The following is a 54,241-nucleotide window of genomic DNA, read 5'->3' as shown; positions in this document are numbered from 1 at the left end:
GCTTGTCAGTTTGTGCCGACTCGGCGTGTCAGTTTGTGCCGACTCGGCATCGCGCTCACCCGCCCCCAACGGGGGTGAGATTCACCTCCCGGACACCCGTGCTGCGACAGCACGTGGTGGGATGGGTGGCGTGCTGTTCTCGTCAATCGAGGGTGAACGTCGATACACCGAGCTGGTCCGCGCGGCGGCAGGCTCGGTGATCGGACTCGACTTCGACGGCACGCTGGCACCGATCGTCGACGACCCGACGAAGGCCCACATCCACCCCGACGCGCGGGAGGTGCTGGTCGACCTGGCCTCCGAGGTCGCCGCCATCGCGGTGATCACCGGCCGACCGGCTCGCCAGGCCCTGGACCTGGGCGGGCTGGAGGAGGTCGGGGACGCGATCGGGGCCGCCGGCAAGGAGCTGTTCCTCTTCGGCCAGTACGGCAACGAGCGCTGGAGCTCCCACCGGCGCCGGATCGTCGGCCCGCGTCCGCCCCGCGGCCTGGCCACGTTCGAGCGCGAGCTGCCGCGGGTGCTGCGCCAGGCCGACGCGGCCGACGCCTACATCGAGGACAAGGGCCTGGCCGTCGCGGTGCACACCCGGCGGCTGGACGACCCCGAGGCCGCCTTCCAGCGGCTGCTGACGCCGCTGCGCACGCTGGCCAGCGGGCACGGCCTGATCGTGGAGCCCGGCCGCAACGTGATCGAGGTGCGCTCGTCCGGCGCCCACAAGGGGCTGGTGGTCGAGCGCCTGGCCGAGGAGCTGGGCGCCGAGGGCTTCCTCTTCGCCGGCGACGACCTGGGCGACCTCGAGGCGTTCGAGGCGGTGGCCACGCTGGAGAAGCACGGCCTGGCCGCGCTGCGGGTCTGCTCGGCCTCCCGCGAGGAGAGCGCGCTGCTGGAGCTGGCCGACGTCGTGGTGCACGGCCCGGCCGGTGTGATGGACCTGCTGCGCGCCTTCACCCGGGACGCCCGGGCCGCCCGCGCGGGCGGCTGACCGCACCCGGCCACCGACGCCGGTCTCATTATCCGGACGCGCGTATCGGATTCTGGAATCTCGATTTCTTCGAGGGGCCAGCCGACCCTTACATTGATCCTGCTCATCCAGAGGGACTGAGGGAACGGCCCAGTGAAGTCCCGGCAACCGCCACGAACCCCCTGCTCGCACGCTGGTGCGGCAGTCGTGGAAAAGGTGCCAAATCCGGCCCGGCGCGAGGTACGCGACGGGACAGATGAGAGGGAGGATCCATGAGCGCCCCTGTGATCGAAGCCGTCACCACCCCGGTCGTCGCCGGACCCCGCGAGGGTGCCTTCGGCAACGCGGTCGCCCTGGCGTGCCGCGAGTGCGCGCACCGCACCGCCCTCGGCCCCTTCTACGCCTGTCCGGAGTGTTTCGGCCCGCTGGAGATCGCCTACGAGTTCCCGGCCGTGACCCGCGAGGAGATCGAGGCCGGCCCCCGCAACATCTGGCGCTACAAGGCGCTGCTGCCGGTGCCCGCGGACATCGAGACCAGCCCCAACACCGAGCCGGGCTTCACCCGGCTGCTCAAGGCGGAGAACCTCGGCCGCGAGCTGGGCATCGAGAGCCTGTGGGTGAAGGACGACTCGACCAACCCCACGAACTCCTTCAAGGACCGCGTCGTCGCCTGCGCGCTCAGCGCCGCCCGCGAGCTCGACGCGAAGGTCTTCGCCTGCCCCTCGACCGGCAACCTGGCCAACGCGGTCGCCGCGGCCGGTGCCCGGGCCGGGATCAAGACGGTCGTCTTCATCCCCAGCAACCTCGAGCACCCCAAGCAGGTCAACTCGGCGATCTTCACCGAGAGCCTGGTCGCCGTCGACGGCAACTACGACGACGTCAACAAGCTCGCCTCCGAGATCGCCGGCGAGGAGGAGGGCTGGGCGTTCGTCAACGTCAACGTCCGCCCCTACTACGCCGAGGGGTCCAAGACGCTCGGCTACGAGATCGCCGAGCAGCTCGGCTGGCGACTGCCCGACCAGGTCGTCATCCCGGTCGCCTCCGGCTCCCAGCTGACCAAGGTCGACAAGGCGTTCCAGGAGCTCATCAAGCTCGGCCTGGTCGAGGACAAGCCGTACCGGATCTTCGGCGCGCAGGCGGAGGGCTGCGGCCCGGTCGCGACCGCCTACAAGGCCGGTCACGACGCGATCCGCCCGGTGAAGCCCGACACCATCGCCAAGAGCCTGGCCATCGGCAACCCCGCCGACGGCATCTACGTCCTCGACATCACCCGCCGCAGCGGTGGCGCCGTCGAGGAGGTCACGGACGAGGAGATCCGCGCCGGCATCGTGCTGCTGGCCCGCACCGAGGGCATCTTCACCGAGACCGCCGGCGGCACCACCACCGCGGTCACCAAGAAGCTGGTGGAGACGGGTCAGCTCGACCCGACCCTGGAGACGGTGATCATCAACACCGGCCACGGGCTGAAGACGCTCGACGCGGTCGCCGGCGGCGTCGGCGCGGCGGCGACGATCGCCCCGACGTACCAGGCCTTCAAGGACACCGGCATCGCCTGAGCGCGAGCCGGCACGGAACTGCATCAGAGAGAGGGCTCGCCAGTGAGCGTCAGCGTCCGCATCCCGACCATCCTGCGCACCTACACCGGTGGTGACTCCGAGGTGAGCGCCGACGGCGGCACGCTCGCCGAGGTGCTCGACGACCTCGACGCGCGCTTCGCCGGGGTCAAGGGCCGGATCGTCGACGAGGACGGCAAGCTGCGCCGCTTCGTCAACGTCTACGTCGGCAACGACGACGTGCGCTTCCTCGACGACCTGGCCACGCCCACCCCGGACGGCACCCAGATCTCGGTGATCCCGGCCGTCGCCGGTGGCTGACCCGCACGGCTGAGGCGGGACCCCCGCAACGCCACGAACGCCCCGGTCCTCGTTGACCGGGGCGTTCGTGCGTCCGGGGTGGGTCAGGCGAGCAGCTCCGCGGCCAGCTGGGCGCTGGCCGGGTAGTCGACCTTGCTCACCGGGGTGCGCGGCACCTCCTCGATGAACAGCACCTGCTTGGGCACCTTGTAGTTGGAGATCAGCGCCTTGCAGTGCTCGCGCACCGCCTCCGCGTCGATGGTGCTGCCCTCGCGACGCTGGACCAGCGCCGTCACCTGCTGGCCCCACCGCTCGTGCGGGGTGCCGACGACGACCGCGTCGAAGACGTCGTCGTGGCGCAGCAGCACCGCCTCGACCTCCTCGGGGTGGACCTTCTCACCGCCCGTGTTGATGCAGACCGAGCCGCGGCCCAGCACGGTGATCTTGCCGTCCTCCTCGCGGCGTGCGAAGTCGCCCGGGATCGCCCAGCGCACGCCGTCGATCTCCTTGAAGGTGGCGGCGGTCTTGACCGGGTCCTTGTAGTACCCCAGGGGCACGGCGCCGGAGCGGCCCAGCATGCCGTCGACGCCGACGGGGGCGGGCCTCATGTCGGGGGTGAACACCTCGATCTGGTCGTTGACGTCGAACTTCGGGGCCCCGACCGGCCCGTCGTCGGTGCCGTCGTCGACGCGGGAGCCGGCCGCGCCCGACTCCGAGGCGCCGTAGGTGTCGAGGATGAACCGGCCCGGCAGCGCCTTGCGGATCTCCGCGCGCACGCCGTCCGAGAGCGGCGCCGCGCCGTTGGAGACGGCGGCCAGGCTGCTCAGGTCCCACCGGTCGGGCTCGGCCAGGATCGCCTCGGCGACGGGGCGGCCCATCGCGTCGCCGAGGAAGGTCAGGGAGTTCACCCCGCCGGCCTCCACGAGGTCCAGGATCTTCTCGGGCTCGAAGTGCGGCTCCGTGTAGAGCGAGACGGTCTGGCCGGCGACGTGGCCGTTGCCCAGGATCCACTGGCTGCCGCCGTGCATCATCGGGCCGCACGCCAGCAGCACCATCGGGGTCTCGACCGACGCGGCCTCCTCGGCCAGCTGCTCCACCGACTCGATCGGCGCCCCGAACCGCGCCGCGTTGAGGGCGCTGCGCATCAGGTCCTCGAGGCGCCACACCACGCCCTTCGGGTTGCCGGTCGTCCCGCCGGTGTAGATCACGTAGCGGTCGTCGCCGCTGCGGCCGGTGACCCGGCGCTCCGGCGACGCGGCCGCGAGCTCGGCGTCGTAGGTCTCGTCGAGGACGATCTTCGTGCGCAGCGTCGGCAGGTCCAGGGCGTCGACCATGTCGACGTACTGCGGGTCGATGACCGCGGCGACGCAGTCGGCGTTGTCGTAGAGGTAGGCCAGCTCGTCGTGCAGGTACTTGTAGTTGATGTTGATCGGGACGGCGCGCGCCTTGAGGCAGCCGTAGAACGCGTCCACCCACTCGATCCGGTTCGGGGCGTGCACCGCGACGTGCTCGCCGGGCTGGACGCCCAGCCCCACCAGCCGGTTGGCGAAGCGCGTCGAGCGCTCGTCGATCTCGGCGAACGAGTAGGCGTGCGCCATCGTGAACACGGCGGTCCGGTCGGGGATCCGGTCGGCCATCGCCTCGAGGACGTCGGCCAGGTTGAGCGGGCGCGGCGACGACGGCGTCGCCTCGGACGGTGCGGATGTGGTCTCGGTCACACCCCAAGGGTGCCAAGTAGAACCTGTTCTCGCCACCGTTTCCCGGTGAGCGGTCACGACGGTTGACACGGGCTCCGGCAGGATCGGTCGGGTGGACCATCACTACCGACTCGACGTGGCCTGGCAGGGCAACCGCGGCAGCGGGACCAGCGGCTACCGCGACTACGGCCGCGACGTCCTGCTCTCCGCGGCCGGCAAGCCGGATCTCGAGGCCTCGGCCGACCCCACGTTCCGGGGCGACGCGGCCCGCTGGAACCCCGAGGAGCTGCTGGTGGCGGCGCTCTCCCAGTGCCACCTGCTCTCCTACCTGCACTCGGCCGTCCGCCACGGGATCGTCGTCACCGAGTACGTCGACGAGCCGGTCGGCACGATGAGCCAGGTCGGCCAGGGCGGGCACTTCGTCGAGGTGGTGCTGCGGCCGCGGGTGACGATCACCGACGCCGGCCTGGTCGGGGCGGCGACGCAGATCCATGCCGAGGCGAGCGCGAACTGCTTCATCGCCGCGTCCGTGAACTTCCCGGTGCGGCACGAGCCGACGGTCGTGGTCGCCGCCGCCGGTTAGGGGGCGGGCCACCGGCGCGCCACGGGCCGTTCAGGTCCGTCTGGCACAAAGGAGACATGGTCCCCCGTCGTACCGCCGTGATGGCGGGAACCGCCCTCGCCGGCGCGGGCTTCGTCGCCGGGGCCGCCGCCGGGGGCGCCCGGGTGCTGCTGACCCGCCAGGCGGCGATCGCGCGCCGCGCCATCGGCAAGCCGCTGGGGGAGCTCGCGCCGCGGGCCGACCGGGTCTGGAAGAAGTCCTACGGGGACCCGCTCGACCTGCTGCTGCTCGGCGACTCCATCGCCGCCGGGCTGGGCGCCGAGCGGCGCAAGGACACGCTCGGCGGGCGGCTCTCGCGCGGCCTGGCCAAGGAGCTGCAGCGCTCCGTGCGGCTGCACACCGGGGCCGTGGTCGGGTCCGAGTCGTCGGACCTCGCGGGGCAGATCGACGCCCTGCCGCCCGACTACGCCCCGGACCTCGCGGTGATCGTGGTCGGCGGCAACGACGTCACCCACCGGGTCCCCGTGGCCACGTCGGTGCGGCACCTGGAGGAGGCGATCGCGCGGCTGCGCGAGCGGGGGGCGCACGTGGTCGTCGGGACCTGCCCCGACCTCGGCGCGCTGCGGCCGGTGCCGCAGCCGCTGCGCACCCTCGGGTCGCGGATGTCGCGGCAGCTGGCCGCGGCCCAGGCGGCCGCCGCCGTCCGCAGCGGCGCCCACGCCATCTCCCTGGCGCACGTGGTCGGCCCGTACTTCGTGGCCAACCCCGAGGAGATGTTCAGCATGGACCGGTTCCACCCCAGCGCGACCGGCTACAAGCGGACCGCGAAGGCGCTGCTGCCCTCGCTGCTGACCGCGCTGGGGGAGAACGACGCGGTGCCGTTCGGGCACCACCCGCCCGACCTGGGGGCGTCCGGCCCGGTGGGCGACGTCACGGAAGACCCGACCGGCGGGGAGCCGGTCGCCTAGGGTGGGCGGTCCAGTTCCCAAGGCTCCTGGGGGTCAGCCATGTGGATCGCATTCGTCATCACCGTCGCGGTGCTCTTCGTCGCCGCGCTCGTCTACGCCGAGGTCCGCTCGACCGGCGGCTGGAAGCGGCCGCAGGACCGCTTCCCGAACTCGAACGTCAACATCGAGGCGCACAGGGCCGCGGCCGACAGCACGCGGAACACCCTGTCGGGGCTCTGACGCCGGTCGATGAGGTTGCCCGTGGGCGGGCTGCCTAGGCTCGCCGCATGCCTGACGTGCTCCTCGCGACCTATGCCCTGCTCCCGGACGGCGAGGCCGGCGGCGACCTGCTGACCAAGGCGCTCGTCGACCGCGGCGTCGTCGCGGAGTGGGTCCGCTGGGACGACCGGTCCGTCGACTGGGCCGCCGCTGAGTTGGTCGCCGTGCGCTCCACCTGGGACTACCACCGGCGGCTGCCGGCCTTCCTGGACTGGGCCCGCGCGGTCGAACGGGAGACCCCCGTGCTCAACGGCGCGGAGGTCTTCGCCTGGAACGCCGACAAGACCTACCTGGGCGAGCTGGCCGGCGCCCGCCCCGACCTGCCGGTGGTGCCCACCCTGCCGCTGGACGACGAGACGCTCGTGGAGGGGCTGACGGAGGCGTTCGTCCGGTGGGGCACGGTCGTGGTCAAGCCCCGCACCGGCGCCGGCGGCGTCGGCCTGGTGGTGGCCGACCGGCTCGAGGACCCGCGGCTGGACTGCCTCGCCCCGGCGCCGTGGGTGGTGCAGCCGCTCGCCGACGAGATCCGCGTGCACGGCGAGACGTCGGTCTACGTGCTCGACGGCCGCGCCGCCTCCCAGGTCGACAAGGCCCTCGGCCCGGTGGCCGCCGACGAGGTGCGCGTGCACGAGCAGTACGGCGGCAGCAGCCGCGTCGTCGTACTGGATCCCGAGCGGGCGAGGATCGCCGAGGCCGCCGTGGCCGCGGCGCGGGACCTGCGCGGCGCCGACCTGGCGTACGCGCGCGTCGACCTGCTGCCCTACGACGGCGCCTGGGCGGTCAGCGAGCTGGAGCTGATCGAGCCGGGCCTCTACCTCGACGTCGAGCCCGCCAACGCCGACCGGTTCGCCGACCTGGTCGCCGCCCGCCTGCGCTAGTCCGGCGCGGGTTCGGGCGGGTGCCCTCTCCTTGCACTCGCCTAGGGCGAGTGCTAAACATGACGTTGGCACTCTCTACTGGAGAGTGACAACCAGACCCCCGGTCCGGGGAGTTGAGGTCAGCAGCGTCGGTGGGAAGGGTCCGCCGGTTCGGCCTGGCCGTCCGTCGCGGGCAACGAACCGGTCCACCACGACTCGAATGCGTGAGGAATCGCAAGAGTTATGCCGAAGCTGATTGCTTTCAACGAGGAGGCCCGGCGCGGTCTCGAGCGGGGCATGAACACCCTCGCCGACGCCGTCAAGGTGACCCTCGGCCCCAAGGGCCGCAACGTCGTCCTGGAGAAGAAGTGGGGCGCCCCCACGATCACCAACGACGGTGTCTCGATCGCCAAGGAGATCGAGCTCGAGGACCCCTACGAGAAGATCGGCGCCGAGCTGGTCAAGGAGGTCGCGAAGAAGACCGACGACGTCGCCGGTGACGGCACGACGACGGCCACCGTCCTCGCCCAGGCGCTGGTCCGTGAGGGCCTGCGCAACGTGGCCGCGGGCGCGAACCCGATGGGCCTGAAGCGCGGCATCGAGGCCGCCGTCGAGGCTGTCTCCGAGCAGCTCCTCGGCATGGCCAAGGACGTGGAGACCAAGGACGAGATCGCCTCGACCGCCTCCATCTCCGCCGCTGACTCCACCGTCGGCGAGATCATCGCCGAGGCGATGGACAAGGTCGGCAAGGAGGGCGTGATCACGGTCGAGGAGTCGAACACCTTCGGCCTCGACCTCGAGCTCACCGAGGGCATGCGCTTCGACAAGGGCTACATCTCGGCGTACTTCGCCACCGACCTGGAGCGCATGGAGGCCGTCCTCGAGGACCCCTACATCCTCATCGCGAACTCCAAGATCTCGACCGTCAAGGACCTGCTCCCGCTGCTGGAGAAGGTCATGCAGTCGGGCAAGCCGCTGCTGATCATCGCCGAGGACGTCGACGGCGAGGCGCTGTCGACCCTGGTGGTCAACAAGATCAAGGGCACCTTCAAGTCCGTCGCCGTCAAGGCCCCGGGCTTCGGTGACCGCCGCAAGGCCATGCTGCAGGACATCGCGATCCTGACCGGCGGCCAGGTCATCTCCGAGGAGGTCGGCCTCAAGCTCGAGACCGCCGGTCTGGAGCTGCTCGGCCAGGCCCGCAAGGTCGTCATCACCAAGGACGAGACCACCGTCGTCGAGGGTGCGGGCGACCAGGGTCAGATCGAGGGCCGGGTCAACCAGATCCGCGCCGAGATCGAGAAGTCGGACTCCGACTACGACCGCGAGAAGCTGCAGGAGCGCCTCGCCAAGCTGGCCGGCGGCGTGGCCGTCATCAAGGTCGGCGCGGCCACCGAGGTCGAGCTCAAGGAGCGCAAGCACCGCATCGAGGACGCCGTCCGCAACGCGAAGGCTGCCGTCGAGGAGGGCATCCTCCCCGGTGGTGGTGTCGCGCTGGTGCAGGCCGCTGCCGCCGCGTTCGAGAAGCTGGAGCTCGTCGGCGACGAGGCCACCGGTGCCTCGATCGTCAAGGCCGCCGTCTCGGCGCCGCTGAAGCAGATCGCCGTCAACGCCGGCCTCGAGGGTGGCGTCGTCGCGGAGAAGGTCGCCTCGCTCCCCGCGGGCCAGGGCCTCAACGCCGCGACCGGCGAGTACGTCGACCTGCTGGCCAGCGGCATCATCGACCCGGCCAAGGTCACCCGCTCGGCGCTGCAGAACGCCGCGTCGATCGCCGCGCTGTTCCTCACCACCGAGGCCGTCGTCGCCGACAAGCCGGAGAAGGCTCCGGCCATGCCCGGCGGCGCCGACATGGGCGGCATGGGCGGCATGGACTTCTGAGTTCGCTCAGAACCACGTCGTTCGTCTGAACGCACCACAGGGCTCCCGCTCCGGCGGGGGCCCTGTGGCCGTTGTGGGGGTGGGCCTCGTGGCACCGCTCGGGGTGGGGTCGTGTGCCTGAGGCATCGGTATGTCGGGGTGTGGGGCACACGACCCCGCCCGGGCCCGGGTCGTGTGCCTGAGGCATCGGTATGTCGGGGTGTGGGGCACACGACCCCGCTCGGGCCCCGGTCGTGTGCCTGAGGCATCGGTATGTCGGGGCGTGGGGCACACGACCCGCCCCAACGCGACCTCACCCGCGACCCCCGCCCGGGCGACCCACCCGCGACCCGCGCCGCCCCGCCCGCACCTGTGGCATCGTCGGAACCATGACCACCCAGGGTCTGCTGCTCGCCGCCGGAGCCGGCGCGCGGATGGGCACCCCCAAGGCGCTGATCCGCGACGGGGACGGCCGCCCGTGGCTGTGGCGGGCGATCGGCGCGCTGCGCCACGGCGGGTGCGACCGGGTCACGGTGGTGATCGGGGCCGCCGCCGAGGAGGCCGAGGCGGTGCTCGCGCCCGAGCACGGCGGCCCGGCCGAGGTCGACATCGTGCACGCAGCCGACTGGGCGGCCGGCATGAGCGCCTCGCTCTCGGCGGGCCTGCGCGCCCTGCTCGCCCGCCCGCCGGGTCCGTCCGCGCCGGCCGCGGCGATGGTGCTGCTGGTCGACCTGCCCGACGTCGGCCCGGACGTGGTCCGCCGCGTCCTGGCCGCGACGGGCGGGGGCGGCGCGGCGACGCTGGCCCGGGCGTCGTACGGCGGCGTGCCGGGCCACCCGGTGCTGCTCGGCCGTGACCACTGGGCACCCGTGCTGGCGACCGTCACGGGGGACAGCGGTGCCCGCGAGTACCTGGCCGCGCACGAGGTGCAGCTGGTGGAGTGCGGCGACCTGGCGACGGGGCAGGACGTCGACCGGCGGCACCACCTGCACGCTCCGGCGGCGCCGCGGCCAACCACCGACCAACGCCCCGCTCCCTAGCCTCCGGCCCATGGATCCGCGCGTCGCCGACCTCGCCGACCGCCTCGAGGCGACCGGCTACCTGGCCGACGAGGAGCTGGCGACGGTGCTCTTCCTCGCCCTGGAGATGGGGCGGCCGCTGCTGCTGGAGGGCGAGCCCGGCACCGGCAAGACCGCGCTGGCCGAGGCGATCGCCGAGGCGCTCGGCCAGCCGCTGATCCGGTTGCAGTGCTACGAGGGGATCGACGCCACCCAGGCGCTCTACGACTGGGACTTCCCCCGCCAGATCCTGCACCTGCGGGCCCTCGAGGCGATGTCGCACGGCGGCGGGGGCGGTCGCGAGACCGTCGAGGAGGCCGAGAAGAGCCTGTACGACGAGCGGTTCCTGCTCGCCCGCCCGGTGCTCGCCGCGCTCCAGCGCAGCCCGGTGGTGCTGCTGGTCGACGAGGTGGACCGCGCCGACGACGAGTTCGAGGCGTTCCTGCTCGAGGTGCTCTCCACGTTCCAGGTGACGATCCCCGAGCTCGGCACCGTGCACGCGGCGAGCCCGCCGACGGTGGTGCTCACCTCCAACCGCACCCGCGAGCTGCACGACGCGCTCAAGCGGCGCTGCCTCTACCACTGGATCGACCACCCGGGCCTGGAGCGGGAGGTCGCGATCCTCCGCTCCCGTGCCCCGGAGGTCCGTCCCGAGCTGGCCCGTCAGGTGGTCGAGGTCGTGCAGCGGCTGCGCACCGACGTGGACCTGCTCAAGCCGCCCGGGGTCGCCGAGACGCTGGACTGGGCGCGCGCCCTGCAGCACCTGGGCACCGTCGACCTCGACCTGGAGACGGCGGCCCGCACCTTGGGTGCGCTGGTGAAGTACCGCGACGACGCCGACCGCGTGAAGATGGCGCTGGACCGGATGCTGGCCCGATGAGCGGCGCCGCCACCGTGCGCGAGCCCGACGAGGTCCTGCTCGGCTTCACCCGCGCGCTGCGCGCGGCCGGGGTCGCGGTCACCCAGGACCGGGCGCACTCCTACCTCGCGGCCGTCGCGGTCGTCGGCCTCGACGACCCGTCGGCCACGCGCGCGGCCGGGCACGCCACGCTCTGCGCGTCGCCGGAGGACCTGGAGCGCCACGACCGGGTCTTCGAGGAGTGGTTCAGCCGCGACCTGCGCGGTCCCACCTTCCGACCGCGCGGCCCGCGGCAGCCCCCGCCCGTGACGTTGCTGCCCGAGCAGCAGGGCGAGGGCGCCGACGACGCCGACGGCGAGGAGGGCGACCCGGTGCGGGCGATGGCCAGCGACGTCGAGATCCTGCGGCACCGCGACATCGGGACCCTCGACGCGGCCGAGCGGGCGCGCCTCGCGCTGCTCTTCGCAGCGCTCCCGGTCACCCTGCCCACGCGGCGGGCGGTGCGCCGTACCGCGCACCGGCACGGCGACGTCGACGCCTCCCGCACGCTGCGCGCGAGCCTGCGCCGGATGGGGGAGCCGGCCGGGATCCACCGGCGCCGCCGCGCGGTGCGGACCCGTCGGGTGGTCCTGCTGGTCGACGTCTCCGGCTCGATGAGCGGGTACGCCGAGGCGCTGCTGCGCCTGGCGCACCGGATGGTGCAGGCAGGGGCCGCCGCCCACGGCCGTGGCTCCGTCGAGGTGTTCAGCGTCGGCACCCGGCTCACCCGCCTGACCCGCGCGCTCGAGCGGAGCGACCCCGACCGCGCACTGGCCGCCGCCGGGGAGGTGGTGCCGGACTGGTCCGGCGGGACCCGGCTCGGCGAGACGCTGCGCGCCTTCAACGACCGCTGGGGCCGGCGCGGGCTGGCCCGCGGCGCGGTCGTGGTGGTGTTCAGCGACGGCTGGGAGCGCGGCGACCCGAGCCTGCTCGGGGAGCAGGCGGCGGCGCTGCGCCGTGTCGCGCACCGGGTGGTCTGGGTCAACCCGCACCGTGGGAAGCCGGGCTACGCTCCGGTCCAAGGAGGGATCGCCGCGGTGCTGCCGCACCTGGACGCGTTCCTGGCGGGCCACTCGCTGGCGACCTTCACCGAGTTGATGGAGGTGGTGCGCGATGCGTGAGGTCCTCGGCCCGCTGCTCGCCTGGTGGGAGGCCGGCGAGAGCGTCGGGGTCGGCACGGTGGTGGCCACCTTCCGCTCCGCGCCCCGGCCCGCCGGCGCCTCGATGCTGGTCGGCCCCGACGGGTCCGCGGTCGGGTCGGTCTCCGGCGGCTGCGTCGAGGGCGCCGTCTACGAGCTGGCCCAGGAGGTGGTCGGCTCGGGTGAGCCGGTGCTGCGGCGCTACGGGGTCTCCGACGACGACGCGTTCGAGGTCGGGCTGACCTGTGGCGGGATCCTCGACGTGTACGTCGAGAAGGTGGACCGCGAGACGTTCCCCGAGCTGGGGGCGATCGCGGCGGACCTGGAGGCCGGGCGGCCGGTCGCGGTGGCGACCGTCGTCGACCACCCCGACCCCGGCCACCTCGGGCGACGGATGGTGATCCGCCCCGACGACCCGGCCCCGGCGGCCGGGGCACCCCCCGTGCTCGGCAGCGCGCGGATCGACGACGCCGTCCGCGACGACGCGCTCGGCCTGCTCGCGTCCGGCCACAGCGCGACGCTCGGCTACGGCCCCGACGGGGAGCGTCGCGGGGAGGGGATGCGGGTCTTCGTGTGGGCCTTCGCCCCACGGCCGCGGATGCTGGTCTTCGGTGCCATCGACTTCGCGGCGGCCGTGGCCCGGGTCGGCGCCTTCCTCGGCTACCACGTCACCGTCTGCGACGCCCGCCCCGTCTTCGCCACCACGAGCCGCTTCCCGCACGCCGACGAGGTGGTCGTCCAGTGGCCGCACCGCTACCTGGCCGCGGAGCAGGAGGCGGGCCGCATCGACGGCCGCACCGTGATCGCGGTGCTCACCCACGACCCCAAGTTCGACGTGCCGCTGCTGGAGGTGGCGCTGCGCCTCCCGGCGGTCGGGTACGTCGGCGCGATGGGCTCGCGTCGTACGCACGACGACCGGTTGGCCCGCCTGCGCGAGGCCGGGGTGAGCGACGAGGAGGTGGCGCGGCTCTCCAGCCCGATCGGGCTGGACCTCGGCGCCCGCACCCCGGAGGAGACGGCGGTCAGCATCGCCGCGGAGATCGTGGCCCGGCGCTGGGGCGGGTCCGGCGAGCCGCTGGGCGCGCTGGCGGGGCGGATCCACGGGTGACTGTTGGGCGTCGTCACATCCAGATTGGCCCCAAATCCGGCGTCTGAGGGGCCAATCCGGTTGTGACGACGCCTCCGGCTACCCGATCTAGACGAGTGATGGGCGTCACACCGCGGGCTAGATTGGCGGCATGAGGGATCTCGACCAACGGCGGCGGGACACCCTGGCGGCCTGGACCACCTTCGTCGAGGACGGCGACCGGGTGGCGCCGCGGGTGCGGCCCGAGATCCTCGCCAGCTGGGCGCGCTCCGGCCCCACCGTGGCGCCCGACCTGATCGGCGCCCCGCTCGCCGACGAGCAGGAGACCAGCACCTTCTGGAGCGGCTCCCCGCTGCAGGTCGCGGTCGAGCGGGTCGAGGCCGACCTGCGCCGCACCGCCGAGGACGGCGACCTGGTGATCGCGGTGACCGACCCCGACACCCGGCTGCTGTGGACCTACGGCGGACGGGCGATGCGGAACAAGGCCGAGACCGTCAACTTCGTCCCCGGCGGCCGGTGGGACGACCGGTCCGTCGGCACCAACGCGCTCGACCTGGCCAACCGGCTGGATCGGCCGGCGACGGTCTTCAGCGCCGAGCACTTCGCGCCGATCGTGCACAACTGGGTCTGCTGGGCCGCGCCGCTGCACGACCCGGCCAGCGGCGCGCGCCTCGGGGTCATCGACATCTCCACCACCTGGGACCGCACCCACCCGATCGGGATGGCGACCGTCCGGGTGCTGGCGCGGATGGTGGAGCAGGCGATGCCGCTGAGCCGGATGCACCCGGCGGTCGGGGGCGCCCCCGGTGCCGCGGCGGACGAGCCCGGCCTGCTGCTGCGGCTGCTCGGCGCGACCGAGGTGCGGGTCGACGGACAACCGCTCCTGCTCAACCGCCGGCAGACCGAGATCCTCGCCCTGCTCGCGCTGCACCCCGACGGACTCTCCCTGGAGCAGCTGCACGCGATGCTCTACGGCGACCACGCGGTCACCTTCTCCACCCTCAAGGCCGAGGTCTCCCACCTGCGCCACGCGCTCTCGGGCCAGCTCGCCTCCCGGCCCTACCGGCTGCTGATGCCGATCGCCACCGACGTGGACCGGGTGCTGACCCTGCTCCGCTGCGGCCGGGTCGCCGCCGCGGTCGACGCGTACGGCGGCGACCTGCTGCCCGGCACGGAGAGCCCGGCGCTCGCCGAGACGGGGGAGTACGTCGCCGTCGCGGTCCGCGAGGCGCTGCTGGCCGACCCCCAGCCCGACGCGGTGCTGCGGTTCAGCGAGCTGGCGCCGTACGACACCGCCGTGCTGGAGGCGTGCCTGGACCGGCTGGACGGGGAACGGGTGCGGCACCCGGCGGTCGCGCTGCTCAAGGCCCGGCTGGCCGTCGCGGGCCGCTGACCTACCGGGAACCAACCAGCCCTTCCTAGCGTGAGCCACATCACAGGTCCCACGCGCTCAAGGGAGAGTCATGACCCGGATCAGTCTCACCGTCGACGGTCAGCAGGTCGCTGACGACGTCGAACCCCGGATGCTCCTCGTCCAGTACCTGCGGGAGAAGCTCGGGAAGACAGGCACCGTCGTCGGCTGCGACACCAGCAGCTGCGGCGCCTGCACCGTGCACCTCGACGGCACCAGCGTGAAGTCGTGCAACGTGCTGGCGGTCCAGGCCGACGGCAGCGAGGTGACCACCGTCGAGGGGCTGGCCGCCGCCGACGGCACGCTGCACCCCGTGCAGGAGGCGTTCCGGGAGTGCCACGGCCTCCAGTGCGGCTTCTGCACGCCGGGGATGATCATGCAGTCGATCGACCTGCTCAACGACAACCCGGACCCGTCGGAGGAGGCGATCCGGCTCGGCCTCGAGGGCAACCTGTGCCGCTGCACCGGCTACCACAACATCGTCCGCGCCGTGCAGCACGCCGCCGCGGCGCAGGCCTCCGGCGCCGGTGAGGGGGTGACGGCATGACCGCGACCCAGGACGCGGCCGCGGCCGCCGAGATCGGCCGCGAGCGCCGCCGCAAGGAGGACCAGCGGCTGATCACCGGCCGCACCCGGTGGACGGACAACATCGTCCTCCCCGGCATGCTGCACATGGCGATGGTCCGCAGCCCCTTCGCGCACGCCACCATCGCCTCGATCGACACCGCCGAGGCGCAGGCCGCGCCGAACGTGGTCGCGGTGCTCACCGGCGCCGACTTCGGCGAGGAGCTCGGCGTCTGCATCAACGCGTGGCCGGTCACCGAGGACCAGGTCACCCCGGCCCACTCGCCGATGCCGGCGGACCGGGTCACCTTCGCCGGCGAGGTCGTGGCCATCGTCGTCGCCCGCTCGGCCGCCGCGGCCCGGGACGCCGCCGAGCTGGTCGACGTCGACTACGACGAGCTGCCGGCCGCGCTCGACCTCAAGGAGGCCGCCGAGGACAAGGTGCTGGCCCACCCGGACCTGGGGACCAACAAGTCGGCGTTCTGGGTCCTCGACTCGGGCGAGGCGGGCACCGGCGGCGATGTCGAGGAGGCGATCACCCGGGCCCGCGAGGACGGCATCCTGATCGAGCGCGAGTACCGCCAGCAGCGGCTGATCCCGGCGTTCATGGAGCCCCGCTCGGTGGTCGTCGACCCGACCGGCGATCAGCTGACCATGTGGTCGGCCACGCAGATCCCGCACGTCGTCCGGTTCGCGCTCGCCGCGACCACCGGCGTGCCGGAGTCGAAGATCCGGGTGATCGCGCCCGACGTCGGCGGCGGGTTCGGCGGGAAGCTGCAGGTCACCCCCGAGGAGTGGCTGGTGTGGGCGGCGGCGCGGCGGCTGGGCAAGCCGGTTAAGTACACCGAGACCCGTTCGGAGTCGCTGCTCTCCGGCCACCACGGCCGCGACCAGTGGCAGCGGCTCACCCTGGCCGCCGACAAGGACGGCCACGTCACCGGCTTCAAGGCCGACCTGCTGGCCGACCTCGGCTCCTACGTCGCCCTGCTGGGCACCGGCACCCCGGTGCTCGGCGCCTTCATGTACAACGCGATCTACAAGTTCGCCGCCTATCGGTTCCAGGTGCTCGGCGTCCTCACCAACAAGACGTGGACCGACGCCTACCGCGGCGCCGGCCGGCCGGAGGCGACCTTCGCGATCGAGCGGATGATGGACGAGCTGGCCGCCGAGGTCGGCGTGGACCCGCTGGAGATCCGCGAGCGGAACTGGATCAAGCACGACGAGTTCCCGTTCACCACGGTCGCGGGTCTGACCTACGACGGCGGCAACTACGAGGCCGCCACCGCGCGTGCCAAGGAGATGATCGGGTACGACGCGCTGCGGGCCGAGCAGGCCGAGCGCCGGGCCCGGGGCGACCGGGTGCAGCTCGGCGTCGGCGTGTCCACGTTCACGGAGATGTGCGGCCTGGCGCCGTCCCGGCTCCTCGGCAGCCTCAACTACGGGGCCGGCGGATGGGAGGCCGCCAGCGTCCGGATGACCCCGCTCGGCAAGGTCGAGGTGATCACCGGGGCCAGCGCCCACGGGCAGGGTCACGAGACGGCGTTCAGCCAGATCGTGGCCGACCGGCTCGGCGTGCCGTTCGAGGACGTGGAGGTCTACCACGGCGACACCCTGGTGGCGCCGCGCGGCATGGACACCTACGGCTCGCGCTCGCTGGTGGTCGGCGGGGAGGCGCTGGTGCGCGCCGCGGACAAGGTGATCGAGAAGGCCCGCGCGCTGGCCGCGCACCTGCTCGAGGCCTCGGCCGAGGACCTGGAGTTCGCCGACGGCCGGTTCACGGTGCGCGGCACCGACCAGGGTATGGCGCTGGCCGAGCTGGCCACGGCGACGTTCGCCGGGCACGACTACCCCGAAGGGATGGAGCTGGGACTGGACGCCGACGCGACCTACGACCCGATCGACTTCAACTACCCGCACGGCACCCACCTGTGCGCGGCCGAGGTCGACACGGAGACCGGCGCGGTGAAGCTGCGGGCCTACGCCTGCTGCGACGACATCGGCAACATCATCAACCCGCTGATCGTCGCCGGCCAGGTGCACGGTGGGCTGGTCCAGGGCATCTCCCAGGCGCTGTGGGAGGAGGCGGTCTACGACGAGAACGGGACACTGGTCTCCGGCTCGTTCGTCGACTACCTGCTGCCCACCGCGGCCGACACGATCTCCTTCCAGATCGACCACACCTACACCCCGTGCACCACCAACACCCTCGGCACGAAGGGGGTCGGCGAGGCCGGCGCCATCGCCTCCACCCCCGCGGTGGTCAACGCCGTGGTCGACGCGGTACGCCACCTCGGCGTCAACGACATCCAGATGCCCTGCACGCCCGAGAGAGTCTGGCGGGCCCTCCAGGAAGGAGCCTCGGCATGATCCCCGCGGCCTTCGAGTACGTCGCCCCGGCCACCGTCGCCGACGCGCTGGCCGCGCTCGCCGAGCACGGCGACGACGCCAAGATCATCGCCGGCGGGCAGAGCCTGCTGCCGGTGCTGCGGATGCGGCTCAACGCGCCCGAGTGGGTGATCGACCTCGGCCGGATCCCGGACCTCAAGGGCGTCCGGGACGGCGGCGACCACCTGGCGATCGGTGCGATGACCACCCACCACGACGTCGGGCACAGCGCCCTGGTGCACGAGCACGCGCTGCTGATCAGCAAGGCGATCACCCACCTGGCCGACGCGCAGGTGCGCCACCGCGGCACGTTCGGCGGGGCGCTGGCGCACGCCGACCCGGCCGGGGACCTGGGCGCTCCCGCGCTCGCGCTGGACGCGACGTTCGTGATCCAGGGGGCCGGGGGCACCCGGACCGTGTCGGCGGCGGACTTCTTCGTCGACCTCTTCGAGACCGACATCTCCGACGACGAGATCCTGACCGAGGTGCGGGTGCCCAAGCACGACGGCTGGGGCGCGGCGTACGAGAAGTTCGTGCGGATCGCGCACCAGTGGCCGATCGTCGCCGTGGCGGCGACGGTCCGGATGGACGGTGACACGATCGCCGAGGCCCGGGTCGGGCTGACCAACATGGGTGCCACCCCGCTGCGCGCCACCGCCACCGAGCAGGCGCTGGCCGGCTCCCCGGCCACCGAGGAGAGCGTGGCCGCCGCGGCGGCGCTCGCCGCCGACGGGACCAACCCGCCCAGCGACCTCAACGGGGACGCCGACTACCGGCGGCACCTGGCCACCGTGCTGACCCGCCGGGCCGTGCTCGCCGCGGCCGGCGTCGGCGGCTGAGGGGCGGCGCCGCGTGGACCTCACCCACTCCTTCACCGTCCCGACCGGGATCGAGGCGACCTGGGACCACTTCGAGGACATCGGCGGGCTCGCCGAGTGCTTCCCCGGCGCGAAGGTCACCTCGGTCGGCGAGAACGACGCCGGGATGGCGACCTTCGAGGGCAGCTGCAAGGTCAAGCTCGGCCCGATCGCCCTGGTGTACGCCGGCTCCGGCGCCTTCGTGGAGAGCGACCCGGAGGCGCGCCGGTTCGTGGTCGAGGCCAAGGGGCGCGACAAGCGCGGCAACGGCACCGCCGGAGCCACGGTGACCGTGTCGATGGCGCCCGAGGGGGAGTCGGCGACCCACGTCGAGGTGGTCACCGACCTGAGCATCACGGGCAAGCCGGCGCAGTTCGGCCGGGGCGTGATGCAGGACGTCTCCGACAAGCTGCTGGGCCAGTTCATGACCTGCCTGGAGCAGCGGCTGGCGGCCGAGCAGGAGCCCGCGGCCGCCGAGCAGGGACCGGAGGAGGGCGGCGGGACCGACGCCGCTGAGGCCGTGGAGCCGGTGGAGGCCGCGGGCGCGGCGGACGCCGTCGAGGCCGCCCGTGCGGGGGAGCCCGGGGTCGCCGCCGCGCCACCGGCGGCAGCGCCACCGGCGGCCGACGACGCCATCGACCTCGGCGCCACCGTGGTGCCGGTCCTGCTCAGGACCTACGGCAAGCAGGTCGCGATCGGGCTGCTGTCGTTCGTGCTGGCGGTGCTCCTGGTCCGCCGCCTGCGTCGCTGAGCTGCCGCCGACCGCCGGCTCGGTAGGGTCCGCCCCGTGGACGACGCGGGCGCGGTGGTGCGACGGATCGCCGACGACCTGGTCGCGGTCGACCCCGCTCCCGGGGTCGCCGTGGTGTGGGGGACGCTCGCGGTCGCGCTGGTGCTGGTCGCGTGGCGGCCGGCCTGGCGGCGCACCCGGCACGTGGTGACGATCGCCCACGAGGGCGGCCACGCGGCGGCGGCGCTGCTGAGCGGCCGCCGACTGCAGGGCATCCGGCTGCACGCGGACACCTCGGGCGTCACGGTCTCCCGCGGCCGGCCGACCGGCCCGGGGATGGTGGCCACCGTGCTGGCCGGCTACCCGGCGCCGGCACTGGTCGGGCTGGCCGCCGCCGGCGTGCTGGCGGCGGGCCGGGCCGCGGCCGCGCTGTGGGTCACCGTGCTGCTGCTGGCCGCGATGCTGCTGATGATCCGCAACCTCTACGGCCTGCTGGTGCTGGTCCTGGTGGGCACCGGGGTGGCGCTGCTGTCGTGGTGGGCCGACCCCGCGGTGCGCGCCGCGGTCGCCCACCTGGCCGCCTGGGTGCTCCTGCTCGGGGCGCCGCGGGCCGTGCTCGAGCTGTGGGGCGAGCGGCGCCGCTCGAGCGCCGCGCCCGGTCGTGGCCGCACCGACGCGGACCAGCTGGCCCGGCTGACGCGGCTGCCGGCGGGGCTGTGGACCGCGGTCCTCCTGCTGGTGGTCCTGGCGGCCGGTGTGCTCGGCGGGCTGGCGCTGACGGCTCAGGTCCGCGCCTGATCGGGCCCCCGGCGTACCGTGCGGTGATCTCGGTCACATCGAGGCTGCGAGGCGCCGGCGGTGCGATCTGGTCGCCTCTTCGATTTGGCCCTCCCCGAGATCGGTGCCAAGATAGTCAAGTTGCTCCGGCGGGTCGCCGGGGTGCGCCACACCTTGACTACTGAATCGTGTCTCCCGCGCGGCTCGCTGAGCGATCCGCGGTGAGCCTGCCCAGTTGGTCGACGTATGTCGCGTCCCGATCCCGGCAGAGATGCCCCGAACCCGAATCAGGGATCGGGGGAGACGCTCGGGGGAGACCCGATCAGTCCGACGCCCGCTTCGTCGAGGAGTGTGCGTCGGGCGGCCCACAACACACGAGTTCCACCCACGACCAGTGCGGTCGCGCATGCTCCGAAAATACGCGACACGCCCGACCTCGGGGGTCGGGGCTGGCAGATCCGGTTACGACACAGAAGGACGAGAGAGACCTATGGCGGGACAGAAGATCCGCATCAGGCTCAAGGCCTATGACCACGAGGTGATCGACACCTCGGCGCGCAAGATCGTGGACACGGTCACCCGCACGGGTGCCAAGGTCGCCGGCCCGGTGCCGCTGCCGACCGAGAAGAACGTCTTCTGCGTGATCCGCTCGCCGCACAAGTACAAGGACTCGCGCGAGCACTTCGAGATGCGCACCCACAAGCGTCTCATCGACATCATCGACCCGACCCCGAAGACGGTGGACAGCCTCATGCGGCTGGACCTGCCCGCGGGCGTCGACATCGAGATCAAGCTCTGACGCGAAGGCTGATTTCTATGACTTTCGAACGCAACGTCAAGGGACTTGTCGGCACCAAGCTCGGCATGACCCAGCTCTGGGACGAGAACAACCGGGTCATCCCGGTGACCGTCGTCGCCGCCTCCACCAACGTGGTGACCCAGGTCCGCCAGCCCGAGCCGGACGGCTACAACGCCATCCAGATCGGCTTCGGCGAGATCGAGGGCCGCAAGGTCAACAAGCCGCAGGCCGGGCACTTCGCCAAGGCCGGCACGACCCCGCGCCGCCACGTGATCGAGATCCGCACCGCCGACGCCGCCGACTACACCGTCGGCCAGGAGCTGGACGTCGACACCTTCGCCATCGGCGAGGCCATCGACGTGACCGGCACCAGCAAGGGCAAGGGCTTCGCGGGTGTCATGAAGCGCCACGGCTTCGCCGGCGTGAGCGCCTCGCACGGTGCCCACCGCAACCACCGCAAGCCCGGCTCGATCGGCGCCTGCGCCACCCCGGGCCGCGTCTTCAAGGGCCTGCGGATGGCCGGTCGCATGGGTACCGACACCGTCACCACCCAGAACGTCACCGTCCACGCCGTTGACGTGGAGAAGGGCCTCATCCTGCTCAAGGGCGCCGTTCCCGGCCCCAAGGGCGGCGTCGTCGTTCTTCGCACGGCTGCGAAGAAGGGCTGATCACCATGGCCAAGACCGTTTCCGTCGAGTTCCCCGCCGAGATCTTCGGCGTCGAGCTCAACGTTCCCCTGATCCACCAGGTCGTCGTGGCCCAGCAGGCCGCTGCGCGCCAGGGCACCCACGCCACCAAGACCCGCGGCGAGGTCCGCGGCGGTGGCCGTAAGCCCTACAAGCAGAAGGGCACCGGCCGCGCCCGCCAGGGTTCGACCCGCGCCCCGCAGTTCGCCGGCGGTGGCACCGTCCACGGCCCGCAGCCGCGCGACTACAGCCAGCGCACCCCCAAGAAGATGAAGGCCGCCGCCCTGCGCGGTGCCCTCTCCGACCGGGCGCGCCACGACCGCATCCACGTGGTCGAGGGCCTGGTCTCCGGCGACAAGCCGTCGACCAAGAACGCCCTGACCGCTCTGTTCGAGCTGACCGACCGTCGCAAGTTCCTCGTGGTGCTGGACCGCACCGACACCGTCACCTGGCTGTCGCTGCGCAACGCCCCCGAGGTGCACCTGGTGGCCGTCGACCAGCTCAACACCTACGACGTGCTCTCCAGCGACGACGTGGTGTTCAGCAAGGCCGCCTTCGACGCTCTCGTGGGCGCCGCCACCAAGGAGGACGACAAGTGAGCACGCTCCACAAGGACCACCGCGACATCCTGATCGCGCCGGTCGTCTCGGAGAAGAGCTACGGCCTGCTCGACGCCAACAAGTACACCTTCCTGGTGCACCCGGACGCCAACAAGACCGAGATCAAGATCGCGGTCGAGAAGGTGTTCAACGTCAAGGTCACGTCGGTCAACACCCTCAACCGGCCGGGCAAGACCCGCCGGACCCGCTACGGCCTCGGCAAGCGCAAGGACACCAAGCGCGCGATCGTCAGCCTGGCCGAGGGTCACCGCATCGACATCTTCGGAGGTCCGGTCTCCTGACCGGGCGGGTAAAGGACTGAAGAGATATGGCTATCCGTAAGTACAAGCCGACCACCCCGGGCCGTCGTGGCTCCTCGGTGGCCGACTTCGTCGAGATCACCCGGACCACGCCGGAGAAGTCGCTGACCCGTCCGCTGCCCAAGAAGGGCGGCCGCAACAACCAGGGCCGGATCACCACCCGGCACCAGGGCGGCGGCCACAAGCGGGCCTACCGGATCATCGACTTCCGTCGCTACGACAAGGACGGCGTGCCGGCCAAGGTCGCTCACATCGAGTACGACCCCAACCGCACCGCGCGCATCGCGCTGCTGCACTACGCCGACGGCGAGAAGCGCTACATCGTGGCGCCGAAGGACCTGAAGCAGGGCATGACCGTCGAGGCCGGAGTCGGCGCCGACATCAAGCCGGGCAACAACCTGCCGCTGCGCAACATCCCGGTCGGTACCACCATCCACTGCATCGAGCTCCGCCCCGGCGGCGGCGCGAAGCTGGCCCGCTCGGCCGGCAACAGCGCCCAGCTGGTCGCGCGTGAGGGTTCGCGTGCCACCCTGCGTCTGCCCTCGGGCGAGATGCGGTTCGTCGACGTGCGCTGCCGCGCCACCGTCGGCGAGGTCGGCAACGCCGAGCAGTCGAACATCAACTGGGGCAAGGCCGGCCGCATGCGGTGGAAGGGCAAGCGCCCGACCGTCCGCGGTGTCGTCATGAACCCGGTCGACCACCCGCACGGTGGTGGTGAGGGCAAGACCTCCGGTGGTCGCCACCCGGTCTCCCCCTGGGGCAAGCCCGAGGGCCGCACGCGCAAGCGCAAGGCCTCGGACGCCCAGATCATCCGTCGTCGTAAGTCCGGCAAGGGTAGGAAGTAACCAGCGATGCCTCGCAGCCTGAAGAAGGGTCCCTTCGTCGACGACCACCTCATGAAGAAGGTGGACGCCGAGAACGAGAAGGGTTCTCACAACGTCATCAAGACCTGGTCGCGCCGCTCGATGATCGTGCCGGCGATGATCGGTCACACGATCGCGGTCCACGACGGTCGCAAGCACGTGCCGGTCTTCATCTCTGACTCGATGGTCGGCCACAAGCTGGGCGAGTTCGCCCCGACCCGCACCTACCGCGGACACGTCAAGGAAGACCGGAAGGGACGCCGTCGATGAGCACCACTGAGCGTCACCGCACCAGCGCGCGGCGCGAGTCGCTGCTCGGCGACCAGCCGGGTGCGTTCGCCACCGCCCGCTTCGTGCGGATCACCCCCATGAAGGCGCGCCGCGTCGTCGACCTGGTCCGCGGGCTTCCCGTGGACGAGGCGCTGACCACGCTGCAGTTCCTGCCGCAGGCCGCCGCCGCCACCGTCTACAAGGTGCTGGAGAGCGCCGTCGCCAACGCGGAGACCACTGAGGGTCTCAACGCTGCCGACCTGGTCGTCTCCGTCGCCCGCGTCGACGAGGGTCCGACGATGAAGCGCTGGCGCCCGCGGGCCCAGGGCCGCGCCACCCGGATCAACAAGCGGACCAGCCACATCACGCTGGCCGTGCAGCCGGCGGACGTCGTCAAGAAGGGGAGCACCAAGTAATGGGTCAGAAGATCAACCCGAACGGCTTCCGTCTCGGCATCTCCACCGACCACAAGTCGCGCTGGTACGCCGACAAGCTGTACAAGTCCTACGTCGGTGAGGACGTCGAGATCCGCAAGCTGCTCTCCAAGGGCATGGAGCGGGCCGGCATCGCCAAGGTCGAGATCGAGCGCACCCGCGACCGGGTCCGTGTGGACATCCACACCGCCCGTCCGGGCATCGTGATCGGTCGCCGTGGCGCCGAGGCCGACCGCATCCGCGGCGAGCTCGAGAAGCTCACCGGCAAGCAGGTCCAGCTCAACATCCTCGAGGTCAAGAACCCGGAGATCGACGCCCAGCTCGTCGCTCAGGGTGTGGCCGAGCAGCTCTCGGGCCGCGTTCAGTTCCGCCGTGCCATGCGCAAGGCGATGCAGACCGCGATGCGCTCCGGTGCCAAGGGCATCCGGATCCAGTGCTCGGGCCGCCTCAACGGCGCCGAGATGTCGCGCACCGAGTTCTACCGCGAGGGTCGCGTCCCGCTGCACACGCTGCGCGCGGACATCGACTACGGCTTCTACGAGGCCCGCACGACCTTCGGCCGCATCGGCGTCAAGGTCTGGATCTACAAGGGCGAGGTCGCCGGCACCCGTGCCGAGCGCCAGGCCCAGGCCGCTGCCCGCGCCGGTGTCCCCGGCCGCGGCGGTCGTCCCAACCGCGGTGGTGACCGCCCGACCCGTGGGTCGCGCGGAGACCGCCCGAGCCGCTCGGACCGCGAGTCCAGCACCGCTCCCGCGGAGGCTGCCGAGGCCGTCGCCGCCGAGCCGACCACCGGAACGGAGTCCTGACCCATGTTGATGCCGCGTCGCGTCAAGCACCGCAAGCAGCACCACCCCAAGCGTCGGGGCGCTGCCAAGGGCGGTACCTCGCTGGCGTTCGGTGACTTCGGTATCCAGGCGGTCGAGGGTCACTACGTGACCAACCGTCAGATCGAGTCCGCTCGTATCGCCATGACCCGCCACATCAAGCGTGGCGGCAAGGTCTGGATCAACATCTACCCGGACCGCCCGCTGACCAAGAAGCCGGCCGAGACCCGCATGGGTTCCGGTAAGGGCTCCCCGGAGTGGTGGGTCGCCAACGTCAAGCCCGGCCGCGTCATGTTCGAGCTGTCCGGTGTTCCGGAGGACGTCGCCCGCGAGGCGATGCGCCGGGCCATCCACAAGCTCCCCATGAAGTGCCGTTTCATCACGCGAGAGGCTGGTGAGTTCTGATGGCGAACGCACTGCACGCCCACGAGCTCGACGAGCTCAACGACGTCGACCTCGAGGTCAAGCTGCGCGAGGCCAAGGAAGAGCTGTTCAACCTGCGCTTCCAGGCGGCCACCGGCCAGCTCGAGAGCCACGGTCGTCTGCGCACGGTCAAGAAGGACATCGCCCGGATCTACACCGTGGTGCGCGAGCGCGAGCTCGGCATCCGGACCGCCCCGGGTGCAGCTGAGGAGGAGAACTGATGGGCGAGAACGTTTCGGCCGAGGCCGTGGAGCGCAACTCGCGCAAGACCCGTGAGGGTCTCGTCGTCAGCGACAAGATGGACAAGACCGTCGTGGTCTCCGTCGAGGACCGGGTCAAGCACCCCCTCTACGGCAAGGTCATGCGCCGCTCCAGCCGCCTGAAGGCTCACGACGAGCAGAACGCCTGTGGCGTCGGCGACCGCGTCCTCATCATGGAGACCCGGCCGCTGTCGGCGACCAAGCGCTGGCGCGTCGTCGAGATCCTCGAGCGCGCCAAGTAATTCACCAGTTCGGCCAGGCTCGTTCCGCTTGACGGGGCGAGAACCGGCACGACAACCAGGAGAAATCGATGATTCAGCAGGAGTCGCGACTGAAGGTCGCCGACAACACCGGTGCCAAGGAGATCCTGTGCATCCGGGTTCTCGGCGGTTCCGGTCGCCGCTACGCGGGGATCGGCGACACCATCGTCGCCACCGTCAAGGACGCCATCCCCGGCGGCAACGTGAAGAAGGGTGACGTCGTCAAGGCGGTCGTCGTCCGTACCGTCAAGGAGCGGCGCCGTCCCGACGGTTCCTACATCCGCTTCGACGAGAACGCCGCAGTGATCCTCAAGAACGACGGTGAGCCGCGCGGCACGCGCATCTTCGGCCCCGTCGGCCGTGAGCTGCGCGAGAAGAAGTTCATGAAGATCATCTCGCTCGCCCCGGAGGTGCTGTGATGAAGAAGCCCAACCTCCGTATCAAGAAGGGCGACACCGTCAAGGTGATCGCGGGCAAGGACAAGGGCGCCGAGGGCAAGGTCATCAAGGTGCTCCGCGAGGAGCAGCGCGTGATCGTCGAGGGCGTCAACCGCATCAAGAAGCACACCAAGGTCGTCGACCAGGGTGGCCGCGCCGGCAACACCGGCGGCATCGTCACCACCGAGGCGCCGATCCACGTGTCGAACGTGATGCTGGTCGAGGGTGACGGCGTCACCCGCGTCGGCTACCGCCGCGACGAGGTCACCAAGCGCCGTCCCGACGGCTCCGAGTACACCTCGACCCGCAGCGTCCGCATCTCCCGCAAGACCGGTAAGGAGATCTGACCATGACCGAGACCACCACCGAGAAGGTGACGCCTCGGCTCAAGACCAAGTACCGCGAGGACATCCTCCCGGCGCTGAAGTCCGAGTTCGAGATCGACAACGTCATGCAGGTCCCCGGCCTGGTCAAGATCGTGGTCAACATGGGTGTCGGCGAGGCTGCTCGCGACTCCAAGCTGATCGAGGGCGCCATCCGCGACCTCACCGCGATCACCGGCCAGAAGCCGGCGGTCACCAAGGCCCGCAAGTCCATCGCGCAGTTCAAGCTGCGTGAGGGCATGCCGATCGGCGCGCACGTCACGCTGCGCGGCGACCGCATGTGGGAGTTCCTGGACCGCCTGCTGAGCCTCGCGCTGCCGCGTATCCGCGACTTCCGCGGTCTCTCGCCGAAGCAGTTCGACGGCCGCGGCAACTACACCTTCGGTCTCACGGAGCAGGTCATGTTCCACGAGATCGACCAGGACAAGATCGACCGCAGCCGCGGTATGGACATCACGATCGTCACCACCGCCACGACCGACGACCAGGGCCGCGCGCTGCTCAAGCAGCTGGGCTTCCCGTTCGCCGAGCGCTGAGCAGGCAGAGGGAGATAGAGACATGGCGAAGACTGCGCTGAAGGTGAAGGCCGCGCGCAAGCCCAAGTTCGCGGTTCGTGGCTACACCCGCTGCCAGCGGTGCGGTCGCCCGAAGGCCGTCTACCGCAAGTTCGGCCTGTGCCGGATCTGCCTGCGGGAGATGGCGCACCGCGGCGAGCTGCCCGGCGTCACCAAGTCCAGCTGGTAATCAACTCACACACGTAGCAGGTCGCAGGGCCGAAGGCTCCCGCGAAACCACTTCGAGAAAGAACGCATCATGACGATGACTGACCCGATCGCAGACATGCTCACGCGTCTGCGCAACGCCAACCAGGCGTACCACGACGCGGTGACCATGCCGTACAGCAAGCTGAAGCAGGGCGTCGCGGAGATCCTCAAGCAGGAGGGTTACATCACCTCCTTCGAGGTCGCCGACAACGAGAACGGCGTTGGCAAGTCCCTGACCATCACGCTGAAGTACGGCCGTCAGCGCGAGCGCTCCATCGCTGGCGTGCGCCGCATCAGCAAGCCCGGTCTGCGGGTCTACGCCAAGCACACCAACCTGCCGAAGGTCCTCGGTGGCCTGGGCGTGGCGATCATCTCCACGAGCCAGGGCCTGCTGACCGACCGCCAGGCGAACCAGAAGGGCGTGGGTGGGGAAGTCCTCGCCTACGTCTGGTGACGAGACCAGGAAAGGAAGCACAGCTATGTCCCGCATTGGCAAGCTGCCCGTCCCGGTCCCGGCCGGTGTCGATGTCCAGATCGACGGCGCGACCGTCACGGTGAAGGGCCCCAAGGGTTCCCTGAGCCACACCGTCGCCGCTCCGATCACCGTGGAGAAGGGCGACGGCGTCCTGGACGTCCAGCGCCCCGACGACCTGCGCGAGAGCAAGGCCCTGCACGGCCTCTCCCGCACCCTGATCAACAACATGGTCGTGGGTGTGACCGAGGGTTACGAGAAGAAGCTCGAGATCGTCGGTGTCGGTTACCGCGTTCTCCCCAAGGGCCCGACCCAGCTGGAGTTCCAGCTCGGCTACTCGCACCCGATCATCTTCGACGCCCCCGAGGGCATCACCTTCGCCGTCGAGGGCCCGACCAAGCTGGGTGTCGTCGGTATCGACAAGCAGCTCGTCGGAGAGGTCGCGGCCAACATCCGCAAGCTCCGCAAGCCCGAGCCGTACAAGGGCAAGGGCGTCCGGTACGCCGGCGAGCACATCCGTCGCAAGGTCGGAAAGGCTGGTAAGTGACCATGGCGATCACCCTCAAGCACCAGCGGAACCTGTCGAAGCGCGCCAGCTCCAAGCTGCGCCGCCAGATCCGGGGCCGCAAGAAGATCAACGGCACCGCCGAGCGTCCGCGCATGGTGGTCACCCGGTCGACCAAGCACATCTCCGTCCAGGTCGTCGACGACCTCGTCGGCAAGACCGTCGCGTCCGCGTCGACCATGGAGGGCGACCTGCGCGCCTTCGACGGCGACAAGACCGCGAAGGCCAAGAAGGTCGGCGAGCTCGTCGCCGCCCGTGCCAAGGACGCCGGCGTCGAGGCGGTCGTGTTCGACCGTGCCGGTAACAAGTACCACGGTCGCATCGCGGCCCTGGCTGATGGCGCCCGCGAGGGCGGCCTGAGCTTCTGACCGCGAGAAAGACAAGGGAGACAGACTCATGAGCGGAGCCCAGCGCGGACAGCGTTCGGGTGGCGACCGTGGCGGTCGCGGCGGTCGTGACGACCGCCGCGGTGGCGCGGACAAGAACCAGTACGTCGAGCGTGTCGTCGCGATCAACCGTGTTGCCAAGGTCGTGAAGGGCGGTCGTCGCTTCAGCTTCACCGCCCTGGTCGTCGTCGGCGACGGTGACGGTCTGGTCGGCGTCGGCTACGGCAAGGCCAAGGAAGTTCCGGCGGCGATCGCCAAGGGTGTCGAGGAGGCGAAGAAGAACTTCTTCCGCGTCCCCCGCATCCAGGGCACGATCCCGCACCCGGTCCAGGGTGAGAAGGCCGCCGGTGTGGTCTTCCTGCGCCCGGCCGCCCCCGGTACCGGTGTCATCGCCGGTGGTCCGGTGCGTGCGGTCCTGGAGTGCGCCGGCATCCACGACGTCCTCAGCAAGTCGCTGGGTTCGTCGAACCAGATCAACATCGTGCACGCCACGGTGGAGGCCCTGCGGCTGCTCGAGCAGCCGGAGTCGGTCGCCGCGCGGCGTGGCCTGCCGGTCGAGGACGTCGCCCCGGCGGCGCTCCTGAAGGCCAAGGCCGAGGGCGAGGCCGCTGCCGCGGCCGCCGCCAAGGCTCCGGAGGGTGTGACCGTCTGATGGCGCAGCTGAAGGTGCAGCAGAAGAAGTCGACGATCGGCTGCAAGGCCAACCAGCGCGAGACCCTGCGCAGCCTGGGCCTCAAGCGGATCGGCGACGTCGTGATCAAGGAGGACCGTCCCGAGATCCGGGGCATGGTCCACACCGTCCGTCACCTCGTGACGGTCGAGGTTGTCGGAGGCGAGTGACAATGACTCTCAAGCTCCACCACCTCCGCCCGGCGGAGGGTGCGAAGAAGGCCAAGACCCGTGTGGGTCGCGGTGAGGGTTCGAAGGGTAAGACCGCGGGTCGCGGTACCAAGGGCACCAAGGCGCGCAACCAGGTTCCGGTTGCGTTCGAGGGTGGCCAGATGCCGATCCACATGCGGCTCCCGAAGCTCAAGGGCTTCAAGAACCCGTTCAAGGTGACCTACCAGGTCGTCAACCTGGACCGGATCAGCGAGCTGTTCCCCGAGGGTGGCGACGTCACCCCGGAGACCCTCGTGGCCCGCGGTGCCGTCCGCAAGGGCGAGCCGGTCAAGGTGCTCGGCCAGGGTGACCTGACCGTCAAGGTGGCCGTGAGCGCGAACGCGTTCTCGACCTCCGCGAAGGACAAGATCGAGGGTGCTGGCGGGACCATCACGGTCCTGTGACCTCGGCTGCGAAGGCGCGGCGAGGCGGCGACATGCCGCCCCGCCGCGCCTTTCGCGCATCTGGGGCACGGTGCTGCCGACGTACCGGCTCACCAGTCCCACCAGCAACACCCGCCCCGGGCCCCCATGCGGGGATCGGGGTGCCCCCACCCTCCTGTTAGGCTTCCGGCGGCCGCTCGCACGCGAGTTCAGTGGTCAGCAGTCCCAGACCCGCAGCACCATCCGCGGCGGCCAGGAATAGAAAGAGGACCCGAGTGCTCAGCGCGTTCGTGAACGCCTTCCGTACCCCGGATCTGCGGCGCAAGCTGTTGTTCGTCCTGTTCATCATCGTGATCTTCAGGGCCGGATCCCAGATCCCCGCGCCCGGGGTCGACGTGGCCAACGTCGAGAGGTGCATCAACCTCGTCCAGGAGGGCGACAACGCCAGCCTGTACAGCCTGGTCAACCTGTTCTCCGGCGGAGCGCTGCTCCAGCTGACGGTCTTCGCGCTCGGCATCATGCCGTACATCACCGCGAGCATCATCCTGCAGCTGCTCGTCGTCGTGATCCCGCGTCTGGAGGCCCTCAAGAAGGAGGGCCAGGCCGGCCAGACCAAGATCACCCAGTACACCCGGTACCTGACGCTGGGCCTCGCGGTCCTCCAGGCGACCGGCATCGTGGCGCTGGCCCGGTCGGGCAACCTGCTCCAGGGCTGCCCCGACCCGCTGCTGCACAGCGACAACACCACGACGTTCCTGGTCATGGTCGTCACCATGACCGCGGGCACCGCCGTCATCATGTGGCTCGGTGAGCTCATCACCGAGCGCGGCATCGGCAACGGCATGTCCATCCTGATCTTCACCCAGGTCGTCGCCACCTTCCCGGCCGGCCTGTGGGCGGTCCAGAAGAGCCAGGGCTGGTGGACCTTCGGCATCGTGGTCGTGATCGGCCTCATGGTGATGGCCGCGGTCATCTTCATCGAGCAGTCGCAGCGCCGGATCCCCGTCCAGTACGCGCGCCGCATGGTCGGCCGCAAGATGTTCGGCGGCTCCTCGACCTACATCCCGCTCAAGGTGAACCAGGCCGGCATCATCCCGGTCATCTTCGCCTCCTCGCTGCTCTACCTGCCCGCGATGCTGGTGCAGTTCAACCAGAGCAGCGACTCGGCCGTCCTCGACTGGGTGAACACCTACCTGGTCGACCAGGCCAGCCCGGTGCACATGGCCGTGTACTTCGGGATGATCATCTTCTTCACCTACTTCTACGTGTCGATCACCTTCAACCCGCAAGAGGTGTCCGACAACATGAAGAAGTACGGCGGCTTCATCCCCGGGATCCGGGCGGGCAAGCCGACTCAGGACTACCTGTCCTACGTGCTGTCCCGGATCACGCTGCCGGGTGCTCTCTACCTCGGGCTCATCTCGCTGATCCCGATCATCGCGTTCGTCCTGATCGACGCGAACTCGAACTTCCCGTTCGGTGGCACCTCCATCCTGATCATGGTGGGCGTCGCGCTCGACACGGTGAAGCAGATCGAGAGCCAGCTCCAGCAGCGCAACTACGAAGGATTCCTGCGGTAATGCGACTTCTGATCATGGGCCCCCCGGGGGCCGGCAAGGGCACCCAGGCCACGTTCATCGCCGAGCGCTTCGGCATCCCCGCCATCTCGACCGGCGACATCTTCCGCGCCAACGTCGGGCAGGGCACGCCGCTCGGCGTCGAGGCCAAGCGCTACATGGACGCCGGCGAGTACGTCCCCGACTCGGTCACCAACAACATGGTGCGCAACCGCATCGCGGAGCCGGACGCGGCCGGCGGGTTCCTGCTCGACGGCTACCCCCGGACGCTCGCGCAGGTCGAGGAGCTCGACGGCATGCTCGCCGAGTCCGACCACAAGCTCGACGCGGTCGTGGTGCTGACGGCCGACTCCGACGAGCTGGTCGCGCGACTGCTGCAGCGCGCCCAGATCGAGGGTCGCGCCGACGACACCGAGGACGTCATCCGGCGCCGCCAGGAGGTCTACCTGGCCGAGACCGAGCCGCTGATCGCCGTCTACGACGCCCGCGGCCTGGTCCGCGCCGTCGACGGCATGGGCGAGGTCGGCGAGGTCACCCAGCGGATCGCCGCCGAGCTCGACGACATCGACGAGAACTGATCACGCGGAGCAGGTCGGAGGCCCGTCGATGATGTTCGGAGATCGCCGGGTCGAGATGAAGAGCCCGGAGCAGGTCCGCAAGATGCGGGCCGCGGGGCTCGTCGTCGGCCGCACGCTGGAGCTGCTGCGCGGCGCGGTCGCGCCCGGCGTCACCACCGCCGAGCTGGACCGCCTCGCCGAGGAGCACATCCGCTCCCACGGCGCGGTGCCGTCGTTCCTCGGCTACAGCGAGCCACCGTTCCCGGCCAGCATCTGCGCCTCGGTCAACGAGGAGGTCGTGCACGGCATCCCCGGCGCGCGGCGCCTCGAGGAGGGCGACGTCATCTCGATCGACTGCGGCGCCATCGTCGACGGCTGGCACGGCGACGCCGCGATCACCGTGCCGGTGGGCGAGGTGCGAGCCGAGGTCACCGAGCTGCTGCGGGTCACCGAGGAGTCGCTCTGGGCGGGCCTCGCCGCGGTCCGCAACGGCGGCCGGGTCACCGACATCGGGCACGCCGTGGAGACCTCGGTCCGGGCCGCGGGCGACTACGGGATCGTCGAGGACTACACCGGCCACGGCATCGGCACCTCGATGCACATGTCGCCCGACGTGCCCAACTACGGCCGTCCCGGGCGCGGTCCGCGGCTCAGGCCCGGCATCGCGCTGGCCGTCGAGCCCATGGTGGTGCTCGGCGACCAGGAGACCGGCGTCGCCGAGGACGAGTGGACCGTGGTCACCCTCGACGGGTCGTGGGCCGCCCACTACGAGCACACCTTCGCGCTCACCCCGGACGGCGTCTGGGTCCTGACGGCGCTGGACGGCGGCCGCGAGCGGCTGACCGCGCTGGGCGCCCCCTACGGCGGCGAGGATTGACGGGGTGACGGATCATGAGGTGCTCACCCCGGCAGGACTGACCGCACGCCCCCTCCTCTTCGCCTCCGGCGAGGACGCCTACGTCGCCGACCGGGTCCTGCGGACGTGGGTCAGCCCCGACGGCGCCGACCCGGACTGGGCCGACCGCGTGGTCGCCGCGCTGGAGCCCGGCGAGCGGGCCGTCGGCGCGCTCTCCTTCGAGGCCGGCGCGCCCGGCATCCTGCACCAGGTCGTGGGGGAGGAGCGGGCGCTGCGCAGCCCCGGGACAGAGCCGGCGGACCGCGAGTGGCGGGTGCGGGAGTTCCCCACCGCCGCCGAGTACGCCGACATGGTGCGCGCCGCGCTGCGCCAGATCGAGGACGGCAGCCTGCACAAGGTGGTCCTCGGGCGCTGCCTGGACGTCGTCAGCGAGCCGCCCCTGGACCCGGCCGACGTGATCGACCGGCTGCTGACCACCCGGCCGGGCCGGTACGTCTTCTCGGTGCCGCTCACCCAGGGCGACACCCCCGGACCGCTGCTCCTCGGCGCCAGCCCCGAACTGCTCGTGCGCCGCTCCGGCGACCTCATCCAGTGCACCCCGCTGGCCGGCTCCGTGCCGCGCTCCGAGGAGCTGGCCGAGGACGCCGAGCGCGGTCGCCGGCTGCTCTCCTCCGGCAAGGACCTCGCCGAGCACGCGTTCGTCGTCGACGCGATCGTGCACGCGCTCAAGGACGTCTGCGTCGACATCGAGGCGCCGTCGTCACCGCAGCTGATGCGCACCGACACCGTGTGGCACCTCGCCTCGCCGATCCGCGCCCGGCTGGCCGCCGGCGCCGAGGGCCCCAGCGCCCTGCGGCTGGCCCAGCTGCTGCACCCGACGCCCGCCGTCGGCGGCGTCCCCCGCGAGGCCGCCCAGGCGACGATCGCCGCCCTCGAGGGCGATCTCCGCAACTACTTCGCCGGCTGCGTCGGCTGGGTCGACGGCTCGGGCGACGGCGAGTTCGCGGTCACCATCCGCGCCGCGGTGATCGACGGCGAGCGGCTCCGGCTCTTCGCCGGCGCGGGCATCGTCGCCGGCTCCGACCCCGACGCCGAGGTGCGGGAGACCGGCGCCAAGCTCGCCACGATGGCCCGCGTCACCGGCCTGCCCTGACCCGCCGCGGGTACGACGCCGGCGCGGCGTCGTACCGCTCCCTGACTCGTCGTCGCTGGGGGCCGCGTGGAAGGATGGGCCGGACCAGGGGGGAGTACTCCTTCGCGTCGGGGTCGTCATCACGACCGGCAGCCAGGCTGCGCGGTCCGGGCCCGTCGGTCGTCACGGTGAACCTGACGGCGGAAGAGACCTCGGGCGATCGACCGACCGCTCACGACGTACCCACGAAGGATCCACATGGACGTCTCCGCCCTCGAATGGGGCATCACGCTCGCCGTCACCATCGGCGTGCTCGCCTTCGACATCTTCGTCATCGCCCGGGACCCGCACGAGCCGTCGATGAAGGAGTGCGCCGTCGCGCTCTCCTTCTACGTCGGTGCCGCGGTGCTCTTCGGCATCTGGACGCTCTCGTTCCACGGCCACGACTACGGGATCGAGTTCTTCGCCGGCTGGCTGACGGAGTACAGCCTGTCCATCGACAACCTGTTCGTCTTCATCATCCTGATGGCGGCGCTCAAGGTGCCCCGCAAGTACCAGCAGGAGGCGCTGCTGGTCGGCATCATCCTGGCGCTGGTCTTCCGCGGCATCTTCATCGCGCTCGGCTACACGCTGATCGAGGCGTTCAGCTGGGTCTTCTACATCTTCGGCGCGTTCCTGGTCTACACCGCGCTGAAGCTGGTCAAGTCCTACGGCTCCCACGACGACGAGCACCCCGAGGACAATGCGATCGTGAAGTTCGCGCAGCGCCACCTCAACGTGGGCACCGAGTACCGGGGCCTGAGCCTGTGGTGGCGGGAGAACGGCGTCCGGGTGGTCTCCCCGATGCTGATCGTGATCATCGCGCTGGGCGTCACCGACATCCTCTTCGCGCTCGACTCCATCCCGGCGATCTTCGGTATCACCCAGGAGCCGTACCTGGTCTTCACCGCGAACGTCTTCGCGCTGATGGGCCTGCGCCAGCTCTACTTCCTGCTCGGCGGGCTGCTCAAGAAGCTGGTCTACCTGTCGCTCGGCCTGGCCTTCATCCTCGCCTTCATCGGCGTGAAGCTGGTGCTGCACGCGCTGCACGAGAACGACCTGCCGTTCATCAACGGCGGCGAGCACGTCTCGGTGCCGGAGATCTCCTCGCTGCTCAGCCTGGCGGTCATCCTCGTCACCCTCGTCGTCACCGCGGTGGCGAGCCTGGTGAAGTCCGGCCGCCAGCCCGAGGTCGCCGCTGCCGGCGACGTCCCCGGTCAGGGCGATCCGACCGACGTGGACGACACCCCCGGCCCCGACTGGCGTTGACACCCAGAGCGCGAGTTGGGGGAAAACGACCGCCGAGTTGCGACATGGCGACCGTCGAGTTGCGGATTGAATCCGCAACTCGACGGTCGTTTTCCCCCAACTCGCGGCGGTGGGGTCACGGGGGACCGAGGACACGGCAGGGGAGGGAATGATTCGGTGCCGGCGCTCCTTGAGGACGATTGATGTCTGCTGAGCTCTCCGTCCTCGACCTGGTGCCCGTGCGCACCGACCAGACCACCGCCGACGCACTGCGGGCCTCGGTCGCGCTGGCCCGCACCGCCGACCGCCTCGGCTACCGCCGCTACTGGGTGGCGGAGCACCACAACATGCCGGCCGTCGCGGCCACCAACCCGCCGGTGCTGATCGCCATGCTGGCCTCCGCGACGGAGCGGATCCGGGTCGGCTCGGGCGGGGTGATGCTGCCCAACCACGCGCCGCTGGTGGTCGCCGAGCAGTTCGCGCTGCTGGAGGCGGCCTTCCCGGGCCGGATCGACCTGGGCCTCGGCCGCGCCCCCGGCACCGACCCGGTGACCAGCTGGGCGCTGCGCCACGGCGCGGGCGGCGTGGACGACCAGGCGGTCGCGCGCTTCCCCGAGTACGTCGACAACGTGCTCGCGATGATGGAGCCGGCCGGCGTCGGCCTGGCGTTGCGCGAGCGCACGCACGTGCTGCGGGCGACCCCGCAGGCGACCTCGGTGCCCGCGATCTGGCTGCTCGGCTCCTCGGACTTCTCCGCGCGGCTGGCCGCGGAGAAGGGGATGCCGTACGTCTTCGCCCACCACTTCTCCGGCCAGGGCACCGCGGAGGCGCTGGAGCTCTACCGCTCCTCCTTCAAGCCGTCGCCGGAGCTGGACGAGCCGCGCACGTTCCTGACCGCCAACGCGGTGGTCGCCGAGACGACCGCGGAGGCGGAGCGGTCAGTGCTGCCGAACCTGCTGCAGATGCTGGCGCTGCGCACCGGCCAGGAGCTGACCGCGCAGCCGACGATCGAGGAGGCCGAGGAGCGGTTCGCCGCCCTGCCGGACGCCCACCGCGACCTCGCGCTGGCGATGCGGGAGCGCTGGGTGGTGGGGGACCCGGCGTCGGCCCGCGCCCGGATCGGGGAGCTCGCGGCGGAGTTCGGGGTGGACGAGGTGATGGTGCAGCCGGTGGCGGGCACCGTCGCCGGCACCGACCCGGGCCGCTCGCCGGGGCGCGAGCGCACGCTCGAGCTGATGGCCGGGGCCTGAGGCGCGCGTCGGCAGGGTCCCGACCGGCTCAACCGCCGGGGCCGGGGCCGACTCGCCGAGCGCAGTACCACAACGGCGCCCGCGGGGTGCTCGATGATTAGGGATTCGCTGGACCGCCGCCCTAGACTGGCGTGTCGGCCCAACGTGGGTCTGTGTCGCGATGCTCGCGGCTGCCGGTCGGAACACCTCCGGCGGGGGCGCGTGACACGGCTCGACGAGGTCCACCGCACCACCCTCGGGTGGGGCGGAGGTTCCCGGGCCGGCCGGAAGACGATGTCGATCAGATGTGTGAGGACATGGCGAAAAAAGAAGGCGTCATTGAGATGGAGGGCTCCGTCGTGGAGGCCCTTCCGAACGCAATGTTCCGTGTTGAGCTGAGCAACGGCCACAAGGTCCTGGCTCACATCAGCGGGAAGATGCGCCAGCACTACATCCGGATCCTCCCCGAGGACCGGGTCGTGGTGGAGCTTTCGCCCTACGACCTCTCGCGCGGTCGCATCGTCTACCGCTACAAGTAGCCACCAGCCGCAAGAGAAAGGGCTGACATGAAGGTCAACCCGAGCGTGAAGAAGATCTGTGACAAGTGCAAGGTGATCCGTCGCCACGGCCGCGTCATGGTGATCTGCGAGAACCCGCGCCACAAGCAGCGCCAGGGCTGAGCCCCGGAGCGAACCGCCGGCGGACTCCACGGAGAACGCCGGCGCACAACTGAACACAACCATGACGTGCGCGCTCAGCCGTCGTTGACCCGCGAGGGGCACCGACGGTGAACCACCCCCGGAACGGATGGCCGGGGCCCGGCACCTCGGATGAGGGAACCACGGGATGCGCCACGACCACACCACCGTGCAGCACAAGGAGAACCGCCACTCATGGCACGACTCGTTGGTGTCGACCTTCCGCGCGACAAGCGCATCGAGGTCGCTCTCACCTACATCTACGGCATCGGCCGTACCCGCGCCCAGCAGCTGCTGGAGGCCACCGGTGTGAACCCGGACCTCCGCGTGCACCAGCTGGGTGACGAGGAGCTGGTCAAGCTCCGTGACGAGATCGAGGCGAACTTCAAGATCGAGGGTGACCTCCGTCGCGAGGTCCAGGCCGACATCCGTCGCAAGATCGAGATCGGCAGCTACCAGGGTCGCCGTCACCGCATGGGCCTCCCGGTCCGCGGTCAGCGCACCAAGACCAACGCTCGTACCCGCAAGGGCCCGAAGCGCACGGTTGCCGGCAAGAAGAAGGCCAAGTAAGGCCCACTGATCCTCGGTGGTGACGGGCGCGAGCCCGGCCACCGGAACTGACCAGCTTTCTACAGGAGAAACGAATGCCTCCCAAGGCTCGTGCGGCAGCGAAGAAGGTGCGCCGCAAGGAGAAGAAGAACGTCGCTCAGGGCGAAGCCCACATCAAGAGCACGTTCAACAACACCATCGTCACGATCACCGACCCGACCGGTGCGGTGATCTCGTGGGCCTCTGCCGGCACCGTCGGCTTCAAGGGCTCGCGCAAGTCCACCCCGTACGCCGCGCAGATGGCCGCCGAGGCCGCCGGCCGCCGGGCGATGGAGCACGGCATGAAGAAGATCGACGTCTTCGTGAAGGGCCCGGGCTCGGGCCGCGAGACGGCGATCCGCTCCCTGGGTGCGATCGGCCTCGAGGTCGGCACCATCCAGGACGTGACCCCCGCCCCGCACAACGGCTGCCGCCCGCCCAAGCGCCGGCGCGTCTGACCCACCGAGACTGAAGGAGAGCGAAGGAAATGGCCCGCTACACCGGTCCCATGACCAAGAAGTCGCGCCGTCTCGGTGTCGACCTGATCGGCGGCGACGCCGCGTTCGAGAAGCGCCCCTACCCGCCGGGCCAGCACGGCCGCGCGCGGATCAAGGAGAGCGAGTACCGCACCCAGCTGCAGGAGAAGCAGAAGGCTCGCTTCACCTACGGCGTCATGGAGAAGCAGTTCCACCGTTACTACGAGGAGGCCTCGCGCCGCCAGGGTAAGACCGGTGACAACCTGCTCCAGCTGCTCGAGGCCCGCCTCGACAACGTGGTCTACCGTGCCGGCTTCGCCCGCACGCGCCGCCACGCCCGCCAGCTCGTGGTCCACGGCCACTTCCTGGTGAACGGCAAGAAGGTCGACATCCCGTCGTACCAGGTCAGCCAGTACGACATCATCGACGTGCGCGAGAAGTCGCTCGAGATGACCCCGTTCATCGTGGCTCGTGAGACCCACGGCGAGCGCGTCGTCCCGGCGTGGCTCGAGGCGCTCCCGACCCGGATGCGGATCCTGGTGCACCAGCTGCCGGTGCGCGAGCAGATCGACATCCCGGTCCAGGAGCAGCTCATCGTGGAGTACTACTCCAAGAAGTGACCACCACCGAGTCCCCGTCCTTCCACCCCGGGTGGACGGACGGGGCTCGGAGGAGTTTTCGTCCGATATCAAAATCTGAGGACCACGTCCTCGTCGGTCTGGGTCGTCATATAGCGGGTGGCCCGGAAAGGAAACGAAACCAGTGCTCATCGCACAGCGCCCCACCCTGTCGGAGGAGTCCGTCGACCAGTTCCGCTCGCGGTTCGTCATCGAGCCGCTGGAGCCGGGCTTCGGCTACACGCTGGGCAACTCCCTGCGTCGTACCCTCCTGTCGTCGATCCCCGGTGCCTCGGTCACGAGCATCAAGATCGACAGCGTCCTCCACGAGTTCTCGACGATCGACGGTGTCAAGGAAGACGTCACCGAGATCATCCTGAACCTCAAGGGCCTCGTGGTCTCCTCGGAGCACGACGAGCCCGTCACGATGTACCTGCGGAAGTCGGGTGCCGGCGACGTCACCGCCGCCGACATCGCTCCGCCGGCCGGCGTCGAGGTGCACAACCCCGACCTGAAGATCGCCACCCTCTCCGACAACGGCAAGCTCGAGATGGAGCTCGTCGTGGAGCGTGGCCGCGGCTACGTGTCGGCCGTCCAGAACAAGGGCGCCGACAACGAGATCGGCCGCATGCCGGTCGACTCGATCTACAGCCCGGTCCTCAAGGTGACCTACAAGGTCGAGGCCACCCGTGTCGAGCAGCGCACGGACTTCGACAAGCTGATCATCGACATCGAGACCAAGCCCTCGATCCTGCCGCGCGACGCGATCGCGTCCGCCGGCAAGACCCTCGTCGAGCTCTTCGGCCTGGCCCGTGAGCTCAACGTCGAGGCCGAGGGCATCGACATCGGCCCGTCGCCGGTCGACGAGCAGCTCGCCGCGGACCTGGCCCTGCCGGTCGAGGACCTGCAGCTGACCGTCCGGTCCTACAACTGCCTCAAGCGCGAGGGCATCCACACCGTGGGTGAGCTCATCAGCCGCTCGGAGCAGGACCTGCTCGACATCCGCAACTTCGGTGCGAAGTCGATCGACGAGGTCAAGGCCAAGCTGGTCGAGATGGGTCTCTCGCTCAAGGACAGCGCTCCGGGCTTCGACCCGCACGCCGCGCTGGCCTCCTACGGCGAGGACGACGACGAGGGCGAGTCCTTCGTCGAGGACGAGCAGTTCTGAGCTGACTCCCGGGCCCCCGCGGCCCGGATCACCCCACTACCCGGTACCTGATACGGCCGGACCCCGGTACCTGACACGGCCGGGGAGGAAAAGGAAGAGCAATGCCCAAGCCCAAGAAGGGTCCCCGCCTCGGCGGTAGCCCGGCCCACCAGCGGCTGATCCTCTCGAACCTGGCCACCCAGCTGTTCGAGCACGGCCGGATCACCACCACGGAGTCCCGGGCGCGCACCCTGCGTCCGTACGCCGAGAAGCTGATCACCAAGGCGAAGAAGGCCAACGCCGGCGAGAACCCGCTGCACCAGCGCCGCGAGGTCCTCAAGGTCATCCGTGACAAGGGCGTCGTGCACACCCTGTTCGCCGACCTGGCGCCGGTCTTCGCCGAGCGTCCCGGTGGCTACACCCGGATCACCAAGATCGGCAACCGTGCGGGCGACAACGCCCCCATGGCGGTCATCGAGCTGGTCACCGAGGCCTACACCCCGGCCGCGCCGAAGGCCGCTCCGGCCGCCCCGGCCGAGCCCGTGGTGGAGGAGCCCGCCGCGGACGAGGCGCCGGTGGAGGCCGTCGAGGCCGACGTCGAGGTCGAGGCCGAGGGCACCGAGGTGCTCGAGGACGAGGGTGGCGCGGTCGAGGAGACCGGCGAGACCCCGGCCGAGGACGCCGAGAAGGCCTGACGGGTCTGAAGCACGCGGACCGGCGCACCCCCTGGGTGCGCCGGTCCGTTGCTTTTCCGGGCTTTTCTGGCGCCGCCCCCGCGCCTCGTAGACTCGCCCCATGACCACCGATGTCGGGATGCCCCGTCTCCTGCCCTCCGACGACGCCGACCGCGAGGTGCTGCTCGCCGCGCCGCGGGGCTACTGCGCCGGCGTCGACCGCGCGGTGGTCACCGTGGAGCAGGCGCTCGACCTGTACGGCGCGCCGGTCTACGTGCGCAAGCAGATCGTGCACAACAAGCACGTGGTGGCGAACCTCGAGGCCCGCGGGGCGATCTTCGTCGAGGAGCTGGACGAGGTGCCGACGGGCGCGACCGTGGTCTTCTCGGCGCACGGAGTCTCGCCGGCGGTGGTCCGCGAGGCCGGCGAGCGCGAGCTCAAGACGATCGACGCGACCTGTCCGCTGGTCACCAAGGTCCACCGCGAGGCGGTCCGCTTCGCCGCGGAGGGATACACGATCCTGCTGATCGGCCACGCCGGTCACGAGGAGGTCGAGGGCACCGCCGGCGAGGCCCCCGACCGGACGGTGCTGGTCGAGCACCCCGACGATGTCGCGCGCCTGGAGTTCCCCGCGGATGCCAAGCTGGCGTGGCTCTCCCAGACCACCCTGAGCGTCGACGAGACCATGGAGACGGTGCGCCGGCTCCGCGAGAAGTTCCCGCAGCTCGAGGACCCGCCGAGCGACGACATCTGCTACGCCACCCAGAACCGCCAGGTCGCGGTGAAGGAGATCGGTGCGGCCGCCGACCTGGTCATCGTGGTCGGCTCGGCCAACTCGTCCAACTCCGTCCGCCTCGTCGAGGTGGCCCTCGAGGCCGGCGCCAAGGCGTCGTACCGGATCGACGACGTCACCGAGCTGGACGAGGCGTGGCTCGAGGACGCCCGCACGGTCAGCGTCACCTCGGGCGCCTCGGTGCCCGACCACCTCGTCACCGAGGTGCTCGCGTACCTCGCGGAGCGGGGCTACCCCGACGCGCGCGCGGTCCAGACGGCCGAGGAGACGCTCGCGTTCTCGCTGCCCAAGGAGCTGCACCGGGACCTCAAGGCCGCCGGACGGTCCACCAAGACCGCCGTGCGCCTCTGATCCGCCGGCCATGGCCCGCTACCTCGACGTCCACCCGGACAACCCGCAGCCCCGTCTGCTGCAGCAGATCGTCGACGCCCTCAACGACGACGCGCTGATCGCCTACCCGACCGACTCCGGCTACGCCCTGGGCTGCCGGATCGGGAACCGGGCCGGCCGGGACCGGATCCTCGCGATCCGCGGCCTGGACGAGCGGCACCACTTCACCCTGATCTGCCGCGACTTCTCCCAGCTCGGCCAGCTCGTGCACGTGGACAACTCGGCCTTCCGCGCGATCCGCGCGGCCACGCCCGGGCCGTACACGTTCATCCTTCCGGCGATGCCGGAGGTGCCGCGCCGGCTCATGCACCCCAAGAAGAAGACCGTCGGCGTCCGCATCCCCGACCACACGCTGGTCCGGGACCTGCTCGATGCCCTCGGGGAGCCGCTGCTGTCCAGCTCGCTGATCCTGCCCGGGGAGACCGAGCCGCGCACGATGGGCTGGGAGATCAAGGAGGAGCTCGACCACCAGGTCGACATCGTCGTCGAGGCGGGGGAGACCCCGGCCGAGCCGACCACGGTGGTCGACTGGTCCTCCGGCGCGCCGGAGCTGGTACGCCGCGGCGCCGGGGACCCCGACCGCTTCGAGTGAGGCCGGGCCCGGCTCAGCCCCGGGGCGCCGGCACGGCCGAGGAGCGGCGCATGCCCAGCAGGGCCAGGCACAGCCCGTAGCCGATCACGAGGGCGACGCTGTGGTGCGTGAGGCCCGAGAGCGTGGCCTGCACGAGCCCGTCCCGCGGGTCCGCGACCGCGGCCGGGTCGGCGAGCGCGACCAGCAGGACCGCCCCGACCATCATCAGCGGCGGCAGGGTGCCCACGGCGAAGAAGTCACGGTGCCGGACCGCGAGCGCCGCGCCGACGCAGACGGTGACGAAGACCAGGTCGTAGAAGATCCCCAGCACCTCGGAGAGGGCGAGGTCGACGAGGACCGCGGTCGCGACGAGCGCCACGCTCAGGGAGACGACCTCGCGGCCCCGGGCCCGCCCCTGCTCCCAGAGGGTGCGAGGTCGCTGCGGGGAGGTCGTGCTCACGGCGCCCAGGCTAGGTGCTGGCGTCGACCGGCGGGGGACGGCGCGCCGGGTCCTCCGCGTCGGGCGGCGGGGGCGCGGCACCCGCGAAGATGGGGAACCGGGGCGAGGAGCCCACGGCCGCCAGCAGCGCGGCAGCGGTCAGGGGAGGGGAGATCCACCACCCCTGGGCCCAGCGCACGCCCAGCTGGTTGACCAGCATGAGCTGCTCGAAGGTCTCGATGCCCTCGGCCGTCATCGGCCGCGCCAGGTCGTCGAGGAGGCTCGTCACGTGGGTGAGGAGGCGGCGCTCGGCGGGGTTCTTGCCGGCGACCAGGCTGCGGTCGACCTTGACCATCTCCCAGGGCCACTGGTTGAGCAGGGAGAACGTCGCGTACCCGGCGCCGAAGTCGTCGATGGCCAGCCCGATGCCGGCGGCGCGCAGGCGCTCCGCCAGCCGCACGTGGGCGTCGGTCCAGGTGTCGAAGGCCCGCTCGGAGAGCTCGAGCACGAGGTCGACCTCGTGCTCCCGCGTGGCGTCGAGCAGCGCCGCCGCCAGGGGGTTGTCCTCGCGCAGCTGGCCGAACTCGATGTTGATCGCCAGCGTCAGTCGTCGCGCCAGCAGCGCGCCGGCCTGCTCGACCACCGGCACCGCGGTCTCCAGGATCGCCATGGTCAGGTCGTCGAGCAGGTCCGCGCGCATCGCGTTGTCGACGACGAGCAGCGGGGAGAGCTGGCCGAAGGTCCGGTCGGCGACCCGGATCAGGGCCTCCACGCCGTGCACCTCGCCGGTCTGCACCGAGACCATCGGCTGGTACGCGACGGAGAACCCGTCGGGGCCCAACAGGTGCTGCATCATCTCGGCGCGCGGCTTCATCAGCGGGGCGGAACGGCCGTGCTTGGCCCTGCGCATCCGGGTCTCTGCACGCCGCAGCACGGTGTCCAGCGGCTCCTCGGGACGACGGGAGGTGGCGATGCCCACCGACGCGTGGACCTGGACCACCTGCTCGCCGATCGTGAGCGGCTGCTCGATCGCGGCGCGCACCTGGGCCACCAGCGACTGGATGGCGATGTCGTCCTCGGCCGCGGTGCTGAGGAAGACGAACTCGTCGCCCCCGAAGCGGCAGGCGCGGATGTCCTGCGGCAGCTGCTGGATCCGGCGCCCGATCCCGGCCAGCACCTGGTCGGTCTCCAGGTGCCCGATCGTGGAGTTCAGGCGCTTGAAGCCGTCGAGGTCGACGAAGAGGAAGACCACCTGGCGGCCGGCGTTCCGCACGCCGCCCTCCGGGTCGATCCGGCGCCGGAAGTGCGCGTAGGTGTGCAGCCCGGTGAGCTCGTCGGTGGTGGCCTGGTAGCGCAGCTGCTCCTGCTGGAGGGCCTGCGTCCGGGAGGACTCGGCCATCCGCGCGAGGGCGAGCATGAGGCGCCGGTCCGCCTTGGTGAACGGGTGGCCCCCGCGGCCCCGGGTGACCACCAGGTAGCCGAGGTGGGGGAGGGCGACCGACATCTGGTGGCCGTCGCCGGGGGTGTCGCGCAGCTCGACGCGCTGGGCCCGGACGGCCTCGTCGGCGAGGTCGAGCAGCATCGACTCGATCCGGGCGCCCGGCCACGGCATCGCCGCGCCGGCGGCGCTGAGGATCTCCAGCCCGCGGGTCTGGGCCTGCAGCCTGACCAGCACGATCTGGCCCATCACGAAGACGAGCAGGCAGGCGCCCGCGGTGGAGCCGGTGGCCAGGGACGGCGAGTGGTCGTAGGCCTCGCGCATGAGCACCACCAGCGCGGACGCCAGGACGAAGCCCCCGAAGACAGTCGCAGCGTCGCGGGGACGCACGCCGCGCAGCGTCCGGCGGACGTCGACCGTCCCGGCGCGCATCATCTCCAGGGCGACGACCACGGCCGCGAAGACCGCGTCGGCCACGACGACCCGGTCCAGCGGCCAGAGGGCCGTCGACACGTGCTGGGCGGCGGCGATCATGGCCAGGCCGCCGATCACCTCCGCGCCGGCGCGGCCGAGGCCGCGGCGGGGGCCGAAGAACGAGACGTAGGAGGTGAAGACGACCACGGACCACATCAGCGCGAAGGTGAGGCTGCCGTCGACCTCGTAGGCGAAGAGGACCGCCGGCGCGCTGCTGACCCGCAGCGTGCCGCCCGGGGTCTCGATGGACATCCCGAACCGGATCAGCACCGGGACGATCGCGAGGGCGATGGCGCCGATCGGCGTCCACCGCGGCGGGTCCCAGCCCTGGGCCGCGCCGCCGAGCACGAGCAGGCTGACGGCCGCGACGACCAGGAACGTGTCGAACCAGCGGCGCAGGCTGCGTCGCTGGTGTCCCGGTGGGGTGCTCGTGGGCATGCAGGGTGCTCTCATCATCCCCCGAGATGCCGTGCGGTCGCGTCGCCCCGCGGCGCGGACCGCCGGGCCTGGAGCAGGGCCCGCCACCGGTGCGGAGTGGGGTAAGTAAACCCCCTGCGGCCGTGCGGCGGGTGCGATTCGCGCGGAGTTGGGACCGGTCCCAAGTTTCGCGGAGGCGCAGGTCAGGCCGGTGGGCCGGGCTCGTCGTCGTCCTCGTCCCCGCCCTCGGGCTCCTGGTCCATCCGGGCGATCTCGGGGATCTCGTCGCCCCGGCGGCGGGCGATGATCGCGCGCACGACCAGCAGGGCGACGAGGGCCAGCAGGCCGCCCAGGAACCACCAGGCGAACGAGCGGTCGTCGTCGGCATCGCCCGTCTCCGCCGCCAGCGCGGCCGAGTCGAGCGCCAGCGGGGCGCCGTCCCCGGTGGTGACCAGCAGGTCGCCGCCGAGGCTGCTCCAGCCGTCCTCGGCGACCTGGTCGGCCAGGTCGCCGCTGAGGTCGGGGGCCGCACCGTCGGGGGACCAGGAGCCCAGCAGCAGCACCTCACGGCCGTCGGCGTCGAACGCCTCGAGCGCGGCGTACGGCGTGTCCGTGCCCACCTCGAAGATCTGGTCGCCGCTGCGGACCTGCCGGTCCCGGGAAAGGACGAGCGGCGCGCCGAGGTCGTCGCTGGCGGTCTCGTCGGCACCGACGAGGAGGCCCGGCGCGTCCCCGCCGACGAAGTCCTCGGTCGACATCACGTCGACGCCCAGCGGTCGCGCCGCCGAGCGCTGCAGGGCGAGCAGGACCTGCGCCGCCTCGGCGGCGGCGGCGAGCGCGTCGTCGTCGGGGAGCCCGACCGCGAGGGTGCCGCCGAGAGCCTGCGGGAAGGCGTCGAAGCCGTCGGCCGGGTCGCCCTCCCCGGCGGTCACGGTCGAGGCGGCGCCGTCGACCGCGAGCTCGAACGGGAGCTGGAAGGCCGGGCCGTCGCAGTCCCCGGTCGGCGGTGCGGCGCTGACCGCCAGGCGGACCGTGGTGTCGGCGCGCAGCAGGTCCGCCGGCACGGTGACGTCGAGGTCCAGCTCCGGGTCGTCGGTGAGGTCCGTCGAGGTGACGAGGCTGTCGTTGACGTAGACGTCCAGCTGGCCGCGCGCGTCCTCGGGCAGCGCCGTGTGCGCGCCGGTCAGGTGGAGGTCGAAGCCGTCGACGGCGGTGCCGAACACGTCCTGGCGGACGTCGATGAACAGGTCGGTCTGCCCCCAGCCCTCGAAGCCGAGGGTCGGGTAGCCGAGGTCGTCCAGCGTCACCGTGCCCGGGCTGCCCGGCTCGGCGGCACTGGCGGCGAGGCCCTCGGTCCGGGCGGCGTCCGCCAGGGCCAGCGCGTCGTTGCCGAGCGCGCGGGCCGCGTCGACGAGCTCGTCGGTGCCGCCCTCGATCCGCAGCGTCGGGACGCCCCCGTCGTCGTCGATGCTCGTAGTGGCCCTCCCGTCCCCGGCGACGAGCTCGACCACGCGGTGGCCGGCGCCGGCGCGGGTGCGGGCGTCGTCGGGGAGCAGGCGGACCGGCGTCGGCGTGGTGGTGCCGGCGCCGATCGCCGCGACGGCGGTCAGACCGGCCTCCAGCAGGTCGGCGTCGGCGTCCGAGGCGACCTTGACGTCGACGCCGCGGACGAACTCCGGCAGGAAGTCGGCCACGGTGGTCGGCGCGGACTCGGTGCCGGTGAACCGCAGCCGCAGGTCCTCGAAGGCGACCAGGTCGGTCGGCGTGTAGCAGCCCCGGGTGTCCTGCTCCTCCGTGGACGGCGCGATGTCGATCTCGATCGTCCGCTCCTCGCCGACCCGCACCCCGCGCAGCGGCACGGAGACCCGCCCCGGGGCGGGCACCTCCACCGTGGCCAGTGTCCGGCCCGCCGCGGAGAACGCGACCGAGCCGGTCCAGTCGTCGGGGGCGACGAGCCGGCCGATGAGGGCGGTCGGCTCGACCCCGGCCGGCACCGGCACGGTCAGCGTGGTCGAGGCGTCGGTGACCGCCGAGGCGGTGACGGGCAGCGGCAGCACCGCGTCGTCGTCGGCCGCTCCGGCCGCGCCCGCCGGCCAGGACAGTCCCGGGAACGCCGGCAGCACGGCGCCCGCGAGGGCGCCGGCCAGGAGGATCGAGGTACGGCGAGGCGGCATCCGGACTCCCACGGCAGGCTGCTCGGGCTGTGTCGCGGGAGCCCCCCGTACGGCCGCGGCACGTACCGGCAATGTACCTGCGCGCGCAGCGCCGCGCCGTCAGGCGTTGAGGCGCCGCCCCGAGGCGGTGTCGAACACGTGGGCGGCGCCGGCGGCGACCCCCACGTGCAGCACGTCGCCGGCCCGGCCCTGGTCGCGCGCGGCCAGCCGCACCGTCACCGGCGCCTCGCCGAGCGGGCCCAGGTCGGCCGTGCCGTAGGCGAAGCTGTCCGCGCCGAGCTCCTCGACCAGGTCCACCCGGACCGCGAGGCCGTCGCCGGCGGGCACCGGCTGCCAGCCCTCGGCCCGCACCCCGACGGTCACCCCCGGGGTGAGCGCGGCCGAGGTGGCCGGGTCCAGGGCCACCTCCGCGCCGCCGAGCAGCAGGCGGTCGCCGTCGACCCGTCCGGGGAGCAGGTTCATCGCCGGCGAGCCGATGAAGCCGGCGACGAACAGGTTCGCCGGGGCGTCGTAGAGGCGCAGCGGGGTGTCGACCTGCTGGACCTCGCCGCCGTTCATCACCACCACCCGGTCGCCCATCGTCATCGCCTCGACCTGGTCGTGGGTGACGTAGACCGTGGTGACGCCGAGCTCGCGCTGGAGCCGGGCGATGTCGCCGCGGGTCTGCACGCGCATCTTGGCGTCCAGGTTCGACAGCGGCTCGTCCATGCAGAAGACCTGCGGCTGCCGGACGATCGCCCGACCCATCGCGACCCGCTGGCGCTGGCCGCCCGAGAGGGCCTTGGGCTTGCGGTCGAGCAGCTCGTCGAGCCCGAGCATCGCGGCGACCTCGGTGACCCGGCGCTCCTGCTGCTCCTTGTCCACGCCGGACATCCGCAGCGGGAAGGCGAGGTTGTCGCGCACCGACTTGTGCGGGTAGAGCGCGTAGTTCTGGAAGACCATCGCGATGTCGCGGTCCTTCGGCGCCGTCCGGGTCACGTCCCGCTCGCCGATCATGATCCGGCCGCCGTCGACCTCCTCCAGCCCCGCGAGCATCCGCAGGGTGGTGGTCTTCCCGCAGCCCGACGGCCCGACCAGGACGAGGAACTCGCCGTCGCGCACCTCCAGGTCGATGCCGGGTACGGCGGGGGACTCGGCGCCGGCGTACCAGCGCTGGGCGCGGTCGAAGGTGATGCTCGCCATCACTGCCTCCTCGGGGGCCGCCACGCTCGACGTGGCGGGGGTCTCATGTGATCCGGATCTCTGAATTGCTTGCCACCGTATATGTAAGTGTGCTGAACTAACAAACATGTCCTGGCGAAGTCCCACCGAGCGTCCGCTGCGTGAGCGGACCAAGCTCGACCGCGCGGACTCGCGCCGTCACCACCAGTCGATGCTGCTGCAGCACCTGTTCACCGACGGGCCCGCGAGCCGCGCCGACCTGGCCCGCAGCACCGGCCTCACCCGCGTCACCGTCTCCGACCTCGTCGCGGGCCTGATCGAGGAGGGCCTGGTCGCCGAGCTCGGCGCCCCCGCCGAGAGCCGGGTCGGCAAGCCGCCGACGCTGATCGGGCTGGTGGCCGACGCCAAGCACGTCGTCGCCATCGACCTCTCCGTCGACGACCAGGTCGTCGGCGCGGTGCTCACCCTGACCGGCGAGGTCGTCGCCCGCGAGTCCCGGCCGCTCGCCGGCCGCCGCGGGGGCGACGCGGTCGCGGCGGTCGAGGAGCTCGCCGCGCACCTGGTCGCGCAGAGCGACCGCCCGCTGCTCGGCATCGGCGTGGCCACCCCCGGTGTGGTCAGCCGCGACGGCGTCGTCGTCGACGCGCCGAACCTCGGCTGGCACGACGTCCCCCTCGCCGCCCGCCTGCGCGACGCGCTCGGCCACGCCGCCTACGTCGCCAACGACGCCAACACCGCGGTCGTGGGGGAGTACACCTTCGGCGGCGGCGACGAGGGCGGGCTCATGCTGATGCGGCTGAGCACGGGTGTCGGCGCCGGCCTGGTGCTCGGCGGTGCGGTGCTGCACGGCCACCACGGTGCGGCCGGCGAGATCGGCCACGTCGTCGTGGACCCCGACGGCGACGACTGCGCCTGCGGCCGCCGCGGCTGCCTGGAGACCTTCCTGGCCGTGCCGCGGCTGCGCCGCCGGATCGCCGCCGCCACGGCGGAGGGCGCCGGGGCCGACGAGGTGCTGGCCGCCGCCGGCCGCACCCTCGGCGAGGCGGTCGCCCCGGTGGTGGCCGCGCTGAATCTCGGAGAGCTGGTGCTCAGCGGTCCGGCCGACCTGGTCGACCCGCTGGCACGGGTGGCCGGCGACACCGTGCGTGCACGGGTCATGCCGGTCACCGCGGAAGAGTTCGTGGTCCGGGCAGCGAAGCTCGGCGACGACGGAGTCCTCGTCGGCGCGACCGGTCTGGTCCTCGCCGGCGAGCTCGGGGTCTCGTGACCCCACCTCACGAGCCCCCGGGCTCCACCGAACACGCGGTCCGCTCCCGGCGCCGCGTCCCGTCAAGGAAGCAGAGGAACACACGGTGCGCATGAAGAAGACACTGGCCCTGGCGGCCGTCACTGCCCTGCTGGGCGCGACCGCCGCCTGCGGGTCCGACGACACCGAGGTCGACGGCGGTCCCGAGACCGCCGACCTCGTCGTCTGGCTCAACGGCGCGGACACCCCGCAGGAAGCGCGGGACTGGCTCAAGGAGACGTTCGAGGAGCAGAACCCCGGCTCCACCCTGACGATCCAGGAGCAGGAGTGGGACGGCCTCGTCGAGCGGCTCACCACCGCGCTGTCGTCGGAGGACCAGACCCCCGACATCGTCGAGGTCGGCAACACCCAGGCCCCGACGTTCACCACCGCCGGTGCCTTCAGCGACCTGACCGGTGACCTCGACGAGCTCGGCGGCGACGACCTGCTCGGCGGCTTCGTCGACGGCGCGACCGTGGACGGCAAGACCTACGCGGTGCCGTACTACGCCGGCTCCACCTACGTCTTCTACCGCAAGGACCTCTTCGCCGACGCCGGCGTCGAGGTGCCGACCACCATGGACGAGTTCGTGGAGACCGCGATCGCCCTCAAGAAGGCCGACGGCGGCAAGGACTTCTCCGGCTACTGGCTGCCCGGCCAGGACTGGCGCGACGGCGCCGCGTTCCTGTGGGACGCCGGCGGCGACTTCGCCGCCCCCGAGGGCGACGGCTGGGCCGGCACCCTGTCCACCGACGAGTCCCTCGCCGGCCTCGAGACCGTCCAGAAGCTCTTCACCGAGGCCTCCGGTGCCCCGGCCGACGCCAACGAGGCCGACCCGGTCACCCCGTTCTGCGCCGGCAAGGTCGCGATGATGTCCCGCCCCGGCTGGGTCTACGGCATGCTCGCCGACCCCGACAGCGGCTGCCCGAAGCTGGCCGACCAGATCGGCGTCTTCGCGCTCCCCGGCTCGAACGGCGAGCCCGCCCCGGTGCTGCTCGGCGGCTCCGACATCGCCGTGCCCGCCAAGTCGCCCAACCAGGACCTCGCCCGCGAGGCCCTCGCGCTGATGCTCAGCGACGACTACCAGGGCCTGATGGCCGCTCAGGGCCTCACCCCGGCCCGGGAGTCGCTGGCGAGCCTGCTCGGCGACGACGAGTTCGCGCAGGCCACCATCGCGGCAGCGTCCAACGCCAAGCTCACCCCGGCCGCCGCGAACTGGGCGACCGTCGAGGGCACCCGGATCCTGGAGGACCTGTTCAGCGAGATCGCCCAGGGCGGCGACGTCACGACCCTCGCGGCCGAGGCCGACGAGCGGATCACCGACGAGCTGAACTGATCCGCTGAACTGATCGAGCTGGGCCGTGGCCCGGGCGGGCGATCCTCGCCCGGGCCGCGTCCCCTCACGGGAGCCGCACGTGACCACCACCAGCCCCGCCGGGACGTCCCGGCGCACCCGCACCCGGGGACCGAGCTCGGACCGCACCGACCGGTCCGACCAGGATGGTCCCGTGACCAGTAGCCCCCGAGGAGGAAGAACGTCGCGCGGGCGCGCGGCCGCCCGCCGTACGCCGCTGCCGATCGGGCTGGTGCTGCCGGCCACTGCGCTGCTGGTCCTCGCGCTCGGCTACCCGCTGGTGCGGCAGGTCTTCCTCTCCGTCCAGGAGTTCGGCCTGGCCCAGCAGTTCGGCCAGCCGCCCGAGTGGATCGGCCTGGGCAACTACCGCGAGCTGCTCACCGACCCGTACCTGTGGGCCGTCGTCGGGCGCACCGTGGCCTTCTGCTTCGTCAACGCCGGCCTGACGCTGGGCCTGGGCATGGGCATCGCGGTCCTGATGGCCCGGATGAGCGGCTGGGTCCGCGTCGCCGCCCAGATCGGGCTGCTGCTCGCCTGGGCGACGCCCGTCGTCGCCGCGATGACGATCTGGCAGTTCCTCTTCGACACCGAGTACGGCCTGGTCAACTGGGTGCTGGTCGAGCTCGGCGGCGACTACGCCGGCCACTCGTGGCTGCTGCACCCGCTCTCGTTCTTCATGGTGGCCACCATCGTCGTGGTCTGGATGAGCGTGCCGTTCGTGGTCTTCACCCTCTACGCCGCGCTGACCCAGGTCTCCGACGACGTGCTCGAGGCCGCCGAGATCGACGGCGCCGGACCGTGGCAGCGGTTCCGCCACGTGGTGCTGCCCTCGATCCGGCCGGTGCTGCTCGTGGTCCTGCTGCTCCAGCTGATCTGGGACCTGCGGGTATTCACCCAGATCTACACGCTGCAGAAGGCCGGCGGCATCACCCGCGACACCAACCTGCTGGGCACCTACATCTACTCGCTCGGCATCAAGGGCGGTGAGTTCGGCCTCGCCGCCGCCGCGGCGATGTTCATGCTCGCGCTGACGGTCGTGATCACCGCCCCCTACATCCGCATGATGCTCAAGCAGGAGGAGGACGACTGATGGCCCGTCGTACCCCGACCCCCGTCCGGTACGCCGCCAACGCGGTCGGCCTGATGGTGCTGGTGGTCAGCGTCTTCCCGGTCTACTGGATGGTCTCCCGGTCCTTCCTGCCCCGCAACGAGATCCGCGGCACCGAACAGGTCTGGTTCCCCTGGGGCGGCAACCTCGACGCCTACCGCCGGGTGCTGGCCGGCGACGCGTTCCGCGACGCGCTGACCACCAGCCTGATGGTCACCCTGCTCACCGTCGGCGTCGCGCTGCTCTTCGCGTTCCTCGCCGCCGTCGCGGTCAGCCGGTTCCGGTTCCGCGGCCGCCGCTCCTTCATCATGACGCTGCTGCTGATCCAGATGATCCCCGCCGAGGGACTGTTCATCAGCCAGTACAAGATGCTCGAGGGCTTCGGGCTGCTGAACTCGATCATCGGCCTGACGCTCGTCTACGTCGCCGCCGTGCTGCCGTTCACCGTGTGGACCCTGCGCGGGTTCGTGGACGGCGTGCCGCGCGAGCTCGAGGAGGCCGCGATGGTCGACGGCTGCTCCCGGGTCCGGGCGTTCTTCACCGTCACCCTGCCGCTCCTGGCGCCCGGCCTCGTCGCCACCGGCCTGTTCGGCTTCATCCAGGCCTGGAACGAGTTCACCCTCGCGCTGGTGGTGATGACCGACCCGGCCAAGGAGACGCTGCCGGTCTGGCTGATCGGGTTCTCCGAGTCCCGCAGCCGCGGCGTGGACTGGGCCGCGATCATGGCCGGCTCGACGCTGATCACGATCCCGGTCGTCATCTTCTTCATGATCGTCCAGCGCCGGATGGTCTCCGGGCTGACCGCCGGGGCGGTGAAGGGATGACCACGACCTCCCACGAGGCCGTCGCGTCGCCCGGTGCCCCCGTGCAGACGCTCGCGCTGCGCGTGCTGCTCGCCTCCTTCGCCGGCCCCGCGCTGCCCGAGGAGTGGCGCGACCTGCTCGTCGACGGGCTCGGCGGCATCTGTCTCTTCGGCTCGAACCTGACCGGCTCCCGCGCCGAGACCGCCGCGCTCGTCGACGCCGTCCGCGCCGCCCGTCCCGACGCCCTGGTCGCGGTCGACGAGGAGGGCGGCGACGTCACCCGGCTGCACACGCGCACCGCCAGCCCGGCGCTCGGCGCAGCGGTGCTCGGCGCGGCCGACGACGTCGACCTCACCGAGGCCACCGGGCGCGCCGTCGGTGTCGACCTCGCCGCCGTCGGGATCGACCTCGACCTCGGCCCGGTCGCCGACGTCAACTCCAACCCCGACAACCCGGTGATCGGCACCCGCAGCTTCGGGGCGACCCCCGACCTCGCCGCCCGGCACGTGGCGGCCTGGGTGCGCGGCCTGCAGTCGGCCGGCGTCGCCGCCTGCGTCAAGCACTTCCCCGGCCACGGGGACACCGCGCAGGACAGCCACCTGACGCTGCCGGTCCTCGAGGCGTCCGAGGAGACCCTGGCCGCCCGCGAGCTGCCGCCGTTCGCCGCCGCGGTCGCGGCCGGCGCCGCCTCGGTGATGACCTCGCACCTGGTCGTGCCCGCGCTCGACCCGGAGCTGCCGGCCACCCTGTCGGCCCCGATCCTGGGCCGGCTCCGCGAGCTCGGCTTCGACGGTGCGATCGTCAGCGACGCCCTCGACATGGCCGGCGCCTCGGGTGAGGACGGGAGCGGTCGCGGCATCCCGGAGGCGGCGGTGTTGGCGCTCGTCGCCGGCGCGGACCTGCTGTGCGTCGGCCCCGACAAGGAGGCCGCGCTGATCCGCGAGACCCGGGCCGCGATCGTCGCCGCCGGGAGTCCCAGCAGGCCCATCGTGACGGGCTGGTAGGTGAAGCCGGCCGCGGTCAGCGGGTCGCCGCCGACGTCGGTGTCGGTGGCATCGAATCCCTGGTGGTAC

General features: G+C 71.5%; 63 protein-coding genes, 1 pseudogene and 1 riboswitch. Of the genes and pseudogenes, 59 read left to right on the top strand and 5 right to left on the bottom strand.

What is annotated here, in order from left to right; genetic code table 11:
• The first annotated feature begins 130 nt into the window (after positions 1 to 130).
• The 3 genes from otsB to ABLM29_RS03785 all read left to right on the top strand — a co-directional run bounded on the left by otsB (position 131) and on the right by ABLM29_RS03785 (position 2,835).
• Entirely contained in the window at positions 131 to 982 is an 852-nt protein-coding gene (gene otsB, locus ABLM29_RS03795; RefSeq protein WP_349712495.1) for a trehalose-phosphatase, read from the top strand.
• A gap of 100 nt (positions 983 to 1,082) precedes the next feature.
• Positions 1,083 to 1,224: riboswitch (SAM riboswitch) on the top strand.
• A gap of 9 nt (positions 1,225 to 1,233) precedes the next feature.
• Entirely contained in the window at positions 1,234 to 2,517 is a 1,284-nt protein-coding gene (gene thrC / locus ABLM29_RS03790; RefSeq protein ID WP_349712494.1) for a threonine synthase, read from the top strand.
• Positions 2,518 to 2,559: 42 nt separating this feature from the next.
• Complete coding sequence (locus tag ABLM29_RS03785) at positions 2,560 to 2,835, top strand: MoaD/ThiS family protein (protein WP_349712493.1); 276 nt, start codon at positions 2,560 to 2,562, stop codon at positions 2,833 to 2,835.
• A gap of 83 nt (positions 2,836 to 2,918) precedes the next feature.
• On the opposite strand, the gene ABLM29_RS03780 is transcribed toward ABLM29_RS03785, so the two are convergent.
• Entirely contained in the window at positions 2,919 to 4,532 is a 1,614-nt protein-coding gene (locus ABLM29_RS03780) for an AMP-binding protein (protein ID WP_349712492.1), read from the bottom strand.
• Between the two features lie 91 nt (positions 4,533 to 4,623).
• On the opposite strand from ABLM29_RS03780, the gene ABLM29_RS03775 reads away from it, so the two are divergent.
• From ABLM29_RS03775 to ABLM29_RS03525, 51 genes and pseudogenes are all read left to right on the top strand, one after another.
• On the top strand, positions 4,624 to 5,094 hold the full coding sequence (locus tag ABLM29_RS03775) for an OsmC family protein (protein WP_349712491.1): 471 nt from the start codon (positions 4,624 to 4,626) through the stop codon (positions 5,092 to 5,094).
• Positions 5,095 to 5,150: 56 nt separating this feature from the next.
• Complete coding sequence (locus ABLM29_RS03770; protein WP_349712490.1) at positions 5,151 to 6,041, top strand: SGNH/GDSL hydrolase family protein; 891 nt, start codon at positions 5,151 to 5,153, stop codon at positions 6,039 to 6,041.
• Between the two features lie 39 nt (positions 6,042 to 6,080).
• A complete protein-coding gene (locus tag ABLM29_RS03765; RefSeq protein WP_349712489.1) occupies positions 6,081 to 6,260 on the top strand; it encodes a hypothetical protein in 180 nt (59 codons plus the stop codon).
• Positions 6,261 to 6,307: 47 nt separating this feature from the next.
• Positions 6,308 to 7,177: an ATP-grasp domain-containing protein gene (locus tag ABLM29_RS03760; protein ID WP_349712488.1), complete on the top strand. Its 870-nt coding sequence runs from the start codon at positions 6,308 to 6,310 to the stop codon at positions 7,175 to 7,177.
• Between the two features lie 222 nt (positions 7,178 to 7,399).
• Entirely contained in the window at positions 7,400 to 9,031 is a 1,632-nt protein-coding gene (gene groL, locus ABLM29_RS03755; protein ID WP_349712487.1) for a chaperonin GroEL, read from the top strand.
• Positions 9,032 to 9,399: 368 nt separating this feature from the next.
• The gene (locus ABLM29_RS03750; protein ID WP_349712486.1) at positions 9,400 to 10,050 is read left to right on the top strand and encodes a nucleotidyltransferase family protein; all 651 of its coding nucleotides are present in this window, start codon (positions 9,400 to 9,402) and stop codon (positions 10,048 to 10,050) included.
• 10 nt (positions 10,051 to 10,060) lie between these two features.
• Positions 10,061 to 10,948 (top strand): AAA family ATPase, encoded by an 888-nt coding sequence (locus ABLM29_RS03745; protein ID WP_349712485.1) that lies wholly within the window; start codon positions 10,061 to 10,063, stop codon positions 10,946 to 10,948.
• The gene (locus tag ABLM29_RS03740; RefSeq protein WP_349712484.1) at positions 10,945 to 12,087 is read left to right on the top strand and encodes a vWA domain-containing protein; all 1,143 of its coding nucleotides are present in this window, start codon (positions 10,945 to 10,947) and stop codon (positions 12,085 to 12,087) included. Before ABLM29_RS03745 ends, ABLM29_RS03740 begins: the two co-directional genes overlap by 4 nt.
• The gene (locus ABLM29_RS03735) at positions 12,080 to 13,213 is read left to right on the top strand and encodes an XdhC family protein (protein WP_349712483.1); all 1,134 of its coding nucleotides are present in this window, start codon (positions 12,080 to 12,082) and stop codon (positions 13,211 to 13,213) included. Before ABLM29_RS03740 ends, ABLM29_RS03735 begins: the two co-directional genes overlap by 8 nt.
• A gap of 130 nt (positions 13,214 to 13,343) precedes the next feature.
• Positions 13,344 to 14,585, top strand: a complete 1,242-nt coding sequence (locus ABLM29_RS03730) for a transcriptional regulator (protein ID WP_349712481.1) — start codon at positions 13,344 to 13,346, stop codon at positions 14,583 to 14,585.
• 70 nt (positions 14,586 to 14,655) lie between these two features.
• The gene (locus ABLM29_RS03725) at positions 14,656 to 15,150 is read left to right on the top strand and encodes a (2Fe-2S)-binding protein (RefSeq protein ID WP_349712480.1); all 495 of its coding nucleotides are present in this window, start codon (positions 14,656 to 14,658) and stop codon (positions 15,148 to 15,150) included.
• Positions 15,147 to 17,534: a xanthine dehydrogenase family protein molybdopterin-binding subunit gene (locus ABLM29_RS03720; RefSeq protein ID WP_349712479.1), complete on the top strand. Its 2,388-nt coding sequence runs from the start codon at positions 15,147 to 15,149 to the stop codon at positions 17,532 to 17,534. The genes ABLM29_RS03725 and ABLM29_RS03720 overlap by 4 nt, the downstream gene beginning before the upstream one ends.
• Positions 17,531 to 18,391, top strand: coding sequence for an FAD binding domain-containing protein (locus ABLM29_RS03715; RefSeq protein WP_349712478.1), 861 nt, complete (start codon positions 17,531 to 17,533; stop codon positions 18,389 to 18,391). Before ABLM29_RS03720 ends, ABLM29_RS03715 begins: the two co-directional genes overlap by 4 nt.
• Positions 18,392 to 18,404: 13 nt before the next feature.
• Positions 18,405 to 19,160, top strand: coding sequence for an SRPBCC family protein (locus tag ABLM29_RS03710; RefSeq protein ID WP_349712477.1), 756 nt, complete (start codon positions 18,405 to 18,407; stop codon positions 19,158 to 19,160).
• Positions 19,161 to 19,196: 36 nt separating this feature from the next.
• Positions 19,197 to 19,937, top strand: coding sequence for a M50 family metallopeptidase (locus tag ABLM29_RS03705; protein WP_349712476.1), 741 nt, complete (start codon positions 19,197 to 19,199; stop codon positions 19,935 to 19,937).
• A 469-nt stretch (positions 19,938 to 20,406) separates the two neighbouring features.
• The gene (rpsJ, locus tag ABLM29_RS03700) at positions 20,407 to 20,715 is read left to right on the top strand and encodes a 30S ribosomal protein S10 (protein WP_007078637.1); all 309 of its coding nucleotides are present in this window, start codon (positions 20,407 to 20,409) and stop codon (positions 20,713 to 20,715) included.
• A 17-nt stretch (positions 20,716 to 20,732) separates the two neighbouring features.
• Entirely contained in the window at positions 20,733 to 21,383 is a 651-nt protein-coding gene (gene rplC, locus ABLM29_RS03695) for a 50S ribosomal protein L3 (RefSeq protein WP_349712475.1), read from the top strand.
• A gap of 5 nt (positions 21,384 to 21,388) precedes the next feature.
• Positions 21,389 to 21,976: pseudogene (gene rplD, locus ABLM29_RS03690) on the top strand (50S ribosomal protein L4); the annotation flags it as partial.
• 20 nt (positions 21,977 to 21,996) lie between these two features.
• Positions 21,997 to 22,302, top strand: a complete 306-nt coding sequence (gene rplW, locus ABLM29_RS03685; protein WP_349712473.1) for a 50S ribosomal protein L23 — start codon at positions 21,997 to 21,999, stop codon at positions 22,300 to 22,302.
• 26 nt (positions 22,303 to 22,328) lie between these two features.
• Positions 22,329 to 23,165: a 50S ribosomal protein L2 gene (gene rplB, locus ABLM29_RS03680; RefSeq protein WP_349712472.1), complete on the top strand. Its 837-nt coding sequence runs from the start codon at positions 22,329 to 22,331 to the stop codon at positions 23,163 to 23,165.
• 6 nt (positions 23,166 to 23,171) lie between these two features.
• Positions 23,172 to 23,453 carry a 30S ribosomal protein S19 gene (rpsS, locus tag ABLM29_RS03675; RefSeq protein ID WP_136594898.1) on the top strand — a complete coding sequence of 94 codons (282 nt, stop codon included), beginning with the start codon at positions 23,172 to 23,174 and terminating at the stop codon, positions 23,451 to 23,453.
• Complete coding sequence (gene rplV, locus ABLM29_RS03670; protein ID WP_349712471.1) at positions 23,450 to 23,869, top strand: 50S ribosomal protein L22; 420 nt, start codon at positions 23,450 to 23,452, stop codon at positions 23,867 to 23,869. Before rpsS ends, rplV begins: the two co-directional genes overlap by 4 nt.
• Positions 23,869 to 24,693: a 30S ribosomal protein S3 gene (rpsC, locus tag ABLM29_RS03665; protein ID WP_349712470.1), complete on the top strand. Its 825-nt coding sequence runs from the start codon at positions 23,869 to 23,871 to the stop codon at positions 24,691 to 24,693. Before rplV ends, rpsC begins: the two co-directional genes overlap by 1 nt.
• 3 nt (positions 24,694 to 24,696) lie before the next feature.
• Complete coding sequence (gene rplP, locus ABLM29_RS03660; RefSeq protein ID WP_038681126.1) at positions 24,697 to 25,116, top strand: 50S ribosomal protein L16; 420 nt, start codon at positions 24,697 to 24,699, stop codon at positions 25,114 to 25,116.
• The gene (gene rpmC / locus ABLM29_RS03655; protein ID WP_349712469.1) at positions 25,116 to 25,355 is read left to right on the top strand and encodes a 50S ribosomal protein L29; all 240 of its coding nucleotides are present in this window, start codon (positions 25,116 to 25,118) and stop codon (positions 25,353 to 25,355) included. The genes rplP and rpmC overlap by 1 nt, the downstream gene beginning before the upstream one ends.
• Complete coding sequence (gene rpsQ / locus ABLM29_RS03650; RefSeq protein ID WP_136594894.1) at positions 25,355 to 25,636, top strand: 30S ribosomal protein S17; 282 nt, start codon at positions 25,355 to 25,357, stop codon at positions 25,634 to 25,636. The genes rpmC and rpsQ overlap by 1 nt, the downstream gene beginning before the upstream one ends.
• A 68-nt stretch (positions 25,637 to 25,704) precedes the next feature.
• Positions 25,705 to 26,073 (top strand): 50S ribosomal protein L14, encoded by a 369-nt coding sequence (rplN, locus tag ABLM29_RS03645; protein ID WP_136594893.1) that lies wholly within the window; start codon positions 25,705 to 25,707, stop codon positions 26,071 to 26,073.
• Entirely contained in the window at positions 26,073 to 26,438 is a 366-nt protein-coding gene (gene rplX / locus ABLM29_RS03640; RefSeq protein ID WP_349712468.1) for a 50S ribosomal protein L24, read from the top strand. The genes rplN and rplX overlap by 1 nt, the downstream gene beginning before the upstream one ends.
• Positions 26,439 to 26,440: 2 nt before the next feature.
• On the top strand, positions 26,441 to 27,010 hold the full coding sequence (rplE, locus tag ABLM29_RS03635) for a 50S ribosomal protein L5 (protein ID WP_349712467.1): 570 nt from the start codon (positions 26,441 to 26,443) through the stop codon (positions 27,008 to 27,010).
• Positions 27,011 to 27,032: 22 nt separating this feature from the next.
• Positions 27,033 to 27,218 (top strand): type Z 30S ribosomal protein S14, encoded by a 186-nt coding sequence (locus ABLM29_RS03630; RefSeq protein WP_011757321.1) that lies wholly within the window; start codon positions 27,033 to 27,035, stop codon positions 27,216 to 27,218.
• A gap of 69 nt (positions 27,219 to 27,287) precedes the next feature.
• Entirely contained in the window at positions 27,288 to 27,692 is a 405-nt protein-coding gene (rpsH, locus tag ABLM29_RS03625) for a 30S ribosomal protein S8 (protein ID WP_349712466.1), read from the top strand.
• Positions 27,693 to 27,717: 25 nt separating this feature from the next.
• On the top strand, positions 27,718 to 28,257 hold the full coding sequence (gene rplF, locus ABLM29_RS03620) for a 50S ribosomal protein L6 (RefSeq protein ID WP_349712465.1): 540 nt from the start codon (positions 27,718 to 27,720) through the stop codon (positions 28,255 to 28,257).
• Between the two features lie 2 nt (positions 28,258 to 28,259).
• Entirely contained in the window at positions 28,260 to 28,643 is a 384-nt protein-coding gene (rplR, locus tag ABLM29_RS03615; protein WP_136595029.1) for a 50S ribosomal protein L18, read from the top strand.
• A gap of 28 nt (positions 28,644 to 28,671) precedes the next feature.
• A complete protein-coding gene (rpsE, locus tag ABLM29_RS03610; RefSeq protein WP_349712464.1) occupies positions 28,672 to 29,313 on the top strand; it encodes a 30S ribosomal protein S5 in 642 nt (213 codons plus the stop codon).
• Positions 29,313 to 29,501, top strand: coding sequence for a 50S ribosomal protein L30 (gene rpmD / locus ABLM29_RS03605; RefSeq protein WP_349712463.1), 189 nt, complete (start codon positions 29,313 to 29,315; stop codon positions 29,499 to 29,501). Before rpsE ends, rpmD begins: the two co-directional genes overlap by 1 nt.
• Before the next feature lie 2 nt (positions 29,502 to 29,503).
• Positions 29,504 to 29,944 carry a 50S ribosomal protein L15 gene (rplO, locus tag ABLM29_RS03600; RefSeq protein ID WP_349712462.1) on the top strand — a complete coding sequence of 147 codons (441 nt, stop codon included), beginning with the start codon at positions 29,504 to 29,506 and terminating at the stop codon, positions 29,942 to 29,944.
• Positions 29,945 to 30,198: 254 nt separating this feature from the next.
• Positions 30,199 to 31,503, top strand: a complete 1,305-nt coding sequence (gene secY / locus ABLM29_RS03595; protein ID WP_349712460.1) for a preprotein translocase subunit SecY — start codon at positions 30,199 to 30,201, stop codon at positions 31,501 to 31,503.
• Positions 31,503 to 32,078 carry an adenylate kinase gene (locus tag ABLM29_RS03590; RefSeq protein WP_349712459.1) on the top strand — a complete coding sequence of 192 codons (576 nt, stop codon included), beginning with the start codon at positions 31,503 to 31,505 and terminating at the stop codon, positions 32,076 to 32,078. The genes secY and ABLM29_RS03590 overlap by 1 nt, the downstream gene beginning before the upstream one ends.
• A 31-nt stretch (positions 32,079 to 32,109) precedes the next feature.
• Positions 32,110 to 32,934 carry a type I methionyl aminopeptidase gene (gene map / locus ABLM29_RS03585; protein ID WP_349712612.1) on the top strand — a complete coding sequence of 275 codons (825 nt, stop codon included), beginning with the start codon at positions 32,110 to 32,112 and terminating at the stop codon, positions 32,932 to 32,934.
• Positions 32,935 to 32,938: 4 nt separating this feature from the next.
• Positions 32,939 to 34,066 carry an isochorismate synthase gene (locus ABLM29_RS03580; protein ID WP_349712458.1) on the top strand — a complete coding sequence of 376 codons (1,128 nt, stop codon included), beginning with the start codon at positions 32,939 to 32,941 and terminating at the stop codon, positions 34,064 to 34,066.
• 237 nt (positions 34,067 to 34,303) lie between these two features.
• Complete coding sequence (locus tag ABLM29_RS03575) at positions 34,304 to 35,353, top strand: TerC family protein (protein ID WP_349712457.1); 1,050 nt, start codon at positions 34,304 to 34,306, stop codon at positions 35,351 to 35,353.
• A 182-nt stretch (positions 35,354 to 35,535) separates the two neighbouring features.
• Positions 35,536 to 36,582 carry an LLM class flavin-dependent oxidoreductase gene (locus tag ABLM29_RS03570; protein ID WP_349712455.1) on the top strand — a complete coding sequence of 349 codons (1,047 nt, stop codon included), beginning with the start codon at positions 35,536 to 35,538 and terminating at the stop codon, positions 36,580 to 36,582.
• A 296-nt stretch (positions 36,583 to 36,878) separates the two neighbouring features.
• On the top strand, positions 36,879 to 37,100 hold the full coding sequence (gene infA, locus ABLM29_RS03565; protein ID WP_028656368.1) for a translation initiation factor IF-1: 222 nt from the start codon (positions 36,879 to 36,881) through the stop codon (positions 37,098 to 37,100).
• Between the two features lie 27 nt (positions 37,101 to 37,127).
• A complete protein-coding gene (rpmJ, locus tag ABLM29_RS03560; RefSeq protein ID WP_008361054.1) occupies positions 37,128 to 37,241 on the top strand; it encodes a 50S ribosomal protein L36 in 114 nt (37 codons plus the stop codon).
• A 213-nt stretch (positions 37,242 to 37,454) separates the two neighbouring features.
• Positions 37,455 to 37,829 (top strand): 30S ribosomal protein S13, encoded by a 375-nt coding sequence (gene rpsM / locus ABLM29_RS03555; RefSeq protein WP_136594879.1) that lies wholly within the window; start codon positions 37,455 to 37,457, stop codon positions 37,827 to 37,829.
• A gap of 74 nt (positions 37,830 to 37,903) precedes the next feature.
• Positions 37,904 to 38,305 (top strand): 30S ribosomal protein S11, encoded by a 402-nt coding sequence (gene rpsK, locus ABLM29_RS03550; protein ID WP_134765348.1) that lies wholly within the window; start codon positions 37,904 to 37,906, stop codon positions 38,303 to 38,305.
• Positions 38,306 to 38,334: 29 nt separating this feature from the next.
• Complete coding sequence (gene rpsD, locus ABLM29_RS03545) at positions 38,335 to 38,943, top strand: 30S ribosomal protein S4 (protein WP_349712454.1); 609 nt, start codon at positions 38,335 to 38,337, stop codon at positions 38,941 to 38,943.
• A 142-nt stretch (positions 38,944 to 39,085) separates the two neighbouring features.
• Entirely contained in the window at positions 39,086 to 40,108 is a 1,023-nt protein-coding gene (locus ABLM29_RS03540; protein WP_349712452.1) for a DNA-directed RNA polymerase subunit alpha, read from the top strand.
• Between the two features lie 101 nt (positions 40,109 to 40,209).
• Positions 40,210 to 40,782 carry a 50S ribosomal protein L17 gene (gene rplQ / locus ABLM29_RS03535; protein WP_349712451.1) on the top strand — a complete coding sequence of 191 codons (573 nt, stop codon included), beginning with the start codon at positions 40,210 to 40,212 and terminating at the stop codon, positions 40,780 to 40,782.
• 100 nt (positions 40,783 to 40,882) lie between these two features.
• Positions 40,883 to 41,905: a 4-hydroxy-3-methylbut-2-enyl diphosphate reductase gene (locus ABLM29_RS03530; RefSeq protein ID WP_349712450.1), complete on the top strand. Its 1,023-nt coding sequence runs from the start codon at positions 40,883 to 40,885 to the stop codon at positions 41,903 to 41,905.
• A 10-nt stretch (positions 41,906 to 41,915) separates the two neighbouring features.
• Positions 41,916 to 42,536, top strand: coding sequence for an L-threonylcarbamoyladenylate synthase (locus ABLM29_RS03525; RefSeq protein WP_349712449.1), 621 nt, complete (start codon positions 41,916 to 41,918; stop codon positions 42,534 to 42,536).
• Between the two features lie 13 nt (positions 42,537 to 42,549).
• Here ABLM29_RS03525 and ABLM29_RS03520 read toward each other — a convergent pair whose 3' ends face one another.
• The 4 genes from ABLM29_RS03520 to ABLM29_RS03505 form a co-directional block, all read right to left on the bottom strand.
• On the bottom strand, positions 42,550 to 42,975 hold the full coding sequence (locus ABLM29_RS03520) for a DUF6542 domain-containing protein (protein ID WP_349712447.1): 426 nt from the start codon (positions 42,973 to 42,975) through the stop codon (positions 42,550 to 42,552).
• Positions 42,976 to 42,985: 10 nt separating this feature from the next.
• Positions 42,986 to 45,304 carry an EAL domain-containing protein gene (locus tag ABLM29_RS03515; RefSeq protein WP_349712446.1) on the bottom strand — a complete coding sequence of 773 codons (2,319 nt, stop codon included), beginning with the start codon at positions 45,302 to 45,304 and terminating at the stop codon, positions 42,986 to 42,988.
• Positions 45,305 to 45,486: 182 nt separating this feature from the next.
• Entirely contained in the window at positions 45,487 to 47,457 is a 1,971-nt protein-coding gene (locus ABLM29_RS03510; RefSeq protein ID WP_349712445.1) for a cellulose biosynthesis cyclic di-GMP-binding regulatory protein BcsB, read from the bottom strand.
• A 99-nt stretch (positions 47,458 to 47,556) separates the two neighbouring features.
• A complete protein-coding gene (locus ABLM29_RS03505) occupies positions 47,557 to 48,639 on the bottom strand; it encodes an ABC transporter ATP-binding protein (RefSeq protein ID WP_349712443.1) in 1,083 nt (360 codons plus the stop codon).
• Positions 48,640 to 48,745: 106 nt separating this feature from the next.
• Between ABLM29_RS03505 and ABLM29_RS03500 the strand changes: the two genes are divergently transcribed.
• The 5 genes from ABLM29_RS03500 to ABLM29_RS03480 all read left to right on the top strand — a co-directional run bounded on the left by ABLM29_RS03500 (position 48,746) and on the right by ABLM29_RS03480 (position 54,172).
• Positions 48,746 to 49,885 (top strand): ROK family transcriptional regulator, encoded by a 1,140-nt coding sequence (locus ABLM29_RS03500; RefSeq protein WP_349712441.1) that lies wholly within the window; start codon positions 48,746 to 48,748, stop codon positions 49,883 to 49,885.
• A gap of 91 nt (positions 49,886 to 49,976) precedes the next feature.
• A complete protein-coding gene (locus tag ABLM29_RS03495) occupies positions 49,977 to 51,239 on the top strand; it encodes an extracellular solute-binding protein (protein ID WP_349712439.1) in 1,263 nt (420 codons plus the stop codon).
• A 172-nt stretch (positions 51,240 to 51,411) separates the two neighbouring features.
• The gene (locus ABLM29_RS03490; RefSeq protein ID WP_349712438.1) at positions 51,412 to 52,347 is read left to right on the top strand and encodes a carbohydrate ABC transporter permease; all 936 of its coding nucleotides are present in this window, start codon (positions 51,412 to 51,414) and stop codon (positions 52,345 to 52,347) included.
• Positions 52,347 to 53,189, top strand: coding sequence for a carbohydrate ABC transporter permease (locus ABLM29_RS03485; protein WP_349712436.1), 843 nt, complete (start codon positions 52,347 to 52,349; stop codon positions 53,187 to 53,189). Before ABLM29_RS03490 ends, ABLM29_RS03485 begins: the two co-directional genes overlap by 1 nt.
• Positions 53,186 to 54,172, top strand: a complete 987-nt coding sequence (locus ABLM29_RS03480) for a glycoside hydrolase family 3 N-terminal domain-containing protein (protein ID WP_349712434.1) — start codon at positions 53,186 to 53,188, stop codon at positions 54,170 to 54,172. The genes ABLM29_RS03485 and ABLM29_RS03480 overlap by 4 nt, the downstream gene beginning before the upstream one ends.
• Positions 54,173 to 54,241: the final 69 nt, after the last annotated feature.

This window comes from Nocardioides sp. YIM 152588 (genome assembly GCF_040191335.1).
Lineage (GTDB): Bacteria > Actinomycetota > Actinomycetes > Propionibacteriales > Nocardioidaceae > Nocardioides.
This window is presented reverse-complemented; position numbering and strand designations above follow the sequence as displayed.

Coding starts and splice junctions, on each gene's coding strand:
- ABLM29_RS03515 (WP_349712446.1), bottom strand. CDS start 45,304: ATGCCCACGAGCACCCCACCGGGACACCAGCGACGCAGCCTGCGCCGC.
- rpmJ (WP_008361054.1), top strand. CDS start 37,128: ATGAAGGTCAACCCGAGCGTGAAGAAGATCTGTGACAAGTGCAAGGTG.
- rplB (WP_349712472.1), top strand. CDS start 22,329: ATGGCTATCCGTAAGTACAAGCCGACCACCCCGGGCCGTCGTGGCTCC.
- ABLM29_RS03750 (WP_349712486.1), top strand. CDS start 9,400: ATGACCACCCAGGGTCTGCTGCTCGCCGCCGGAGCCGGCGCGCGGATG.
- rplN (WP_136594893.1), top strand. CDS start 25,705: ATGATTCAGCAGGAGTCGCGACTGAAGGTCGCCGACAACACCGGTGCC.
- rplP (WP_038681126.1), top strand. CDS start 24,697: ATGTTGATGCCGCGTCGCGTCAAGCACCGCAAGCAGCACCACCCCAAG.
- rpsC (WP_349712470.1), top strand. CDS start 23,869: ATGGGTCAGAAGATCAACCCGAACGGCTTCCGTCTCGGCATCTCCACC.
- ABLM29_RS03485 (WP_349712436.1), top strand. CDS start 52,347: ATGGCCCGTCGTACCCCGACCCCCGTCCGGTACGCCGCCAACGCGGTC.
- rplV (WP_349712471.1), top strand. CDS start 23,450: ATGAGCACCACTGAGCGTCACCGCACCAGCGCGCGGCGCGAGTCGCTG.
- rplF (WP_349712465.1), top strand. CDS start 27,718: ATGTCCCGCATTGGCAAGCTGCCCGTCCCGGTCCCGGCCGGTGTCGAT.
- rplR (WP_136595029.1), top strand. CDS start 28,260: ATGGCGATCACCCTCAAGCACCAGCGGAACCTGTCGAAGCGCGCCAGC.
- ABLM29_RS03480 (WP_349712434.1), top strand. CDS start 53,186: ATGACCACGACCTCCCACGAGGCCGTCGCGTCGCCCGGTGCCCCCGTG.
- rpmC (WP_349712469.1), top strand. CDS start 25,116: ATGGCGAACGCACTGCACGCCCACGAGCTCGACGAGCTCAACGACGTC.
- ABLM29_RS03770 (WP_349712490.1), top strand. CDS start 5,151: ATGGTCCCCCGTCGTACCGCCGTGATGGCGGGAACCGCCCTCGCCGGC.
- ABLM29_RS03730 (WP_349712481.1), top strand. CDS start 13,344: ATGAGGGATCTCGACCAACGGCGGCGGGACACCCTGGCGGCCTGGACC.
- ABLM29_RS03570 (WP_349712455.1), top strand. CDS start 35,536: ATGTCTGCTGAGCTCTCCGTCCTCGACCTGGTGCCCGTGCGCACCGAC.
- groL (WP_349712487.1), top strand. CDS start 7,400: ATGCCGAAGCTGATTGCTTTCAACGAGGAGGCCCGGCGCGGTCTCGAG.
- rpmD (WP_349712463.1), top strand. CDS start 29,313: ATGGCGCAGCTGAAGGTGCAGCAGAAGAAGTCGACGATCGGCTGCAAG.
- ABLM29_RS03765 (WP_349712489.1), top strand. CDS start 6,081: ATGTGGATCGCATTCGTCATCACCGTCGCGGTGCTCTTCGTCGCCGCG.
- ABLM29_RS03760 (WP_349712488.1), top strand. CDS start 6,308: ATGCCTGACGTGCTCCTCGCGACCTATGCCCTGCTCCCGGACGGCGAG.
- rpsQ (WP_136594894.1), top strand. CDS start 25,355: ATGGGCGAGAACGTTTCGGCCGAGGCCGTGGAGCGCAACTCGCGCAAG.
- ABLM29_RS03720 (WP_349712479.1), top strand. CDS start 15,147: ATGACCGCGACCCAGGACGCGGCCGCGGCCGCCGAGATCGGCCGCGAG.
- rpsE (WP_349712464.1), top strand. CDS start 28,672: ATGAGCGGAGCCCAGCGCGGACAGCGTTCGGGTGGCGACCGTGGCGGT.
- ABLM29_RS03505 (WP_349712443.1), bottom strand. CDS start 48,639: ATGGCGAGCATCACCTTCGACCGCGCCCAGCGCTGGTACGCCGGCGCC.
- ABLM29_RS03510 (WP_349712445.1), bottom strand. CDS start 47,457: ATGCCGCCTCGCCGTACCTCGATCCTCCTGGCCGGCGCCCTCGCGGGC.
- rpsH (WP_349712466.1), top strand. CDS start 27,288: ATGACGATGACTGACCCGATCGCAGACATGCTCACGCGTCTGCGCAAC.
- thrC (WP_349712494.1), top strand. CDS start 1,234: ATGAGCGCCCCTGTGATCGAAGCCGTCACCACCCCGGTCGTCGCCGGA.
- rpsD (WP_349712454.1), top strand. CDS start 38,335: ATGGCCCGCTACACCGGTCCCATGACCAAGAAGTCGCGCCGTCTCGGT.
- rpsJ (WP_007078637.1), top strand. CDS start 20,407: ATGGCGGGACAGAAGATCCGCATCAGGCTCAAGGCCTATGACCACGAG.
- rpsS (WP_136594898.1), top strand. CDS start 23,172: ATGCCTCGCAGCCTGAAGAAGGGTCCCTTCGTCGACGACCACCTCATG.
- ABLM29_RS03630 (WP_011757321.1), top strand. CDS start 27,033: ATGGCGAAGACTGCGCTGAAGGTGAAGGCCGCGCGCAAGCCCAAGTTC.
- ABLM29_RS03525 (WP_349712449.1), top strand. CDS start 41,916: ATGGCCCGCTACCTCGACGTCCACCCGGACAACCCGCAGCCCCGTCTG.
- rplQ (WP_349712451.1), top strand. CDS start 40,210: ATGCCCAAGCCCAAGAAGGGTCCCCGCCTCGGCGGTAGCCCGGCCCAC.
- rplO (WP_349712462.1), top strand. CDS start 29,504: ATGACTCTCAAGCTCCACCACCTCCGCCCGGCGGAGGGTGCGAAGAAG.
- ABLM29_RS03530 (WP_349712450.1), top strand. CDS start 40,883: ATGACCACCGATGTCGGGATGCCCCGTCTCCTGCCCTCCGACGACGCC.
- ABLM29_RS03590 (WP_349712459.1), top strand. CDS start 31,503: ATGCGACTTCTGATCATGGGCCCCCCGGGGGCCGGCAAGGGCACCCAG.
- rplX (WP_349712468.1), top strand. CDS start 26,073: ATGAAGAAGCCCAACCTCCGTATCAAGAAGGGCGACACCGTCAAGGTG.
- rpsM (WP_136594879.1), top strand. CDS start 37,455: ATGGCACGACTCGTTGGTGTCGACCTTCCGCGCGACAAGCGCATCGAG.
- ABLM29_RS03725 (WP_349712480.1), top strand. CDS start 14,656: ATGACCCGGATCAGTCTCACCGTCGACGGTCAGCAGGTCGCTGACGAC.
- ABLM29_RS03495 (WP_349712439.1), top strand. CDS start 49,977: ATGAAGAAGACACTGGCCCTGGCGGCCGTCACTGCCCTGCTGGGCGCG.
- infA (WP_028656368.1), top strand. CDS start 36,879: ATGGCGAAAAAAGAAGGCGTCATTGAGATGGAGGGCTCCGTCGTGGAG.
- rpsK (WP_134765348.1), top strand. CDS start 37,904: ATGCCTCCCAAGGCTCGTGCGGCAGCGAAGAAGGTGCGCCGCAAGGAG.
- ABLM29_RS03735 (WP_349712483.1), top strand. CDS start 12,080: ATGCGTGAGGTCCTCGGCCCGCTGCTCGCCTGGTGGGAGGCCGGCGAG.
- ABLM29_RS03575 (WP_349712457.1), top strand. CDS start 34,304: ATGGACGTCTCCGCCCTCGAATGGGGCATCACGCTCGCCGTCACCATC.
- ABLM29_RS03715 (WP_349712478.1), top strand. CDS start 17,531: ATGATCCCCGCGGCCTTCGAGTACGTCGCCCCGGCCACCGTCGCCGAC.
- ABLM29_RS03740 (WP_349712484.1), top strand. CDS start 10,945: ATGAGCGGCGCCGCCACCGTGCGCGAGCCCGACGAGGTCCTGCTCGGC.
- rplE (WP_349712467.1), top strand. CDS start 26,441: ATGACCGAGACCACCACCGAGAAGGTGACGCCTCGGCTCAAGACCAAG.
- rplC (WP_349712475.1), top strand. CDS start 20,733: ATGACTTTCGAACGCAACGTCAAGGGACTTGTCGGCACCAAGCTCGGC.
- ABLM29_RS03500 (WP_349712441.1), top strand. CDS start 48,746: ATGTCCTGGCGAAGTCCCACCGAGCGTCCGCTGCGTGAGCGGACCAAG.
- ABLM29_RS03745 (WP_349712485.1), top strand. CDS start 10,061: ATGGATCCGCGCGTCGCCGACCTCGCCGACCGCCTCGAGGCGACCGGC.
- map (WP_349712612.1), top strand. CDS start 32,110: ATGTTCGGAGATCGCCGGGTCGAGATGAAGAGCCCGGAGCAGGTCCGC.